35 protein-coding genes and 2 tRNA genes are annotated in these 44,480 nt (G+C 65.4%); 16 read left to right on the top strand and 21 right to left on the bottom strand.

The window, feature by feature from the left end; all coding sequences use genetic code 11:
* On the top strand, window positions 1–450 hold a 450-nt coding region (locus tag ACFI9K_RS24380), incomplete at its 5' end, for a phosphatase PAP2 family protein (protein ID WP_462665902.1).
* Entirely contained in the window at window positions 447–1,127 is a 681-nt protein-coding gene (locus ACFI9K_RS24385) for a DedA family protein (protein ID WP_462665903.1), read from the top strand. The genes ACFI9K_RS24380 and ACFI9K_RS24385, both read left to right, overlap by 4 nt.
* A 634-nt stretch (window positions 1,128–1,761) precedes the next feature.
* Here the strand turns inward: ACFI9K_RS24385 and ACFI9K_RS24390 are convergent.
* Window positions 1,762–1,835 (bottom strand) — tRNA-Lys (locus ACFI9K_RS24390).
* 92 nt (window positions 1,836–1,927) lie between these two features.
* Window positions 1,928–2,149, bottom strand: a complete 222-nt coding sequence (locus ACFI9K_RS24395) for a DUF3618 domain-containing protein (protein WP_032408333.1) — start codon at window positions 2,147–2,149, stop codon at window positions 1,928–1,930.
* 77 nt (window positions 2,150–2,226) lie between these two features.
* Here ACFI9K_RS24395 and bcp point away from each other — a divergent pair, with 77 nt between their 5' ends.
* On the top strand, window positions 2,227–2,700 hold the full coding sequence (gene bcp, locus ACFI9K_RS24400; protein WP_222095917.1) for a thioredoxin-dependent thiol peroxidase: 474 nt from the start codon (window positions 2,227–2,229) through the stop codon (window positions 2,698–2,700).
* Here bcp and ACFI9K_RS24405 read toward each other — a convergent pair.
* Both ACFI9K_RS24405 and ACFI9K_RS24410 read right to left on the bottom strand, forming a co-directional pair.
* Window positions 2,689–4,053 (bottom strand): M20/M25/M40 family metallo-hydrolase, encoded by a 1,365-nt coding sequence (locus tag ACFI9K_RS24405; protein WP_462665904.1) that lies wholly within the window; start codon window positions 4,051–4,053, stop codon window positions 2,689–2,691. The two genes, bcp and ACFI9K_RS24405, sit on opposite strands and share 12 nt — an antisense overlap.
* Window positions 4,054–4,126: 73 nt before the next feature.
* Window positions 4,127–5,497 (bottom strand): hypothetical protein, encoded by a 1,371-nt coding sequence (locus ACFI9K_RS24410; RefSeq protein WP_462665905.1) that lies wholly within the window; start codon window positions 5,495–5,497, stop codon window positions 4,127–4,129.
* Between the two features lie 349 nt (window positions 5,498–5,846).
* On the opposite strand from ACFI9K_RS24410, the gene ACFI9K_RS24415 reads away from it, so the two are divergent.
* Window positions 5,847–6,485, top strand: coding sequence for a TetR/AcrR family transcriptional regulator (locus tag ACFI9K_RS24415; RefSeq protein WP_080729227.1), 639 nt, complete (start codon window positions 5,847–5,849; stop codon window positions 6,483–6,485).
* A 77-nt stretch (window positions 6,486–6,562) separates the two neighbouring features.
* Here ACFI9K_RS24415 and acpS read toward each other — a convergent pair whose 3' ends face one another.
* The gene (gene acpS, locus ACFI9K_RS24420) at window positions 6,563–6,955 is read right to left on the bottom strand and encodes a holo-ACP synthase AcpS (RefSeq protein WP_222095921.1); all 393 of its coding nucleotides are present in this window, start codon (window positions 6,953–6,955) and stop codon (window positions 6,563–6,565) included.
* Entirely contained in the window at window positions 6,955–16,284 is a 9,330-nt protein-coding gene (locus ACFI9K_RS24425) for a fatty acid synthase subunit beta domain-containing protein (protein ID WP_462665906.1), read from the bottom strand. The genes acpS and ACFI9K_RS24425 overlap by 1 nt, the downstream gene beginning before the upstream one ends.
* A 435-nt stretch (window positions 16,285–16,719) precedes the next feature.
* Here ACFI9K_RS24425 and ACFI9K_RS24430 point away from each other — a divergent pair, with 435 nt between their 5' ends.
* The gene (locus ACFI9K_RS24430) at window positions 16,720–17,451 is read left to right on the top strand and encodes a hypothetical protein (protein ID WP_462665907.1); all 732 of its coding nucleotides are present in this window, start codon (window positions 16,720–16,722) and stop codon (window positions 17,449–17,451) included.
* Here ACFI9K_RS24430 and ACFI9K_RS24435 read toward each other — a convergent pair.
* On the bottom strand, window positions 17,418–18,209 hold the full coding sequence (locus tag ACFI9K_RS24435; RefSeq protein WP_462665908.1) for a TetR/AcrR family transcriptional regulator: 792 nt from the start codon (window positions 18,207–18,209) through the stop codon (window positions 17,418–17,420). The two genes, ACFI9K_RS24430 and ACFI9K_RS24435, sit on opposite strands and share 34 nt — an antisense overlap.
* A 118-nt stretch (window positions 18,210–18,327) precedes the next feature.
* On the opposite strand from ACFI9K_RS24435, the gene ACFI9K_RS24440 reads away from it, so the two are divergent.
* The 3 genes from ACFI9K_RS24440 to ACFI9K_RS24450 all read left to right on the top strand — a co-directional run bounded on the left by ACFI9K_RS24440 (window position 18,328) and on the right by ACFI9K_RS24450 (window position 19,265).
* Window positions 18,328–18,412 (top strand) — tRNA-Leu (locus ACFI9K_RS24440).
* A gap of 101 nt (window positions 18,413–18,513) precedes the next feature.
* Entirely contained in the window at window positions 18,514–18,915 is a 402-nt protein-coding gene (locus tag ACFI9K_RS24445; RefSeq protein ID WP_222095925.1) for a transcriptional regulator, read from the top strand.
* A complete protein-coding gene (locus tag ACFI9K_RS24450; protein ID WP_462665909.1) occupies window positions 18,912–19,265 on the top strand; it encodes a DUF3817 domain-containing protein in 354 nt (117 codons plus the stop codon). Before ACFI9K_RS24445 ends, ACFI9K_RS24450 begins: the two co-directional genes overlap by 4 nt.
* Window positions 19,266–19,267: 2 nt before the next feature.
* Here ACFI9K_RS24450 and ACFI9K_RS24455 read toward each other — a convergent pair whose 3' ends face one another.
* The 8 genes from ACFI9K_RS24455 to clpS form a co-directional block, all read right to left on the bottom strand.
* Window positions 19,268–20,077 (bottom strand): esterase/lipase family protein, encoded by an 810-nt coding sequence (locus ACFI9K_RS24455; RefSeq protein WP_462665910.1) that lies wholly within the window; start codon window positions 20,075–20,077, stop codon window positions 19,268–19,270.
* Window positions 20,078–20,079: 2 nt separating this feature from the next.
* The gene (rdgB, locus tag ACFI9K_RS24460; protein ID WP_222095928.1) at window positions 20,080–20,694 is read right to left on the bottom strand and encodes an RdgB/HAM1 family non-canonical purine NTP pyrophosphatase; all 615 of its coding nucleotides are present in this window, start codon (window positions 20,692–20,694) and stop codon (window positions 20,080–20,082) included.
* Window positions 20,687–21,472 (bottom strand): ribonuclease PH, encoded by a 786-nt coding sequence (gene rph / locus ACFI9K_RS24465; protein ID WP_462665911.1) that lies wholly within the window; start codon window positions 21,470–21,472, stop codon window positions 20,687–20,689. Before rph ends, rdgB begins: the two co-directional genes overlap by 8 nt.
* 21 nt (window positions 21,473–21,493) lie before the next feature.
* Window positions 21,494–22,252: a cyclic nucleotide-degrading phosphodiesterase gene (locus ACFI9K_RS24470; RefSeq protein WP_462665912.1), complete on the bottom strand. Its 759-nt coding sequence runs from the start codon at window positions 22,250–22,252 to the stop codon at window positions 21,494–21,496.
* 98 nt (window positions 22,253–22,350) lie between these two features.
* The gene (locus tag ACFI9K_RS24475; RefSeq protein ID WP_462665913.1) at window positions 22,351–22,980 is read right to left on the bottom strand and encodes a rhomboid family intramembrane serine protease; all 630 of its coding nucleotides are present in this window, start codon (window positions 22,978–22,980) and stop codon (window positions 22,351–22,353) included.
* Window positions 22,981–23,031: 51 nt separating this feature from the next.
* Window positions 23,032–24,117: a P1 family peptidase gene (locus tag ACFI9K_RS24480; RefSeq protein ID WP_462665914.1), complete on the bottom strand. Its 1,086-nt coding sequence runs from the start codon at window positions 24,115–24,117 to the stop codon at window positions 23,032–23,034.
* Window positions 24,118–24,126: 9 nt separating this feature from the next.
* Window positions 24,127–24,696 (bottom strand): oxidative stress transcriptional regulator AosR, encoded by a 570-nt coding sequence (gene aosR / locus ACFI9K_RS24485; protein ID WP_222095933.1) that lies wholly within the window; start codon window positions 24,694–24,696, stop codon window positions 24,127–24,129.
* Window positions 24,697–24,736: 40 nt separating this feature from the next.
* On the bottom strand, window positions 24,737–25,096 hold the full coding sequence (gene clpS / locus ACFI9K_RS24490) for an ATP-dependent Clp protease adapter ClpS (protein ID WP_462665915.1): 360 nt from the start codon (window positions 25,094–25,096) through the stop codon (window positions 24,737–24,739).
* Window positions 25,097–25,154: 58 nt separating this feature from the next.
* On the opposite strand from clpS, the gene ACFI9K_RS24495 reads away from it, so the two are divergent.
* A complete protein-coding gene (locus ACFI9K_RS24495; protein ID WP_462665916.1) occupies window positions 25,155–26,507 on the top strand; it encodes a nicotinate phosphoribosyltransferase in 1,353 nt (450 codons plus the stop codon).
* A 50-nt stretch (window positions 26,508–26,557) separates the two neighbouring features.
* Window positions 26,558–28,606, top strand: a complete 2,049-nt coding sequence (locus ACFI9K_RS24500) for an ATP-dependent DNA helicase (RefSeq protein ID WP_462665917.1) — start codon at window positions 26,558–26,560, stop codon at window positions 28,604–28,606.
* Between the two features lie 11 nt (window positions 28,607–28,617).
* Here ACFI9K_RS24500 and glgP read toward each other — a convergent pair whose 3' ends face one another.
* Window positions 28,618–31,140 (bottom strand): alpha-glucan family phosphorylase, encoded by a 2,523-nt coding sequence (gene glgP, locus ACFI9K_RS24505; protein WP_462665918.1) that lies wholly within the window; start codon window positions 31,138–31,140, stop codon window positions 28,618–28,620.
* 204 nt (window positions 31,141–31,344) lie between these two features.
* Here glgP and ACFI9K_RS24510 point away from each other — a divergent pair, with 204 nt between their 5' ends.
* The 3 genes from ACFI9K_RS24510 to ACFI9K_RS24520 are packed head-to-tail and all read left to right on the top strand — an operon-like array spanning window position 31,345 to window position 37,013.
* A complete protein-coding gene (locus tag ACFI9K_RS24510) occupies window positions 31,345–33,351 on the top strand; it encodes a maltotransferase domain-containing protein (RefSeq protein ID WP_462665919.1) in 2,007 nt (668 codons plus the stop codon).
* Window positions 33,352–33,362: 11 nt separating this feature from the next.
* Window positions 33,363–35,564, top strand: a complete 2,202-nt coding sequence (gene glgB, locus ACFI9K_RS24515) for a 1,4-alpha-glucan branching protein GlgB (protein ID WP_462665920.1) — start codon at window positions 33,363–33,365, stop codon at window positions 35,562–35,564.
* Window positions 35,565–37,013: a neutral zinc metallopeptidase gene (locus ACFI9K_RS24520; RefSeq protein WP_462665921.1), complete on the top strand. Its 1,449-nt coding sequence runs from the start codon at window positions 35,565–35,567 to the stop codon at window positions 37,011–37,013.
* Between the two features lie 6 nt (window positions 37,014–37,019).
* Here the strand turns inward: ACFI9K_RS24520 and ACFI9K_RS24525 are convergent, their stop codons facing one another.
* The 3 genes from ACFI9K_RS24525 to ACFI9K_RS24535 all read right to left on the bottom strand — a co-directional run bounded on the left by ACFI9K_RS24525 (window position 37,020) and on the right by ACFI9K_RS24535 (window position 39,639).
* A complete protein-coding gene (locus ACFI9K_RS24525) occupies window positions 37,020–37,961 on the bottom strand; it encodes a co-chaperone YbbN (protein WP_462665922.1) in 942 nt (313 codons plus the stop codon).
* 47 nt (window positions 37,962–38,008) lie between these two features.
* Window positions 38,009–38,380 carry a DUF3817 domain-containing protein gene (locus ACFI9K_RS24530; protein ID WP_222095940.1) on the bottom strand — a complete coding sequence of 124 codons (372 nt, stop codon included), beginning with the start codon at window positions 38,378–38,380 and terminating at the stop codon, window positions 38,009–38,011.
* 68 nt (window positions 38,381–38,448) lie between these two features.
* Window positions 38,449–39,639, bottom strand: coding sequence for an acetyl-CoA C-acetyltransferase (locus tag ACFI9K_RS24535; RefSeq protein ID WP_462665923.1), 1,191 nt, complete (start codon window positions 39,637–39,639; stop codon window positions 38,449–38,451).
* 104 nt (window positions 39,640–39,743) lie between these two features.
* Here ACFI9K_RS24535 and mce point away from each other — a divergent pair, with 104 nt between their 5' ends.
* Window positions 39,744–40,226: a methylmalonyl-CoA epimerase gene (mce, locus tag ACFI9K_RS24540; protein ID WP_462665924.1), complete on the top strand. Its 483-nt coding sequence runs from the start codon at window positions 39,744–39,746 to the stop codon at window positions 40,224–40,226.
* Between the two features lie 59 nt (window positions 40,227–40,285).
* A complete protein-coding gene (locus tag ACFI9K_RS24545) occupies window positions 40,286–41,248 on the top strand; it encodes a hypothetical protein (RefSeq protein WP_462665925.1) in 963 nt (320 codons plus the stop codon).
* A 27-nt stretch (window positions 41,249–41,275) separates the two neighbouring features.
* On the opposite strand, the gene ACFI9K_RS24550 is transcribed toward ACFI9K_RS24545, so the two are convergent.
* The gene (locus ACFI9K_RS24550) at window positions 41,276–41,593 is read right to left on the bottom strand and encodes an ATP/GTP-binding protein (protein ID WP_462665926.1); all 318 of its coding nucleotides are present in this window, start codon (window positions 41,591–41,593) and stop codon (window positions 41,276–41,278) included.
* A 41-nt stretch (window positions 41,594–41,634) separates the two neighbouring features.
* Window positions 41,635–42,306: an endonuclease NucS gene (gene nucS / locus ACFI9K_RS24555; RefSeq protein ID WP_032375951.1), complete on the bottom strand. Its 672-nt coding sequence runs from the start codon at window positions 42,304–42,306 to the stop codon at window positions 41,635–41,637.
* Between the two features lie 42 nt (window positions 42,307–42,348).
* Between nucS and ACFI9K_RS24560 the strand changes: the two genes are divergently transcribed.
* Window positions 42,349–43,938, top strand: a complete 1,590-nt coding sequence (locus ACFI9K_RS24560; RefSeq protein WP_462665927.1) for an adenylate/guanylate cyclase domain-containing protein — start codon at window positions 42,349–42,351, stop codon at window positions 43,936–43,938.
* The last annotated feature ends 542 nt before the right edge of the window (window positions 43,939–44,480 follow it).

The following is a 44,480-nucleotide window of genomic DNA, read 5'->3' on the forward strand; positions in this document are numbered from 1 at the left end:
ATCGTGTGGAGAACCACACACTACGGCCCGGCACTGGTGATGCTGGCGACCGTCGCCTCGGCATCGATGCTGTGCACGATCGTGAAACTGATCGTCGGACGCGAGCGGCCGCCGCAGTCGACCCAATTGATGCTCGAAACCGATTTCTCCTTCCCGTCAGGGCACGTCACCGGGACCGCCGCCCTGTCACTGATGCTCGCCCTCCTCGCAGGCACGCGGCGATCGAGGGCGGTACGGACACTGTTCCTCGGAATCGCCGTCGCGATCGTCGTTGCCGTTGCGTGCACACGGATGTATCTCGGCGTCCACTGGCTCACCGACGTTGTCGCCGGCGCGCTCCTCGCAGCCTGCGCAGTCACCCTCGGCGGTTACGCACTGCATCGTGTCGACTCCGGCGGCACCACCGATGCGGCGCCACCTCGCCTGCTGATGAACAGGATCTCGCTGTGACATCGGGATTGACCGGCGGCGTCCTCGACCCGAGCACGCTCGTCGCGACATTCGGGTTGATCGGGCTGCTCGTCGCCTTGTTCGTCGAGACGGGTCTTCTGATCGGGTTCTTTCTCCCCGGCGACTCTCTGCTCTTCACCGCAGGAGTGCTCGTTGCGCAGGCCGATCCGTTCGTTCCATTGTGGGTGATCCTGGTGTCCGCACCGATCGCCGCCGCACTCGGCGATCAATGCGGCTACCTGATCGGCCGCGCCGCCGGCCCTGCTGTCTTCGACCGACCCGGTGCCAAACGGCTCGGCCCTGCGCAGCTCGCCCGCGCGCAGTCGTTCTTCGACACCTACGGTGCCCGCACTGTCGTACTCGCCAGGTTCGTTCCCGTCGTCCGGACACTCGCACCCGTCATGGCGGGGGCGTCGGGTATGAGATACCGAACGTTCCTCGTCTACAACGTCATCGGGGCCCTCGTATGGGGTGCCGGCGTACCGATGCTCGGCTACCTACTCGGCGGAATCCCGTTCGTGCGCAACCACATCGAGGTCATCCTCATCGGGGTTGTCGTCCTGTCGATACTCCCGATCGCCGCCAACTACCTGCGCTCCCGTTCCAGAGCACACAGAACACCACCCCGACCCGGGCACCGCCCCGACCCCCATACCAGTTCCGCCGCCCGGCACTGAACGAAGCTGCCAGCGAACACGCTTCGAGGCGACGCACGCCGAAAACTCCCCCCGCGGTCGCTGAGCCGGTCCCCTCCAGCCGCTGACCGCGCCGGCGAACCGAAGCCCGACAGGTGGGGCGTGATGCCCCGCCGCGTCATCACTTACGGACACGGGCTTGTCCAGGAACTTGACGGACGCCGCCGCACCGAGGTCTCGATATCTCATGAGGCTCACTGAGCACTGCGAACCGCGGCCATATCTAAAATCACGCTACAAAGCGCGGCTCTGCCGTCTCTCCGAACGGACTTGTGAATCGACAAGACCCGCTCGAACTTCCCCACCGGTCAGCGGCCTTAGACCGGTCGCCGGTGGCTCAAAGTGATGAGTAAGTGATGACCATAGCGTCCACAGGCGTCCATGGTTACCCGAGGGGGCGAATCTAGCACTCGAATCGCAGGTCAGCAGCATAGCAGCCAGAACCTGACTCCCTGTATTCGCGATTAAGAGTCAAGTCTCCGAAACGCCCTACGCCGCTTGAGAACCCGCAGGTCAGGGAGTTGTCGATTTTCGCGAAGCTTGCGGTCGCCTACGCGTACCCAGACAACGAAAACTGCCCCTGAACAGCGAATATGCTGTTCAGGGGCACTTGGTGTGCGCCATCAGGGATTCGAACCCCGGACCCGCTGATTAAGAGTCAGCTGCTCTAACCAACTGAGCTAATGGCGCCGATCCGCACCGCGTGTTCTCTGCGGTGCGGGAGAAACATTAACAGCAGATGCGGCCAGATGTGAAATCGGCTGGTCGGAGCACCTGTTGCGTCAGTTGAAGATCCTGCGCACCACGAGAACTGCCACCACTGCGCCGATTCCGAGCAGCGTGAACTTCACCGGCGGTTCGTTCAGCTTGGCCACCACGGACTGCTTGGTGTTGGCGACGATGTTCTTGGGGCTGGCACGGACGCTCAGCTCGTCCAGGGTGCTGGCGAGCTGATTGCGAGCGGCCTCGATCTCGCGCTCGATTCGGTCGGTGTCCTTGGCCACGTGTCCTCCAACTTGTTGCAAATAGTCTCGGTCGCAGTCGAGCCTAGAGCACGACGATCTTTCGATACTCTCGTGCGGTGACCGAATACAGCAAGCTCGAACCGGGCGACACCGCTCCGGCGTTCACCCTCCCCGATGCGGACGGCAACGACGTCTCCCTCGCCGACTACGCCGGCAAGAAGGTGATCGTGTACTTCTACCCCGCCGCGAGCACCCCGGGCTGCACCAAGCAGGCCTGCGACTTCCGTGACAGCCTCGCCGAGTTGAACGGCGAAGGCCTCGAGGTCATCGGCATATCCCCCGACAAGCCCGCCAAACTCGCCAAGTTCCGCGACAAGGAAGAACTGACGTTCCCGCTCCTCTCCGACGAGGAGAAGACGACCCTGCAGGCGTGGGGCGCATTCGGGGAGAAGAAGAACTACGGCAAGGTATACGAGGGCGTCATCCGCTCGACGTTCCTCGTCGACGAATCCGGCAAGATCGAGGTGGCGCAGTACAACGTCCGCGCCACCGGCCACGTCGCCAAGCTTCGCCGCGATCTAGCTGTCTGACCCCGCGAGCCGCTGCAGGAACAACGCCTCGGCGACGGCCATCTTCGCGATCTCCGTCGGATCCACGCTCTCGTTGGGGGCGTGGATCCGGCACCGAGGTTCCTCGACCCCCATGAGCACGATCTCGGCGTCCGGTAATATCTGGGCCAACGCGTTGCACAGCGGGATGGAACCGCCTTGCCCAGCCGTCCCCATCGGGTGCCCGAAGGCTTCCTCCAGCGCGTCGGACAGCGCCGAGTAACCCGGTCCGTCCGTTCGTGCCCGGAACGGCGATCCAAGAGCCTCACGCTCGACGGTGAGGCGGGCACTCCACGGCGTCCGCGCCTCGAGGTGAGCCACCAGAGCATCCTGGGCCGTCCGCGGGTCCATCCCCGGCGGCACACGCAGATTGAGCCGCGCGCTCGCACGCGGTGAGATCGCTGCAGCAGACCCAACCACGGGCGGGCAATCGATACCCACGATCGTCAGAGCGGGCCGCGCCCACACCGCGTCCGCCACAGTGCCCGAGCCCGCCAGTTCGACGCCATCGAGCACCCCGGCATCGGAGCGAAATTGTTCGGTGTCGTACGCGACGCCGCCCCATGTCTGCGCGGCATCGAGGCCGTCGACCACGGTGTCGCCCTGCTCGTTGCGCAGCGTCGACAGCACCTGCACCAATGCGGCGAGCGCATCGGGCGCGGGACCACCGTACATTCCCGAATGAACCTCGCCCGCAAGCGTTTCCACGTGTACAACCACATTGGCTATACCGCGTAGCGTGGTCGTCACCGTCGGCAGACCCACTCGCGCATTGCCGGTGTCGCCGATGACGACGACGTCGGCTGCGAACAATTCCGGTCGCTGCTCCACCAGTGCTTCGAGCCCGCCCGTACCGGTCTCTTCCGAACCCTCACAGACGATCCGGACGCCGATTCCGATAAACTCCCCCAGCGCCCGCAGCGCCAGCAGATGCATCATCACGTTGCCCTTGCAGTCGGCCGATCCTCGCCCGTACCACCGACCGTCGCGCTCGGTCAGCTCGAAAGGTGCACTGTCCCAGAGCTTCAGCTCTCCTGGAGGCTGAACATCGTAATGCGAGTAGAGCAGCACGGTGGGCGCTCCCGCGGGTGCCGGACGTGAGCCGACCACCGCCAGTGAACCGTCGACCGTCTCGATCAATTGGACGTCGGGAATGCCGGCGTCGACAAAAGCACGCTGCACCCAGCGCGCCGCACCGATACATTCCTCGACCGGAAACTGCCGAGAATCGTGCACCGACGTGAACCGAACCAGCTCTGACAACTCCGCTTTCGCTCGGGGCATCGCCGCTTCGATGTCGGATCGAATGTCCACGGGCGACAACTTGGCAGGCATGAATCCTCCACACGAGTAATGACAGACAGGCTCGTGCCAGTCTCTCATTACTCGTCACACAGAGCGCCCGCTGTCAGCCCCCGGACAACTGCTGATGGATCCACTCATCGGTCTGCTGCCAATGCCGATCCCATGCTTCCTGCTCGAGCTGTTCCGTCGATTTCCCCGGCTCCGGCACAACGGCGGGAACGGTGAACTGCGGAGGCGCGACCTTCGTCGGCGCAGGCTGGGGAGCGACCACGGTCGGGCGCGGCGCGGCCTGCGTGACCCACGGCTCCGTCGTCGGTTCGGGCGCAGCGGCCGTCGCCGGATCCACAGTCGGAAGAACTGCCTCCGGAGGCGGTGCGATCGCAGGTGCCTGAGCACCCACGACCGACGGGTCCGTCGCCGTCATGGGTTCCACGAGACGGGTTGCCCCGACCAGATCGGTACCGGCATCACGCTGTTCGACGCCTTGCTCGGCGGTCGACTCGGAGTCGCCGGGCGACGTCGCGGCAACTGCCACACCTGCCGACAGCACACCGGCCAGCAGCACAGCAGCGAAGACGAGCTTGCGGCCGGAACGTCGCGGCCCTGACGGCTTCGCGTCTGCCGACTGTGGCGCGGCGGGTGGAGAAGCAACGGTCATCGGACTAAGCGCGACGCTACCGTCCGGATGGGCAGTCTCCTCGGGTTCGATGGTCGCGTCGGACGCCGCTTCGATTACCTCGGACGTGGAGGCTTCGCGTGGTTCGGACTTCCCCGATGGCTTCTCTGCAGGCACGACGGCCGGTGTCACGGCCGCGTCCCCCGCCGAGGCGGACGCGGACTCGAGCGCCTGAAGCGCAGCTCCGCGTGCGGCGATCTGGTCTGCATCTCCCACACGCACCACGGGGACGCCGAGTCCGAGAGCCAGAATGTCGATGACATCCCGATTGCTCGAGGAATCGCCGAACAGGGCAACGAACTCGGGCTTCTTGCCCGAATGATCCACTACGTCCCATGCCAGCGGAATGGTGCTGCCGATGCGTTCGGGTGACATCGAATCCAACTCGGCAGACTTCGTCGGGGTGAACGATGCCTCCGTCGCGTCCGCGAGAGAGATGGAGACGCCTGTCTCGCCCATGTAGTACAGAAGAACTGTCTTCGCGTCGGCGAGCTCCTCCGATTGCGCCAGCCAGGTCAGGAAGGACGCGGACGCCGAACACAGCGTCACGGATTCGTCTCCGAGAGCACCGAGAAAGTCGGTGCGTTCGGCCTCGGATCGATACACCACGCCCACTGCGTCGACGTCGGTGTGGAGACTGGCGGCCTCGGCGCGCATGATGTCGATCGCTTCGGTCAGTACGGTGGCTGCGTCGGGGTCGAGCGGCGTCGTCCGATCGGCGATCACCTCGCCCGAGGTCGGCTCGACGAGAACCGTCTGCATCGAGCCAGACTCGATAGCTATGCCAATGGTTGCCATGGCAGTCTCCCTGTGCTCAGGGTGGAGGCACCCGACCATGAACGACGTACGGCGAATCCGAACGACGATCACCCTGCACGGAAATTGATTCTGTTCCTTGAACCATACCTGTTGACTGTTTAATTGGTCCAGAGAAGTCTTAGAGTTCGTCACAGCACGCGGAACTGTTCCTTGTCGTCGGCCCCACGCTTAGTCGAGACTCTGAGCTGTAGACACCGACGGAACCGACCAGGTGTGGCTACCGGGCACGTCCGCCGGATAGCCTGACCGGGTGGAATCCTCTGCTCGTGCTCAGTCCTCGCGCCGACTCGACGCCGCGCTCGAGTCGACGGCACAGACGCAGGAACTGATGCCGCGCCGTCGACCCACCCAGGAACGCAGCCAACGCAAATTCGACGCGCTGCTCCAAGCGTCGCGTGAGCTGCTCAGCGACGTGGGTTTCGAGTCGTTCACCTGCGAGGAAGTCGCGTCGCGCGCCGAACTGCCGATCGGCACGCTCTATCAGTTCTTCGCCAACAAGTACGTCATCGTCTGCGAGCTCAATCGCCAGGATCTCGTCGGAGTTCAACAGGAGCTCGCCGAATTCGACGGCGAAGTGCCGTCACTGGACTGGGTACGCTTCCTCAACAATTTCGTCGACCACATGGCGGGCATGTGGATGACCGACCCGTCGCGCCGCGAGGTGTGGCTCGCGATGCAGTCGACGCCCTCGACGCGGGCAACCGGGGTCATCCACGAGCGAGAGTTCGCCGATCAGGTCTCGCGCATGCTGGGCCCGCTGACTCCGCGGACACCGCGGCACCGCCGGAACCTCATGGCTCAGGTGCTGGTGCACATCGTGTACTCGATGTTGAACTTCTCGGTGCAGGACGGTCAAAGCCACGAGGACGCCGTCGCCGAACTCAAGCGAATCATGATGGCCTACCTGCTCGTCGCCGAGAAGGAGAGCCGGCGTTCCGGCGGGTCGGTCAACACCGACGACGCCTGACCCACTCCGCTGAACGAACACGAAAGGGCCCGCCCGATCTCGTGGATCGGACGGGCCTTGCTTCGTTCAGCCTGAAGTCACTCCTCCAGGATCGCCACCGCGGCGGCTATATCGCCGTCGTGCGTCAGCGACAGATGAATCTTCACCGTCGGCAGGAACTCCTGCGCCATCCCGTGCAGCTTGATGGACGGACGGCCCCACGCATCGTTGACGACCTCGATCAACGGATACGGATTGTCGCCGATCTGCGGAGGACGCGCGAATCGCGATGTGGCCCAGGCCTTCAGCACTGCTTCCTTGGCAGCCCACCGTGCCGCGTAGTGGCGAGTCGGATCGGAACTCTTGGTCGCGGCATGCCGACGCTCACCCGCGGTGAAGCTGTCGCGAATCATCGTCGTGCCGACCTTCTCCATCTGCTCGGCGAACTCGGACACCGTCACCAGGTCGAAACCCACTCCCAGAATCGCCATCAGATGGCACCCGGCAGACCGGAGGAGTAGACGTCGTCCTCGCCGAGGCGAGCGGATTCGTTGAGCAGCACGTTGGCCTCCAGTTCGCGCGACGCCTTGGCCGGCGTCCCGTCATGTCCCAGCCGTCGATCGTCGGGGCGCTCGTACAGGGAGTCGCCTCCCACCATCGCCGAGATCAGCCTGCGCTGACCGGCGATGCGCCGCTCGTTCGCCTTGGCAACGTACGCAGCGCGTCGCTCGGCCGGAACGGCCTCGATGAACGCCTGCGGGTGCACCAGTGCGATGAGGCCGGACACGTGCCCGAACCCGAGCGAGGTGAGCAGGCCCGCCTTGAGCGGAACCGAGTCACCGAAGCGCAGCGGCTCGCGAGCCCACACCAGGTGCTCGTAACCGGTCATCTTGTCGTCGACGCAGTCCAGGCTGCGGTTCGGCGGGATGACACCGTTGGCCAGCACCTGGCACAGGCCGATGAGCTGCCATGCAGCCGCTCCACCCTTGGAGTGTCCGGTGAGGGACTTCTGCGAGACGACGAACAGCGGTGCGCCGTCCGAGCGGCCGATGGCCTTGGCGAGGCGCGTGTGCAGTTCCGCCTCGTTGGGGTCGTTTGCTGCGGTGGACGTGTCGTGCTTGGAGATCACGGCCACATCGTCTGCACTGACACCGAGTGCGTTGAGCGAGAGCGCCAGAGCCGAATCCCTGCCGCCGCGACCGGCACTGAGCGCGCCGAGTCCGGGAGCCGGGATGGAGGTGTGCACTCCGTCGCCGTAGGACTGTGCGTACGCCACCACTCCGAGAACCGGCAGACCCATTTCGAGCGCCAGATCGCCGCGAGCGAGCAGAATCGTTCCGCCGCCGTGAGATTCGACGAATCCGCCGCGCCTGCGATCGTTGGCCCGGGAGAACCGTCGATCACTGATTCCCTTGGCGGACATCGCTGCCGAATCCGCGGTGGCCGACATGTCGCCGAAGCCGATGATGCCTTCGGTGCTCAGGTCGTCGAATCCACCGGCGACAACGAGCTGAGCCTTGCCCAGCTTGATCTTGTCGACGCCTTCCTCGACCGAGACGGCCGCGGTGGCGCAGGCGGCAACGGGGTGAACCATCGCGCCGTAGCTACCGATGTACGACTGGACTACATGCGCCGCAACGACGTTCGGCAGAGCCTCCTGCAGGATGTCGTTCGCACGCGCATCACCGAGCAGGGTGTCGATGTACAGCGAGCGCATGGACTCCATACCGCCCATGCCGGTGCCCTGCGTGTTGGCGACCAACGTGGGGTGCACCCAGCGCATCAGTTCCGACGGGTTGAAGCCCGAGGAGATGAACGCGTCGACCGTGGTGACGATGTTCCACAGCGCAACACGGTCCACCGAGCTCGCCATGTCGGGCGAGATGCCCCACTTGGTGGGATCGAATCCGGTCGGAATCTGACCACCCACGGTACGGGTGAGCTTCATCTTGCGCGGAACGCGAATCTCGGTGCCCGCCTTGCGAGTGACCTGCCAGTCGCTCGAATCGGGAACCGGTGTGATCAGCGTGTGCTCTGGATCTGCTGCTGCGAACGACCGGGCGTCGATCTCGGTTCCGACCACGAACGTGAGGTCGTTGTCGAGGAAGATCGAGGTCATCAGCGGCGCAGTGTTGTTGACCATCGCGCCGTCGTCGCCGTATGTGCGGATACCGCACTTCTCGACCACGATGTCGTGGTACTTGTCGGCGATGTCCTCTTCCGGCACCAGGTCACCGGACTCGATGTCGTACCAACCCGGCTTGGGATCGTTCTCCCACGCAATCAGGCCGGTGTTCCATGCAAGTTCGAGAACGCCTGCGGCAGAGAGCTGCTCGTCGACCTCCATCTCGAAGCGGGTACGTGCCGAACCGTACGGTCCGAGCTCGCCCGCGCCGACGATGACGACCAGGTCCTTCGGATCGACGTCCAAGCTCGGCCAGGCCGGAGCCGTGGTCGACGTCGACAGCCGCGGCGGTGCGGGCAGTGCCGCGATGACCGAGTTGTCCACTGCCTCTTCGGTCTTCTCGGCGACGGCCGCAGCCGCATCACGAGCCAGCTCGACGAGGTTGAGCTTGGTGTTGGCCAAGCCGCCCGTGAGATCGGCGACGATCGGCTCCTGCGCAGCCTGACGGCGAGCAGCGGGTGTGCACAGTTCGAGCAGCTCTGTCGCCATCTCCTCGGTCGACCAGGTGCGCACACCCTCGGCCTCGACGGCCTCGACGATGGGATCGTTGCCGCCCATCAGGCCGGTGCCGCGCACCCACCCGATGTGAGCGTGAGCAATGGACACCCGCTCGGCCCAGTTCTTCTCCGAGCCCCACTTGGCGACAACCGCGTCGAGTGCAGCCTTCGACTCGCCGTAAGCGCCGTCGCCACCGAACATTCCGCGGTTCGGCGAGCCCGGCAGCACCACGTGCAGGTGGGTGTCGATGTCGGTGTCGTAGCCGACCTTCGACAGTCCGGTGATCAGACGCTCGACCGACCAGAGCAGCACACGCATTTCCATCTCGGCGCGCGCTCCGGCGTCGGACATCTCACCCATGACCCGAGGTGCAGCGAACGGGAACAGCATCGTCGGCGTTGTTGCGGCCTTGACCAGAGTCTTTGCGCCACCGGCATTGTCGATGAAGTCGCTGCCGATCCACTCGATGAGCGCATCGACGTCGGTGTACGACGCGATGTTGGCCGGAACCACCCACAGCGACGCTCCGCTACGTGCGTTGTCGCGGTAGAGCGAGCGGTAGAAGCCGAGCCGCTCGTCGTCGAGCCTGGACGTGGTCACGAAAACCGTCGCTCCGCCGGCCAGCAGATTGGCGGTCACCGCCGCTGCGATGGACCCCTTGCTGCCACCGGTGACAACTGCGACCTCGTCGGCCCACAGACCCTTGTCATCCGATGCAACCGCGATGTCCGCGATGCGTCCGAAGGTCTCGGCCAGAACGGTCCTGTTCTCGTAGTCGGCCTTGGCCTTCCACCACTGTGCCTGCCCTGCAACGGCATTGCCTGCGCCGGCGAAGGACTCGACGGCGACATCGCCTGCGGTACCGAGCCACAACCGGGCCAGGTCCTCACGGGCGGTTGCCCACCGGTCGTCGATCAGCACGGCGCGCTTGGCGTCGAACGCGGGGGCGACCAAGCGAGGCCAGTCCGATCCCAGTTCTGCCGAGACCAGCTCGACCAGAGCGGCATCGGGATCCTCGGCCAACAGGGCGTTGGGAGCATCGGCCAGTCCGAGCTGCTCGAGCACCAACCGGGCAGCGGAGGCGAGAACGCCGTCTCGACCGGTGATGTGCTCGGTGAACTCGCCCAGAGCAGCAGCGTCGACGGTTCCGCCGGCCCCACCGCCTGCCTGTGGCATGGAGACTGCGACGCCGCGACGCGCAGCCACCGCTGCTACTGCCGCATCGATGACGTTGTCGACAGCAGTGCCGTCGGCGAGAGCGCCGTCGGCCAGGCCGCCGAGTGCACCGCCGCGCACCGAGGCACCGTCACGGGTACCGAGAGCGACCTCGGCGGTGACGTGATGCGCCCAGCCGTCGCCCAGTTCCCAGGTCTTCTTGACGCGATCGGCGATCGATGCCGGACGTCGACCCGAGGGGCCGAAGACCTTGCGAAGGTGATCGTTGATGGAATCGCTCAGCACCGGGCCGAAGGGCTTGTAGGTACGGGCCAGCTTGTTGACCGTGCCCGAGAGCGCGCCCATGTCTGCGTCCGCGGCACCGTCGATGGCACCGAGCGAGAGCTCGGAGCCGAGGTCGACGAGCAGCTGGTTACGACGCGAGGACACGCCGTCGCACAGTGCCTCGATGGTGTCGGCGGGCCCGATCTGATCGAGCTGCAGTTTGGTCCACAGGCCGATGAGGATCTTCGTGGCATCCGCGGCGACGAACGCGATGTCGTCCGGGCGGGGTCCGCCCGACGGTGCAGCCGCCGGAGCGGGTGCAGCTGCCGGTGCTGCTGCTGCCGGAGCCGCAGCGGCCTCGGGAGCGGGAGTCACCTCGTCCTCGTCGGCCGGAGCCGGGTCGGTGTCGGTGCCGTAGACGATTGCGGCTTCACGTTCGAGGTTGAGCACCTCGACCGGGTGACCGAAGCGGCCGGGCAGCTTGAGGGTCTGCGACGCGAGGTTGGCGACGGTCGGTGTTGCACCGAGGCCGATCTCGACGAAGCGCTCGACGCCCATGCCGCCGTCCGACTCGTCCGCGAACAGCAGATCCTGGGTCTCGATCCACCGGACCGGGCTGGCGAACTGCCAGGCCAGCAGCTCGGTCAGGATGACGCGGCACAGATCGCTCGGCCGCGCTGCCCACGAGTCGAAGTCCGCCAGAACAGCATTCAGCGGCTCGGACGGCACCAGATCGGCGATCTCCTGCGCGAACTCACGCTTCAGCGAGAACGGCTTGGGCACCAGGTTCGGGATGTAGCGCCCCACCAGGATCGCCGGATCCAACTGCTCGGGCAGCAGGGTCTGCAGGCGGTTGCGGAAGTCGTCGACTCCCCCGCGCAGCACGGTCGAGTGGAACGGCACGTCGATGCCCGGAACCATGATGTACGCGGCCTTGCCGCCGAACTCTGCCCGGCGAACTGCGATCTTCTTCTCGAGCTCGCCGAGGCCGGCGACGGTGCCGGCAATGGCGTACTGCGAACCGCGCAGGTTGAGGTTGACGATTTCGAGGAACTCACCGGATTCTTCGGCGACACCGGCGACGAAGCCCTGCACGTCCTCGTCGGCCAGGCCGATCTGAGACGGGCGGATGGCCGCCATGCGGTAGTCACTGCGGCCGTTCTCGTCCCGAGGAACGAGTGCGTGCATGGCCGAGCCGCGCTGGAACACGACCTCGAGGACGGCTTCGAGCGGAAGCACACCGGCGACTGCTGCGAGTGCGTTGTACTCGCCCACCGAGTGTCCGGCGAGGATCGAGTCCTCCACGAACGCACCGGATTCACGCAGTTCGGCAACCTGTGCGACACCGAGAACGGCCATCGCGACCTGGGTGAACTGGGTCAGGTGCAGCACACCGTCGGGATGCTTGTGCGTGACGCCGCGCGCCTTGAGCGTCGTCGGGTTGTCGCGCACCACAGCAAGAATCGAGAATCCGAGTGCGCTGCGGGTGTGCTTGTCGGCACGCTCCCAGATCTCGCGAGCGGCCTTGGACCGTGCTCGGGCGTCCAGTCCCATACCCGGACGCTGGATGCCCTGTCCGGGGAAGGCGTAGACGGTCTTCGGAGCAGCGGTGCGAGCAGTGGCGACCATGACGAGTTCGCCGGCGACACGGCAGGACACCTCGATGAGCTCTGCGCCCTGGTCGAATCCGGTGCGGTCGACGCGAACGTCGATCTCGGCTCCGGGGCGAACCATGCCGAGGAAGCGTGCGGTCCACGCGGTGAGGCGACGCGGCGGAGTCTTGGTGTCCGCGTGATCGACTGCGGTGACCGTCTGCTGCGCAGCTGCGGAGAGCCACATGCCGTGCACGATCGGGCTACCGAGACCGGCGAGCAGTGCTGCGGCGTCCGAGGTGTGAATCGGGTTGTGGTCCCCCGAGACCTGAGCGAAGGCGGCCATGTTGCGCGGGGCCACGATGGTGGCCTGACGGCGACGACGACGCGGGGTGTCCTTGGCCTCGGCGCTGAGGGACCCACCGGCGCGAGCCGGATCGGACAGCTCGCCCTTGCCGGTACGTCCACGAATCGCGAAGCGCTCAACCAAGGTTGCGACGGCAGGAGCATCGAGGCCCTCACCGAGCATGGCACCGATCTCGACGGTGACCTCGACGACCCGACCGAGATCGGTGTCGAGCACCTCTCCGGCAGCCGCCTTGACGACGAGAATGGATGTGTCGGTGGGTAGTTCGCCGACCAGGTTGACGCTGTGGTCGAGGTGCACCAGGTCGAGCATGCCCTCGATGACGTCGATGCCCTCACCTGGAGTGGAGCCTGCGGAATGACCCGTCTGGCCAGTACGAGTCGCACCGAGCACAGCGAAGACGGCAGGCCAGCAGGCACCGACCAGAACGTCGGGCACGGCCTTGCCGCTGACGGTCAGCGTGTCCGGCAGTCCGGAACCGGTGACGCCGGCGTGATCAGCGATCAAATCGGGGATCCACGCGATGTTGAGCCGCGCGACACCACCCTTGACGGCCGGAAGTTCCTGGCCGGCGGCAACTCCGAGCAGAGCCGACATGGCCTGCTGGGCGTCCTGTGCGGTGACGACGGGAGCGCCGCCGTCGATCGTCGAAGCGGGCACCGTCAGACGGATGCGTACTTCCTTGCCCGGAGCGAGCGGAACCAACAGTTCGACGTGCTCTGCATCGAGCACCGTCAGCGAGGACCCGGTCTGCGGGTGGGAGGCAACGGAATCGGAATCGACAGTCCAGTCGGCCGGATCGCCCAGGCGAGCAACGGGATTCTGAGTCATACGCGAAGCCCAGGTGACGTCCGGAGCCGACAGTACGATGCCGAGCAGTCCGGGCGCGATCTCGGCATGGCGACGGCTGGCGATGGCCGCCGGCTCGACACCCTCGGCGAGAAGCTGGTCCGCAGTGGCCTTCTCGAACCGGTTCAGCAGGTCACCGACCGGCTCGTCCACGCGAGTGATCCCGGCGACGGCAACGGTTCCGGGGATGATGCAGACCTGATCGGCGGAGTAACGCGGGTCGTGTGCCTGCCACAGCGAGTCGCTGCGCCACCAGCGGCGCACGTCACCGTCGACGACGGGAACGAAGTTGACGGGCTTGCCCGGCATGCGGCACAGCGAGGTGAAGAAGGTGATGTCGGCCGGGTGCAGCACAACGTCACCCGCGTCGGGGAACTGTGCGAGCAGCGACTTCAGTGCTGCGCGTGGACGTTCGAGAACCTCGGCGTCGGCGAACAGGGTGGGGATGGGTCCGCGATCGACCGGGTGCAGACGAGCCTCGGCACGCTGCAGCATCTCCAGGAAGCGAGTGCGCCAGGTGATGTCGAGCCAGACCGATTCACGTGCCTCGGTAACGGCATCGGTGAACTCACCGCCGCAATCGAAGTCGCTGCGCGAGTCGGTGCCGATGGCCAGATCCAGGTAGCGAGCGAGCCACTGCTGGTAGGTCATCTCGGCAACGTCACCGAAGAACGGCTTTGCGGTGCCGTCGAGTGCGGCGATGATCTCGTCGCGGCGCTCGGCCACGGCGTCGGCGTTGCCGGCGACCTCGTCGAGCAGTCGGCCGCAACGCGATGCCGCGTTGTCGATTTCGTGGATGTCGGCACCGAGCTGGCTACGGCCCGAAGCCATTCCGCCGTTGGCGGTTCCGGCCCCGACCCAGTCGGGAGTTCCCGGTGTGTCGACAAGAAGCTGCTTGACCTCGGGTGCCGTGGTGGCTTCGAGGGTGGCCATGGCAGCGGTGCCGACGAGGATTCCGTCGAGCGGCATCTTGGGGTAGCCGTACACGGCCGACCAGGTGCCCGTGAGGTATTCCGCTGCGCGCTCGGGGGTTCCGATGCCGCCGCCGACACAGATGACGAGGTTGGGCCGCGACCGCAGTTCTGCGTAGGTGGTCAGCAGCAGGTCGTCGAGGTCCTCCCACGAGTGGTGCCCGCCTGCGCGGCCGCCCTCGATGTGGACGTTGACCTGGTAGGACGGAACCTCGTTGGCGATGCGGATGACCGCGCGAATCTGCGCGACGGTACCCGGCTTGAAGGAGACGTAGCTGATGCCGGCCTCGGAGAGCTCCTCGATGAGGGCCACTGCCTCGTCCAGTTCGGGGATGCCGGCAGTGACGACAACGCCGTCGATGGCCGCACCCGCCGCGCGGGCACGCTGCACGATGCGGCGACCACCGAGCTGCAGCTTCCACAGGTACGGGTCGAGGAAGAGCGAGTTGAACTGGATCGCGCGGCCGGGCTCGAGCAGTGTGGAGAGCTCGGCGACGCGATCGGTGAAGATGTCCTCGGTGACCTGGCCGCCACCGGCGAGCTCGGCCCAGTGGCCTGCATTGGCTGCGGCCGCAACGATCTTCGCGTCGACCGTCGTCGGCGTCATGCCGGCGAGCAGGATCGGCGAACGTCCGGTCATCTTCGTGAAGGAGGTTTCGACCACAACGCGGCCGTCAGGCAGCGTCACGGGCTTGGGCGCGAAGGCAGACCATGCGGGCTGCACCTCGGGTGCAGCTCCCGGAGTGAGCAGATTGCGGTGGCCGCCGCGGGAGGACGCGGCGATGATTCCGACGCCCTGTCCCCGCAGTGCCGGGGTGGTCATCCGGGTGAGCAGATCACCCGGACCGAGATCGAGGATCCAGTCGGCACCGGCGTCGACAACGCCGTCGATGGCGTCGACCCAGTCGACGGAATCGACCAAGATCTTCTGCGCGAGGTCGCGAGCGAGCTCGACGTCGAGTCCACAGCGCTGCGCCCAGGCGCTGACGAGTTCGACAGCGTCCGCGAGGGCGGGATGGTGGAAACCGATCTCGACCGGGAGCTGCTCGAAGACCGGGGCGAACACGGCACCGCCACGCTTCTTGGCGTCGCGCTCACGCTCTTCCTCGGCGGCGATCTGTTCGCACTTCTCCTGAACGCGGGCCAGCTGGGCCGGCGGTCCCGAGAGTACGACGCGACGGCGGCCGTTGCGGATGGCGAGTGCGGCGGATCGCTCCGGCGCTCCGTCGATCGCGAGATCGGCGATGATGGCCTGCAGACGCTGGGGTTCGACGTTGGCAACCGAGACCATCGGCGCGCGGTCGCCGGCACCGATGATTCCGCGGCGACGGCCGACGAGGCCTGCTGCGGCACCCACGAGCTGCGCGATCGCGAGGAAGTTCGCATCCTGCGCGCCGTCGGCAGCGACCGACTCGGCGGCGATGAGGCCCTGCGAGTGTCCGACGACCTTGACCGGCGGGGTCTGGGCGGGATCGAGGCCCTGCAGCTTCAGTGCACGCAATGCTGCGACCTGAGTGAGGAAGACGCCGGGCAGAGATACTGCAGCCGATGTCAACGCCGCTTCGGAGGGACCGTAGGAGCCGGCGGTGTCGTCGTCGGCGAGGTCCTGCTCGAGCATCCAGCCGATGGGGTCGAATCCGACGGAGCGGACGACCAGCAACTCGTCGGAAACGGGCGCGAGTACGGATGCAGCCTCGTTGACGAGATCGGTGAGTTCGGGCTCGAGCGCGGAATCGCGGGCCAGTTCCTCGAGGGAGCTGAGCCACGGTGCGCCTTGACCACCGAATGCCAGAGCGTAGGGCTCGCCCGCGGCGAAACGATCTGCCAGAGTCCGAGAGCCGCCACTGCTTCCAGGGGATTTGCCTGCGTTGCTACGCGTGCCGCGTCCGTGTGATGGTGTGCTCTCGTTGATCGTCAAGGCTGAAGATTCCTCTCGTGGACGCCTCGGGGGGTCGAGGCGTTCGCTGTGATGGCTGCCGTGGTGCGTCGTGGGCAACAGGGCAAAAGCGTGAGCCTGTCTTCGTCGACAGGTCTCCTTCGCGCTGCTCCAGGTTGACACAAAATCATGAGGAAATCCTCAGGTTTGCTCGGACGTCCGAGTGCTACCAGCGAGTACGTCTCGCGGAGCGGCTTTACTTTTTGTTTACCCGACTCGCCGGTAACCAACATTCGCGCTGGCGAGAGGATCGCTCGTCGCTGTAAAACATGAGGGAAACCTCGCATTATTCGTTATCTTTTCGTGATGTGATCTCGAGCACAGACGCCGGTCGGATGCACCTGTCGGTGGGGTGCTCTACCTTCTCCACTCGAACCACTCCTCGCGAGGGTGGTCGGCAGAATTCGGGGGGAATTCATGTATTCATCGGTTACAGACATCTGCACGTCAGCCGAGCTCGACGCCGTCCTGTCACACATCGAATCCGTTGCGTCACAATCACGTTCGCCGCACTGGACGCCCGGATGGCGAGGCGAGAGCGAGGCGGCACTGCTCGATGCCATCTTTTCCGCCCGCGCCCCGTACGGCGGTCCCACGAGCGGGGTACGCGCGGTGATCGGGCGGTGGCGAACTCATCGCGGCGATAACCGACTCGATGACTTGACAACACTCGCAGAACTGAACTCGGATCCGGATGAGCTCGTCGAGATTCTGTCCAACCGCCAATTCGTTCCCGGCAACAGTCGAACCAAGGGAGCCGCCGCAGCGGTGGCGGCGCAGACGTTGGTCTCGGTGGGGTTGACCTGTTCTGCAGACTTCGCACACCACACCGAGCAACAATTCGACGCGTTCCGTGCGATCCCCGGCCTCGGCGAGATCACCTGGGAATGCATTTTGATGCACCTCGGAGTTCGAACCGAGAAGGCAACCGCTCATCTGCAGACGTTCGTCGTCGACGCGCTCGAACCACTGCATCGAGATCTCGCCGCCGACATTGCCGAGAACCGCTCCCCCGTCATCCTCGCAGCGGCGGCGGACACACTCGGCACCGACCTCGCCTCGCTCGAACACGCAGTATGGCGATACCAACACACCTCACGCCGGCCGAAGCAGTCTCACTCCGAGGCGGGACTGCGATCGGCGGGCTGATCGCGAGACATCAGCACCTCCACACCGTCGAGAATGCACTCCAAGCCGAAGCGGTAGGCGTGCACCGGATCGCTGGCGGCGTCGTACGACGCCGCCGCGGCCGTCCCGACCCGGGACGACACCGGAAACCGCTCACGATCCATCACCTGTTCGATGATCGGAGCGGTAGCCGCCCACCACTGAGCGTCGGACATACCCGACTGCTCTTTCACCCGCGCGACGCCGGCGAGGGCACGCGCGGTGCCGGAGACGTGTGTGAGCACAAGAGTGAGCACGGAGTCGATCTCGATGTCGGTCAGGCCGGTGTCGACCAGAGGGCGTAGTTCGGCCTCGTACTTGTCGTTGGTGTGCGGACCCAATACCGGCCGCACCCCCTCTGCCTCGAGCAACCACGAATGCCGTTGATACAGAGACCAATTGCGCTCGGCGACGAAACGCAGAGCAGGACGCCACCCACCGGGAACAGAGAACGGCTCGTCGACATGTGAGTAGAGGCCGGCAAGGGACCTGTCGATCATCAGATCCGCCAGCTCCTCCCGACCCGGGACGTGGGTGTAGAGGGACATCGCGCCGACCCCGAGATGCTCCGCCACGTTACGCATCGAGACGAAATCGAGGCCGTGCGCGTCGGCCAGCTCGATGGCGGCGTCGACGATCGTGTCCACGCTCAGCCCGGTTCGGCTCGGCTTCGCCCCCACTCGCCACAGCAGCCCCAGTGTTCGGGCCGGATCGAACGAGCTTTCCTTCTTCTGTGCCACTCCTCGAGCCTAATCGGGCTCGACCCGGCCACCCGTCGGGGACGAGCTCGGATCACCGCACTCGGCCACAGAACCGCGTCGCGGCTACCGGTGGACCGGTAGTAGACTTCACCGGCACGCGCGAGTGGCGGAATTGGCAGACGCGCTGGATTTAGGTTCCAGTGTCTCAGGACGTGGGGGTTCAAGTCCCCCCTCGCGCACCAGAATAGATCGTAGGAAGACCGAGGCCGACCATGGTGAGAATCACCGCGGTCACTCGTCACGCGACTACCTCAGGTAGTAGCACCTCCGGTACCGTCGAAGCGTGACCTCCTCCCGCCCGAACCGTCGACCCGCGTTGATCGCGCTGGTCGTAGTGGCAGCGGCGGTCTGTCTCGGCCTCGGCTGGTGGCAGTGGGAACGCTTCGAGGCAGTCGGCGGCAACGGCCAGAACCTCGGGTACGCATTTCAATGGCCGTTGTTCGCGGCGTTCGTGGTCTACGCCTATCGCAAGTTCGTCCGCCTCGAGGACGAGGATCCCGACGACACCGCAGCCGCGCGGCCCGACGGACCCACCGAGGTGCCCCTCGACCTGCTCCCCCAACGTCATGCCCCTGCGGCAGACGCGAGCGACCTGGACGATCCCGAGGCCAGGCAACTACTCGAATACAACAGCTACCTCGCGGAGCTGAACGAATCCCGCGGGACCGACAGGAGCACCACGTGAGTTCGGCACCGCACAAGACGCAGGCGTCCACGAACAAGACCCAGAAAATCGCATCCGCGTTGTTGCGCTACCGCGTGCTCGCCTATGTCACCGGCATCTGGTTGCTCGTCCTCGTGACCGAAATGGTTGCGAAATACATCTTCAAGGTCGAGAACGTGCCCAATTGGATTGCCGTAGTGCACGGTTGGGTCTACCTGGTGTATCTGATCCTGACGATCGACCTCGCAATCAAGGTGCGCTGGCCTGCCGGGCGCACCATCGGCACCCTGCTTGCCGGCACCGTTCCGTTCCTGTCCTTCTACATCGAGCACAAGCGCACCAAGCAGGTCAAAGCCGACTTCGCCATCTGACCTCAGCAGTCGATCGGCTGCGCATTCTCTGTGTCCAGTGCGTTCTCGACCAGCTGCTGCGCCGTCGGATCGTACGAAATTCCCGTGTGCTCGACGACATCGGCCGGGCACACATCCTGAATCACCACGTTCGTGTTCCCTGCACCGGTCAACAGCGACGCGGTGTACGGAACGACGATCTGGTCGTAGCGGGTGACGATCGTCGTGTACTCGATTCCCGAGACGGTGTCGCTCCCCTCGTTCAGTCGCTGCAGCACGTCGTCCTGCACGGGCGGGCCCGCAGTCGGATAGTTCGGCGGAGACAGCGCCACGATCCGGGATACCGTCCGATCCCCGCCGAGGAAGCGCGCGTAATAGCGGGGCACCGTGCCCCCTTTCGAGTGACCGACGATGGACACCTTCTCGGCCCCTGTCGCCGCGAGCACGGAATCGACGAAGGTCGACAGTTCACCAGCGCTGTCGGGAATCGATCCCAGACCTCCCAGTGCGGGCACCGGCCCGGTGTTCCCGTAGTCGACAGCGAACACGCAGTACCCGGCGGCGGCCAACTTCGGTGACAAGGACCCCCAGTTGTCGTAGGAGTTCTCTAGGAAACCGTGTACCAGCACTACCGGTTCCGGATGCTCGGCACTGGGGACGCACGAGTAATCGTTCGCGCCGGCAGGCGTCACGCCCGGATGCGTGATGGAAAAGGCGAAAGCCTCGGCAAACGAGCCTGCAACCGGAGCGGCCGAGGCCGGGACACCCGTCAGACACACCGCACCGGCGGCGAGCGCAACCGACGCACACCGCACTACTGGGCGCACCCGCACGATTACCGCCCTGTCAGTTCTTCGAGCGCAGGAACGAGCTTGCTCAGCGCTCGGCCACGATGCGAGGCCGCATCCTTCTCGTCCGGGCTCAGCTGCGCCGCACTGCGGCCGTCACCTTCGGGGACGAAGATGGGATCGTATCCGAAACCGTTCTCGCCCTTGGGCTCTCGCGCCACGGTTCCACGCCACTCACCGCGGACGACAGTCTCGTTTCCGCCCGGAACCACCAGAGCGCAGGCCGACACGAATGCCGCCCCGCGTCGCTCGTCGGGCGTGTCCGTCAACTGCGCGAGTACCAACGCGGTGTTGGCCTCGTCCTGGCCGTGAGTACCGGACCAGCGTGCCGACAGCACACCGGGCATCGCGTTGAGTGCATCGATCTCGATCCCGGAATCATCTGCGACACAAGCCAATCCAGTAGCTGCAGCCCCGTCGCGAGCCTTGGCGAGCGCATTCTCCTCGAAGGTGGCTCCGGTCTCGGGTGCCTCGGGAAAGGGAGGAACCTCGTCGAGACCGATCAGCTCGATACCGACGAGACCGGCAGCGTCGAGGACCCGCCGCAGTTCGCGTAGCTTCTTCGCATTGCGACTGGCGACCAGGAGCTTGGAATCAGGCACCGAACTTCTTCTTCGATCCCGCAGCGGCCGGCTCGGGTAGGTTCCCCGGGTACGGCAGGGCCAGAGCTTCCTTCTGAACCTCGAACAATTTCTCGATGCCGACGAACGCGGAGTCGAGCAACTTGTCGAGTGTCGTGCGCGGGAAGGTCGCGCCTTCTCCGGTGCCTTGAATTTCCACCAGAGTGCCGGTGTCGGTCGCGACCACATTCATGTCGACCTCGGCGCGGGAGTCCTCTTCGTAGGGCAGATCGAGACGCACCCGTCCGTCGACGACGCCGACGCTGACCGCGGCGATCATGCAGGAAATCGGCTGCGGGTCGGCGAGTCGTCCGGCTGCCCGCAGGTACGTGACGGCGTCGTTGAGCGCGACGAATGCTCCGGTGACGGCAGCAGTTCGGGTGCCGCCGTCCGCCTGGAGTACGTCGCAGTCGAGCGCGATCGTGTTCTCACCGATGGCGGCCAGATCGATGCAGGCACGCAGTGAACGACCGACCAGGCGAGAGATCTCCTGGGTGCGTCCGCCGACCTTGCCCTTGACCGACTCGCGGCCGTTGCGGGTGTGTGTCGCCGCCGGAAGCATCGCGTACTCGGCGGTGAGCCAACCGAGGCCGGATCCCTTTCGCCAACGCGGCACACCCTCCTCGACGCTGGCCGTGCACATCACCCTGGTGTTGCCGAACTCGACCAGCACCGACCCTGCCGGATGACTGGTGAATCCACGGGTGATCTTGATGTTGCGGAGCTCGTCGTCCGCCCTGCCGTCTTCTCGTCTGGACACGACTCGAAGCCTAGCGCGTCCTCAGACGGTGAATACGTCCCCCGGAAGAACGGCATGCACCGGTCCACTGAACTCCGCTTTGGCCTCGGCGATGACGTCCTCGCGAGACGTCCACGGCGGAATGTGAGTGAGCAGCAGTTCGCCCACCCCGGCTTCGCGGGCGATTCGACCGGCCTCGGTTCCGGACAGATGTACGCCCTCGGGTCGCTCGGGACTGTCGGTCCACGATGCCTCGCACAGGAACACATCGGCACCGTGCGCCAGATCCTGCACCGCCTGACACATTCCCGTATCGCCGCTGTAGGTGAAGATGCGGCCTTCCCCGGTAGTGATCCGCATGCCGTAGGACTCCGGCGGATGGAACACCTGCCGCGTCAGAATCGACAGCTTGCCGAACTCCACGGTGCGGCCGTCCACCCACCGACGCAGATCGATGGTGTCGGACATGTCGTCGATCTGCCCGCCGCACTCGGCCGAGGCAACTCCGAGCCGAAACGCGGTGTCCTTGGGCCCGTAGACGATTGCGCGGCCCTCCGGCGGGTTGGGGTGGTACCTACGCCACACCAGCAGTCCCGGAACGTCGAGGCAGTGATCGGCGTGTAGATGTGAGAGCAGAACACTCACATCTCCCGGATCGGCGTGACGCTGCAACGCCCCGAGGACGCCGGGTCCGAAGTCGAGAACGACCGGCGCAGTCTCCTCTTCTTCCAGGAGATAGCCCGACGCGGGTGAATCGGGTCCGGACACACTGCCCGAACATCCCAGGACGGTAATTCGCATGTAGGCCATGCTGCCACGCCGAGCGCGTCACTCGAAACGTTCGGGCACTATTCGCATCGCGAGTCGGCGAAATCGACCACCGAACGGCGACCCGACGGTCACGAAGCGGATCGACCGAGTGCTTTCGTCCGGGCGCGCTCGGCGCGTGCATCGGCCGACAACATCCGGGCGGCGACCACTCCGCCGATGGCCCCGAACAGATGGCCCTGCCAGGAGATGTTCGGATCGCTCGGCAGTACGCCCCACAACGCGCTGCCGTACAGCACGAACACCACCACGCCGATCGCCAGCTGGCCGAGTTGCCGGGTGAAGAAGCCTCGAACGAGCAGGTAGGCGATGAACCCGAAGATCAGAATCGATGCACCGATCGTGTTGCTGTAGGCCCCGGCCGTGAGCCAGGTACCGAAGCCGCCGACGACCCAGATGATCCCGGTGGCCGCCAGACCACGAGCCATTCCCGAGAGCAACACCAAGAATCCGAGCACGATCATGGGGACCGTGTTGGCGATCAGATGCTGCCAATCGTCGTGCAGGACAGGCGCGAACAGAATGCCCCACAGTCCGTCGACGGACCTGGGCTCGATTCCGTTGCGTTCGAGCCGCGATCCGCTCGCGACATCGATGATCTCGATGATCCACAGCAGCGCGACGAATGCTCCGACGAATACCGCCGCCTGCATCCACGCGGGCCGCTCTCGGGTGCCGGGAAGCTTGCCGGTCTCACTCATGATCGCCTCCAACCTCGGTATCACCACGGTACCGGTAGGGCTACCTGCCGGTCAGGAACGCGTTGCGGGGAAGGCCGAGGGGAACATCTGGCGGTAGGTGGGGATGCCGGCCACCGAGGTGGCGTCGAGCAGGGCGCGGACGATCGCCCGTTCCACGACGAGTGCAGCCGCTTCGGTGACCGCAGCAAGTACCGGTATCTCGGCGGAGAACGCAGCGGGTACCGAAGACTCGGCGGCGGCGGGCTCGGTACCCGTGGACACGGCGAAGACGGTGTCGCCGTCGAGTGGCGAGTGCGCAGGTCGGATTGCACGCGCGAGCCCGTCGTGGCCCGCGACGGCAATCCGAGCGCAGGACGCCGACGACAGCGTCGCGTCCGTGGCGACCACACCGATCGTGGTGTTGAGGGCACTGTTCTTGGGATCGAGCGCCAGCGCGGCCTGCACCTCGTCGGCGTGGGGCTCACGCATGCCGAATACCGCAGGGCCCAGAGTGCTGGTGCCCCACAACAAGCCTGTCCGTGGATCGAACACCTCGCCGACGGGATTGGCGACCATCAGAGCCGCCACCGTCACCCCGTCGGCCGGGCCGCCTTGGATCACCGTGCTCGCGGTGCCCACGCCTCCTTTGAGCACGCCGGCGCGGGCACCGACTCCTGCCCCCACCGATCCCGTCGCGAACTCGGTCGCCGCCGCGGCCGCGGCGCGGTAGCCGAACTCCGCGGTCGGGCGCGCTGCCCAGTCGCCGACGGGCAGATCGAAGATCACCGCGGCCGGCACGATCGGCACGACGTGCCCTGGACTGCCCATCGGGATGCCCTGTTCGTGCTCCTCGAGCCACCGCATGACGCCGTCTGCGGCCGCCAGCCCGTATGCACTGCCCGCGGTCAACAGGATCGCGTTGACGTGTCGAACGGAATGACTCGGATCGAGTAGATCGGTCTCGCGCGTTCCCGGTCCGCCGCCGCGTACGTCGACTGCCGCTGTTGCGCCACCATCGACGCGAACCACGGTGCAGCCGGTGGCCGAACCGGATCCCATCGAGGCGTCGTCGTCGAGTTCGTGATGATGGCCGACCGACAGACCTGCCACATCGGTCAGGCAGTCCCGTGGTCCGGTTTTCGCGAAGGCTGCGGTCACGTCGGCGTCCTAAGGAACGAGGACCTGTACCAGGGAATCCTGCATCCAGGTCAACCAGTGATACACGTCGAGGTGCGGGGCGCGAGGATCGCCCTCGTCGAGGACATCGGGTGTGTCTGCACTGATGCCCAGTGTGGTGCCGAGAGCCAGCCGGACGTCGTTCAGTCCGGTGAGCCACGCGTCGGCCTGCTCCTGGGTCAGCACGATCTTGCCCCCGGACTCGGGCAGTGTGGACAGGATCATCGATCCGGCCGCCACCTTCTCGTCGATGATCTCGGGCTCGTGAAGGCCACGGAGAGCGCCGTTGAGATCGGTCGGATCCTCGTCGTCGCGGCTGGGATCGGCGCGGTGGAAGTCCGGGAGCAGCCGTGCCAGCGCAGCATCCTCGGGCGGAGTGTTGTGGCCGGTACGCAGACCGGTCAGCGCGGCCAGCTCGTCGGTGGGCGCGTCGGCGGAACGGTCACGCAACAATCCGAGGACCGAGCCGACCAGAGACCTGAGCACTGCAGCCTCACGCGCATCGATCTCGGATTTGATCTTGACTCCGGACAGCGAATTCCGTCTCGTCCACGTGCGCACTGTTGCTGATGTCCTTCTCTGACGGGGAGGTGGTGAGCTGTTATTTGTCCTGCTGCATGGTGGCCCACAGACCAGCCGCGTGCAGGCGTCGAACATCGTTTTCCATCGCGTCACGCTCACCGCTCGACACGACGGCTTTGCCCTCGGAATGAACCTGCATCATCAGCTCGGTCGCCTTGGCCTTGCTGTAGCCGAAAAGCTTCTGGAAGACGTAGGTGACGTAGTGCATGAGGTTGACCGGGTCGTCCCACACGATCGTGACCCACGGAGTGTCGTGTGCCTCGTCGGCGGCAACGGCCTCGGTCTGGGCCGGTACCGCTTGCGGTGACGCTGCGCGGACCTCACCTGCCGAGACGCCGTCCACGGGCAGAAGCGACACATCCACCGTCAACCAAGGCATGCCCATCAGGGTACGGCGTGTCGGGCCAGCGCCCCACCGTCGCCCCTTCGCTCGTAGGGTGGGCGAGGTGAGCAACGACGCGACCACCGATCACACGATTTCCAACGCCGGCGTCAGCACCGCGCTGTTGACCGATCAATACGAATACACGATGCTGTCGGCCGCTCTGGCCAGCGGTAATGCAGATCGTGTGTGCAGCTTCGAGGTATTCGCGCGGAGGCTGCCCGCAGGCCGCCGGTATGGGGTTGTGGCAGGCACCGGGCGAATACTCGACGCCCTCGAGCGTTTTCGGTTCGGCCCGGACGAGCTACGGATCGTGGCCGAATTCCTGGACGCGGACACCGTCGAGTGGCTGCGCAACTACCGTTTCACCGGCGACATCGACGGTTACCGCGAAGGCGAGCTCTATTTCCCCGGCTCGCCCGTACTGACCGTCCGCGGCACGTTCGCGGAGTGCGTCGTTCTCGAAACTCTGGTGTTGTCCATCCTCAATCACGACAGTGCCATCGCGTCGGCGGCAGCGCGGATGAAGGCGTCTGCGGAATCGCGACCGATCATCGAGATGGGATCGCGGCGCACCCACGAAGAGGCCGCCGTCGCGGCGTCACGGGCGGCCTATCTGGCCGGCTTCACCGCAACGTCCAATCTGGAAGCCGTCCGCAGGCACGGCGTTCCGGGCGCAGGCACGTCGGCTCACGCCTTCACCCTGCTGCACACCACCGACGACGGCCCGGACGAAAAGTCTGCCTTCGCGGCGCAGGTACGCGCCCTCGGCGTGAGCACCACCCTGCTCGTCGACACCTACGACATCACCCAGGGAGTCGCCAACGCCATCGAGGTGGCCGGGCCCGAACTCGGCGGGGTGCGCATCGACTCCGGAGACCTCGGGGTGCTCGCGCGCCAGGTGCGCGACCAGCTGGACGCTCTGGGCGCACCGAAGACCAAGATCGTCGTCTCCGGAGACCTCGACGAATACGCGATCGCCGCACTACGGGCCGAGCCGGTCGACTCCTACGGCGTCGGCACATCGCTGGTCACCGGTTCGGGTGCACCGACGGCGGGCATGGTCTACAAACTGGTCACGGTCGACGGTATCCCTGTCGCCAAGCGCAGCAGCCACAAGGAATCCCGCGGAGGCACCAAGGCCGCGATGCGGACGGCACGCAGCACCGGTACAGCCGTCGAGGAGATCGTGCACCCGTTCGACGCTCACCCGACCGTCGACGACGACGATGTGACGGTAGAGACGTTGACCACGCCGTTGGTCCGCGGCGGCGAGCGCGTCCCCGACCTGCCGACGCTGGCCGACGGCCGGAAACTCCTTGCCGCGCGGCTGGTCAGCCTGCCGTGGGAGGGCCTGAAGCTGTCCCAGGGCGAACCGGCGATACCGACCCGCTTCGTCGAGAGCTAGGGGCGGTGTCGGTGCCGAACCCCACGGGCGATCGGCAGTAGTCTTCTTCGGTGCCGTCGAAGACCGAGTTGCCCACCGTCCCCGCTCTCCTGCAGGTCGCGGTGCATTCGCTGGGCGGCAAGGAACGTAGCAATCAGTTGACGATGGCCTCGGCGGTGGCGCACTCGATCGACACCGGTGAGCATCTCGCGGTACAGGCAGGCACCGGTACCGGTAAGTCCCTCGCGTACCTCGTGCCCAGCATCAGGCACGCGGTCGAATCGGGAAAGACCGTCATCGTCTCCACCGCCACCATCGCGCTGCAGCGGCAGTTGGTCGATCGCGACCTGCCGCGCCTGTCCGATGCGCTGACCGACGCTCTGGGCCGGCGGCCGAAGTTCGCAATTTTGAAGGGCCGCAACAACTACCTGTGCATGAACAAGATCCACACCGGTGCCGCGCAGGAAGCTCCGGATGCGGAACTGTTCGACCCGTTCGCGGTCTCGCGCATGGGTCGCGAGGTGGTCCGGCTGACCAAGTGGTCATCGGAGACCGAAACGGGTGACCGGGACGACGTCGTACCCGGAGTCAGCGATCAGGCCTGGCGTCAGGTCAGCGTCACGGCGCGCGAATGCCTGGGCAAGTCCCGCTGCCCCGTCGGAGAGGACTGCTTTGCCGAGCGCGCCCGCACCGAGGCCGCCCAGGTCGACGTCGTGGTGACCAATCACGCCCTGCTCGCGATCGACGCGATCACCGGAATTCAGATCCTGCCCGAGCACGACGTCGTGGTCGTCGACGAGGCTCACGAATTGGTGGACCGCGTGACCGGCGTTGCCACCGAGGAGTTGTCGGCCGCCACCGTCACCGCTGCCGCTCGCCGGAGCGCGAAGTTGATCGAAGAAGAGACCGTGGACCGACTCGAAGGAGCGGCCGAGAACTGGGCTGCAATTCTCGATGAGCTACCCCCCAGCCGCTGGCAGTCACTGCCCGACGGCGTCGGTCCTGCGCTCGCCTCCATCCGCGACGCCGCCTGGGCCGTCCGCACCGCGATCGGCCCCACCAAGCAGGGCATGGCGGCCAGCGACCCCGAGGCCGCCGCGGCTCGCAGTGCCGCACTCGTCGCGGTCGACGAGGTCCACGACAGCGCGGTTCGCGTCCTCACCGCGTTCGACGAACCCGATCCGGCCAAGCGTCGAGACGTCGTCTGGCACGCCGTCGACGACTTCCGCGGCAACGTCAAACGCACCGTCCGCATCGCTCCGCTCTCGGTGGGCGGGCTACTGCGGGCCAGGCTGTTCGCGGAGTCCACCGTGGTATTGACGTCGGCGACTCTGACGGTCGGCGGCTCGTTCGACGGATTGGCCGTCAACTGGGGATTACCCGCGGAGACGCCGTCACGCAGCGACACGGCGATGGCATCGGGGGTGGAGCCGCCGTCCGACGACGGGTCGATTCGCTGGAATTCGCTGGACGTCGGTTCGCCGTTCGACCACGCTCGCGCCGGCATCATGTACATCGCCAAGCACTTGTCTCCACCCGGACGCGATGGACTCTCCAAGTCCTACCTCGACGAAATCGAGTCGCTCGTCAGTGCCGCTGGAGGGCGAACGCTCGGGCTCTTCTCCTCGATGCGTGCGGCCAAGGCCGCTGCGGAGGAGATGCGGGAGCGTCTCGACACACCGGTCCTGTGTCAGGGCGACGACTCCACCGGCGCGCTCGTGCAGAAGTTCGCCGATGACGAGGCCACGTCTCTGTTCGGAACCTTGTCGCTGTGGCAGGGCGTCGACGTGCCCGGTCCGTCGCTGAGCCTGGTGATCCTGGATCGGATTCCGTTTCCCCGACCCGACGACCCGTTACTCGTGGCCCGGCAGCAGGCCGTCGAGTCCCGGGGTGGGAACGGGTTCCTGGCAGTCGCAGCCAACCACGCAGCGCTGCTGTTGGCCCAGGGCGTCGGCCGCCTGCTCCGCAGCGTCGACGACAAAGGCGTTGTCGCCGTTCTCGATTCGCGCTTGGCCACGGCCCGCTACGGCGGCTACCTCCGAGCCTCCTTGCCTCCGTTCTGGGAGACGTCGGACCCGGAGGTGGTGCGCAAGGCGCTCACCCGTCTGGCAGGTAAGTAGCGCCTGCGCCCCTACGGAGCCGAGACCAGACCCAGCTCTGCATCCGAGGCCAGGCCGGCGTGGTGCGGCAGTACACGCACGGTGTATCCCACTGCGCCACTGTGCGGCAGCGTGCTCTCGCCTGCATAGACGTGCTCGCTGCCCTCGGTACCCACGTGCGTCATGACCGACGTCCGGATGTCGGTGAGGTTCTCCTCGTCGTCGGCGCGACCCACCACCGCCTGCACCACGACGTCCGACGCGTCCAAACCGCCGAGGTCGACGTTCGCGCGCAACGACAGTTCCGCACCGATCACCGGAGTGTCCGGTAGTCCTTCACTGTCGACGTGGGTGACTTTCACTGCGCTCCAGGACTGTTCGATGCGGCGCCGGTACGACGCCACATCGGCGGCACCGCGGTGACCGTCGGCCGAGACCGCTCGAACCGACTCGGCAGCCGGCGCGTAGTAGCCGAGTGTGTACTCCTGCACCATTCTCGACGCCAGCACCTTCGGGCCCAGCTGTTCGATGGTGTGGCGCACCATCTCGACCCATCGGCTGGGCATGCCGTCCTCGCCGCGGTCGTAGAACTTGGGCAGCACAGCTTGTTCGAGCAGCTCGTACAGCGCAGCTGCTTCCAGATCGTCTCGTCGCTCGTCGTCGGTGACGCCATCGGCGGTCGGGATGGCCCAGCCGTTCTCGCCGTCGTACATCTCGTCCCACCACCCGTCGCGGATCGAGAGATTGAGGCCGCCGTTGAGTGCCGATTTCATGCCCGAGGTACCGCACGCTTCGAGCGGACGCAGCGGATTGTTCAGCCACACATCGCAACCCCAGTACAGGAAGCGTGCCATGGACATGTCGTAGTCGGGCAGAAATACGATGCGGTGCCGCACTCCGGCGTCATCGGCGAATCTGACGATCTGCTGGATGAGCGCCTTTCCGCCGTCGTCTGCGGGATGCGACTTGCCGGCCACCACCAGTTGAACCGGTCGCTGGGGGTCCAGCAACATCGCTCGCAGTCGCTCGGGTTCGCGCAGCATCAGAGTCAAGCGCTTGTACGTCGGTACGCGTCGAGCGAACCCGACCGTCAGCACGTTCGGGTCGAAAACGTTTGCAGTCCAACTGATCTCGGCCTGGGTGGAGCCTCGTTCGAGTGCCGATCGTCGCACTCGGCGGCGTACCTCGTCCACCAATTGCGCACGCAGTGCGTTACGCGTGGACCACAGGTGCTCCGAGGACAATTCGCCGCCCTGCGCCCACTCCCGCGCAGACCACGTCGGGGCGTGCACTCCGTTGGTGACCGAGCCGATGGGCACCTCGGATGCATCGAATCCCGGCCACAGTCCGTTGAACATCTCGCGGCTGACGATGCCGTGCAGCTTCGACACTCCGTTGGCTCGTTGACCGAGCCGCAATCCCATGTGCGCCATGTTGAACACCGAGGGATCGCTCTCGCCGCCGAGTGCGAGAATGCGGTCCATCGGCAGGCCCGGCAACAACGCGGAATCCGGTCCCCCGTCGGCACTGCCGAAGTAGTGCCGCACCAGATCGGCCGGAAACCGGTCGATTCCTGCGGGGACCGGGGTGTGCGTGGTGAACACGGTGCCGGCGCGCACCGCAGCGAGAGCCGAGTCGAAGTCCAGCGCGCCGGTGGTGACGAGTTCCCGGATGCGCTCTACGCCGAGGAAGCCTGCGTGGCCCTCGTTCATGTGGAACACCTCGGGGTCGGGCAGACCGTGTGCACGGGTGTAGGCCCGAATTGCCCGAACTCCGCCGATACCGGCGAGGATCTCCTGCTTGATGCGGTGGTCTTGATCGCCGCCGTACAACCGGTCGGTCACCCCGCGTAGCTCGGGATCGTTGTCGGCGATATCGGAATCGAGCAACAGAAGCGGGACACGTCCTACCTGGGCGATCCACACGCGCGCACGGAGTACGCGCGATCCCGGCATGGACACGTGGATCAGAACGGGAGCGTCCCCATCGTCGGTGAGCAGCCGCAGCGGAAGACCGTGTGGGTCCAGGGACGGATAGCGCTCGGCCTGCCAGCCATCGGCGGTCAGCGACTGGCGAAAGTACCCCGAGCGGTAGAGCAACCCGACGCCTATCAGCGGAAGACCCAGGTCAGAGGCTTCTTTGAGGTGGTCACCGGCCAGGATGCCGAGGCCGCCGGAGTAGTTGGGCAGCACCTCGGTGACGCCGAACTCCATCGAGAAATACCCGATGCCCGACGGCAGAGCCCGTCCCTCGGACAGCTGATCCTGATACCAGAGCGGGCGAGCGAGGTAGTCGTGCAAGTCCTTCTCGGCGGCGTCGAGCTCGGTCAGGAACGTCTCGTCGGCGGCCAGTTCTTCGAGACGGTCCGGTGCGACGGCTCCGAGCACCGCCAACGGATCACGTTCGAGTTCGGTCCATAGCAGCGGGTCCACGTGCTCGAACAGATCCTGCGTCGCCGTGTGCCACGACCACCGGAGGTTTGTCGAGAGCTCGGCGAGGGCATTCAGACGGGCGGGAAGGTGGGCTCGGACGGTGAATCGACGCAAGGCTTTCACAGAGCCGAACCCTACCCACGGATACCTGTGCCGATGGGGTGCTCGGCGAAAATTGCCTCGTCGGTCCGTCGCGGTCAGTATGCGTCGGCGCACGCGCCATCTGCGCTGCTGCACTACGGTTGACGAGTAGAAGCACACCAAATATCGGTTCGATCAGAGGTTGCGCCCGCGCAGCCATACCTCTAACGAAGAATGGAGTGTGAAGTGACAGGTCGACTTGGTATCGACAATGTCCTTCCAGATACGACGACCGGGAAATACCCCGCGAAAGCGGTGGTGGGCGAGACCTTTCCGGTCTCCGCCGATGTCTGGCGCGAGGGTCACGACGCGGTGGCCGCGACGCTGTCGGTGCGCGGACCGGGAGGCAAGCTCGAACGCATTCCCATGACGCCCGGCCACGAGCCGGACACGTTCGACGCGGTGTTCGTCCCGTCCCGGCCCGGTTACTGGATCTGCCGTATCGAAGCGTGGAGCGATCCGGTGAGCACCTGGCGGCATGCCGTCGAGGCGAAGCTCGGCGTCGGTCAGAGTGCGCACGAACTCGCGAACGACCTCGAGATAGGGGCGCGCCTGTTCCTTCGCGCCTCCACCGGAGTTCCCGCAGAGAGCAGGCAACTACTCGCCGATGTCGCCGCTGCCCTGCGCGACACCGATCGCCCGCTGCCGGCGCGGGTGTCCTCGGCATTCTCGGCCTCGGTCGCCGAACTGCTGTTCGCGCATCCGTTGCGTGAGCTGGTGACGAGGTCGCGGGCGGTCAACATCTGGGTCGATCGCAATCTCGCTCTCAACGGTGCGTGGTACGAGTTCTTCCCACGATCGACCGGCGGCTGGAACGAGGACGGCTCACCTCGGCACGGCACCTTCGCCACATCGATCGAGCAACTGCCTCGCATCGCGCGAATGGGCTTCGACATCGTCTACCTGCCACCGATCCACCCGATCGGCACGATCAACCGGAAGGGTCCGAACAACACGCTGACTCCCGGCCCCGAGGACGTCGGGTCGCCGTGGGCAATCGGGTCGAAGGACGGCGGGCACGATGCCATCCATCCCGAGCTGGGAACCGAGGACGATTTCCGAACCTTCGTCGCCGCCTCGCACGAGCACGGCCTCGAGGTGGCACTCGACCTCGCCCTTCAGGCCGCTCCCGATCACCCTTGGGCCGCAACACATTCCGAGTGGTTCACCGTCCTTCCGGACGGCACGATCGCGTACGCCGAGAACCCTCCGAAGAAGTACCAGGACATCTATCCGGTCAACTTCGACAACGATCGACGCGGCATCTACGAAGAAGTACTGCGCGTTGTCCGCTACTGGATTTCACTGGGCGTCAAGGTCTTCCGAGTCGACAACCCGCACACCAAGCCACCGGACTTCTGGGAATGGCTCATCGCCGAGGTCAAGAAGACCGATCCGGACGTGCTGTTCCTCGCCGAGGCGTTCACCAGGCCGGTTCGTATGTACGGCCTGGCACAGCGCGGCTTCACCCAGTCCTACACGTACTTCACCTGGCGCACAGCCAAGTGGGAGCTGACCGAGTTCGCCGAAGAGCACGCTCGACGAGCCGACGACGCTCGTCCGAATCTCTTCGTCAACACTCCGGACATCCTGCACGAGAGCCTGCAACACGGCGGGCCTGGAATGTTCGCTCTGCGAGCAGCCCTGGCGGCCACGTTGGCACCGACGTGGGGCGTGTACTCCGGGTACGAACTGTACGAACATCAGGCCGTACGAGAGGGCAGCGAAGAGTACCTGGACTCGGAGAAGTACCAACTGCGTCCGCGCGATTTCGAGGGTGCGCTGGCCCGCGGTGAATCGCTCGAGCCGTGGATCACCACGCTGAACGCAATTCGGCGTGCGCATCCCGCGCTGCAGCAATTGCGCAACATCCATTTCCACACGATCGACAACGAAGCGCTGATCGGGTATTCGAAATTCGATCCGCAGACCGGCGACTCGGTTCTGGTGGTCGTCAACCTCAATCCGTTCGGAGCCGAGGAGGGCACCGTCCATCTGGACATGCCCGCGCTCGGCCACGACTGGCAGGACACCCTGACGATCAAGGACGAGGTGAGCGGCATCCACTACAACTGGGGCCACACCAACTTCGTCCGACTCGAGCCGTGGACCTCGGTGGCGCACATCTTCACGCTCCCCCACATTCCCTATCCGGCACGAATCGAACTGGCCTACCGCGGCAACCGAAAGTGAGTGGATTCAACGTGACCAAGAATCCGACGACGCCCGAAGACACCGTCGCAGCCCCGTCCGACAACGATCTCGATCTGATCGCCGCTGGTCGGCACTACAACCCGCACTCCGTGCTCGGTGCGCACCCGGTGCCCGGCGGAACGGCAATCCGTGCGCTCAAGCCCGACGCCGAGAAGGTCGTCGCCCGGGTCGGCGGCGTCGACCACGAGTTGACCCACGTCGCCCACGGCCTCTTCTCTGCGCTGGTCCCAATCGAGGACCTGATCGATTACCGGCTCGTGGTCACCTGGCCGGGTGGGCACGTGTCCGAATCCGCCGACGGGTACAGGTTCCTGCCCACCCTGGGCGAGCTCGACCTGCACCTGTTCGGCGAGGGCCGACACGAGCGCCTGTGGGACATTCTCGGTGCGCACCAGCAGTTCTACGCCACCCCCGACGGCCCCGTCACCGGTACCTCGTTCGCGGTGTGGGCCCCTGCCGCGCAGGGCGTCACACTGGTGGGCGACTTCGACGGGTGGACCGGCCGTAGTTGGCCGATGCGCGTCCTCGGCTCCACCGGGGTTTGGGAGCTGTTCGTCCCCGACATCGCACCCGGTGCCCTGTACAAGTTCCGTGTACACGGCTCCGACGGTTCGGTGAAGGACAAGGCCGATCCGATGGCGTTCGCCACCGAGGTTCCACCGTCCACCGCATCGGTCGTCACCGCGTCGTCGTACACCTGGAGCGACGAGAAGTGGCTCGACACCAGAGCCGGGATCGAACCCACGCAGGCACCGATGAGCGTGTACGAAGTTCACCTGGCGTCCTGGCGACCGGGTCTGGGGTACCGCGAGCTGGCCGAGCAGCTCGCCGAATACATCACCGAGACCGGGTTCACTCACGTGGAATTGCTCCCGGTTGCCGAGCATCCGTTCGGCGGGTCCTGGGGTTACCAGGTGACGTCCTACTACGCACCCACATCCCGGTTCGGCAGCCCCGACGATTTCCGCTACTTCGTCGACCACCTGCACAGCGCCGGAATCGGCGTCATCGTGGACTGGGTGCCTGCCCACTTCCCCAAGGACGAATGGGCGCTCGCTCGATTCGACGGCGGCCCGCTCTACGAACACGGCGACCCGCAGCGAGGTGAACAACTCGACTGGGGCACTTTGGTTTTCGACTTCGGCCGGCGCGAGGTTCGCAACTTCCTGGTCGCGAACGCCTTGTACTGGATCGACGAGTTCCACATCGACGGCCTTCGGGTCGACGCCGTGGCATCGATGTTGTACCTGGATTACTCCCGGCCAGAGGGCGGTTGGACTCCCAACGTCTACGGCGGCCGTGAGAACCTCGAGGCCGTCACCTTCCTGCAGGAGATGAACGCGACGGTGCACAAGAAGCACCGCGGCGTGGTCACCGTGGCCGAGGAGTCGACGGCGTGGCCCGGCGTCACCCGTCCCACGAATGTCGGCGGACTCGGCTTCAACATGAAGTGGAACATGGGGTGGATGCACGACACTCTCGGCTTCCTCGGGCGCGATCCGATCCACCGGAGCTACCACCACCACGAGATCACCTTCTCGCTCGTCTACGCATGGAGCGAGAATTACCTGCTGCCCATCAGCCACGACGAGGTGGTACACGGCAAGGGCACGCTGTGGACCCGTATGCCCGGTGACGATTACACCAAGGCGGCAGGGCTACGCGGGATGCTCGCGTACATGTGGGCACACCCGGGCAAGCAACTGCTCTTCATGGGCCAGGAATTCGGGCAGACCCGGGAATGGTCCGAGGAACGCGGCCTCGACTGGTACCAGATCGACGAGGAACCTCTACACAACGGCATCAAATCCCTTGTGTCGGATCTGAACGCGACGTACAAGTCGCATCCGGCATTGTGGACTCTCGACACCTCGCCGAGCGGGTACTCGTGGATCGACGCCAACGACACCGAGAACAACGTACTGAGCTTTCTGCGGTACGGGTCCGACGGTTCGGTCATCGCGTGTATTTTCAACTTCTCCGGTTCCGAGCACGGCAGCTATCGTGTGGGACTACCGGAACCCGGCCGTTGGATCGAAATCCTGAACACCGATGCGACGGAATACGGCGGCTCCGGAGTGGGCAACCTGGGTGAAGTGACGGCAACATCGCACTCGTGGCACGGTCGACCGGCGTCAGGCCAGGTTGCACTTCCAGCCAACGGGGCGATCTGGATCAAACTGGAGCAATAGATGAGTGGCGGCCGCACGTCTCGACCATTGGCTGCGGCCGCCACTGCAGGGCTCCTCCTCCTCGCCTCGTGCGCGCAGACGGTCGGCGGTAATGCCGTGTCCATTTACGAGAACCCGTTCACCGTCGCCGGCTTACCGGTCACGAATGGTCCGAGCGGACCACGTCCGGGTGTCCCCGACTCGACGATCGAGGTCGAGAACGCGGAGGGCACCGACTCCGACATCCTCGCCACCAACGCTGTCGACGACATCCAACAGTTCTGGGCACAGCAGTATCCAGCCCTGTTCAAAGGCTCGTTCACCCCGATCACGAACGTGGTCTCGTGGGACGCATCCGAGGACGAAGGATCCGGCGTCAGATTTTGCGGCGACCGAACCGGCGGTGTCCCCAACGCCGCGTACTGCACGCGCGACGACTCGATCGGGTGGGACCGGACCATTCTGCTTCCCGCTCTGGTCGATGCATTCGGACCGATGTCGGTGGTGATGGTGATCGCCCACGAGTACGGCCACGCCATTCAGAACCAATCGGGTCTCGTCGGTGACGACACTCCCACCATCGTGGCCGAACAACAGGCCGACTGTTTCGCCGGCGCGTTCATTCGACATGTGGCAGAAGGCGATTCGCCGCACTTCACCATCAACACGTCCGACGGACTCAACGGAGTTCTCGCCGCAACGGTCGCTGTCCGCGATGTCGATCCCAACGATCCGGAGTCGGTGCACGGCTCCGCCTTCGAACGCGTCACCGCCGTGCAGATCGGCTTCACCGACGGCGCAGCCGCCTGCACACGCATCGACGAGGCCGAAATCGATTCACGCAGAGCATCACTGCCGCAGAAGTTCAGCGACGCCGACGATTCCGGTGAGCTACCGGTCACCGAGGACACCCTGGGTGCCTTCACGAAGTCTTTCGAGATCGCGCTTCCGGTCGCCGATCCGCCGACGGTGGACTACGCAGGATCGGACACCGGGTGCGCCGACGCCGAAGCCACCACTCCGGTGTCGTACTGCCCATCGACCAACACCATCGGTGTCGATGTGGAAGAACTCGCAGAACGCGGCATGCCCGAGACCCCACAGCGCGGAGACATATTGCCGCTCAACGTATCCGGCGACTACAGCGCCTACGTTCTGTTTGCCTCGCGCTATACGCTCGCTGTGCAGAAGGAAGCGGGTCAGACGCTCGACGACCCGCAGACCGCACTCCGCTCCGCATGCCTGTCCGGGGTCATCACCGCTGCGTTGAGCGCTGAGTCCAGTGACACCGGTCTCGAAATTCAGCTCTCCCCCGGCGATCTCGACGAGGCCGTGTCCGGACTGCTCAGCGACGGCCTGGTCGCCAGCGACGTCAACGGTACGACACTCCCGTCCGGCTTCTCCCGAGTCGACGCCTTCCGCTCGGGAGTCCTGGGCGGTAAACAGCTGTGCGAATCGCGCTACAACTGAGCGATTTCAGTACAGCGCGGACGCGAGCTTGCGTCGGGCAGACACGACCAGCGGGTCGGCTGCGTCGAACAGCTCGAACAGTTCGAGCAACCGGGTACGTAACGCGGTCCGGTCGTCGCCCGCGCTGACCTTGATGCCCGCGATCAGCCGAGCAAAAGCTTCCTCCGGCTGCTGACCGGCCATCTCGGCGTCCGCAGCGTCGATCCGGGCCTGGACGTTGGAGGGGTCAGCGTCGGCGGTCTCGATGGCGTCGGGTGCCACGTTCTGCACCCGGGCCAAGAACTTGACCTGACGCAGCGCCGCGACGGCGTCGGTGTTGTTCGGTTCGGCGTCGATGATCGCCTGGTAGGCAGCGACTGCCTTGTCGAAGTCTCCCTCGTCGATGGCTTCTTCGGCAGCGACGATTCGTGGATCCTCGACCTCGGGTTCCGGTTCTGCTGCAGCCGGCCCGGGGGGACCGGTCAGCTTTCCTGCGGTCGCCTGCTCGACGGCCTGCAGCCACTGCCGCAGTTGCTCGTCCGACTGCGTGCCTTGGAAATCGGCCAGAGGTTGGCCCGCTGCCACGGCTACGACAGTCGGGATGGCCTGAACGCCGAACGCCTGCGCGATCTGCGGACTGGAATCGACGTCGACTCGGGCCAGCACCCACGCACCTGCGGCCTCGACAGCCAATTGCCCCAGCTGTCGGGTCAACGCCTGCGACTGCGGCGAGCGGGCCGAGCCCAGATCCACGATCACCGGAACCTGGGTGGACCGTTGTAGTACCTCGGCCTCGAACGTCGCTGCCGTCACATCCACGATCGGTGCAAGCCCTCCGGCTTCGCCGGCGGGCTCGGCCGCTGCAGCAGGTGCCGGACGGTCCTTGAGAACGGAAAGGTCGACAGCACCGGCGATCGAAGCGGGGACAGCGGCTGGGCGGACGGGAGGACGGGAACCGGGTCGAGTCACGCCCTACAGTTTGTCACTAACGCGGTGGGTCATCCACTGGTGGGCAGTCAGGACAGAACCTTGGCGTCGGCTACGGGCCGGCCCGTGCTCAGCTCGGCGAGGCGTCCGGTGCGCGCGGCCCAGATCTCGAAGATCACGGTGCCGAAGGGCGGGAACGCCGCGACGAGCGCCAACAGGGTTGCCTTCACGTCCCACTTCAACTTCACTGCCGTCAGCACCGCTACACCCAGGTACACGATGAACACTGCGCCATGGACCGGCCCGAAGATCTTCACGCCGATCTCGTTGCCGTCGGCCGGCAAGTACTTGAAGGCCATTCCGATCAGCAGTCCCAGCCAAGTGAACGCCTCGAGCACAGCGATGAATCGGAAACGGGTGGCCGTGCTGCGCAGGTTGAAGAAGTTGGTCATGCCAGCCATTGTGCCCGGTTTGTTACGACAGAACGTAGTGGCTCTGGTCTCACTATCCGACCGGAGCCACTACGGTCTTACTTCGTCGGTACCCGAACGATCAGGGCGTCGCCCTGACCACCGCCGCCGCACAGTGCGGCTGCGCCGACTCCGCCGCCGCGTCGCTGCAATTCGAGGGCCAAGTGCAATGCGATTCGAGCGCCGGACATGCCCAGGGGATGCCCGATGGAGATGGCACCACCGTTGACGTTCACGATCTCCGGATCGATGCCGAGCTCACGTGTCGAGGCGATTCCTACTGCTGCGAACGCCTCGTTGATCTCGACGACGTCGAGGTCTTTCGGGTCGATTCCGTCCTTTTCGCACGCCTTGGCGATGGCACGGGCCGGCTGCGACTGCAGCGTGGAGTCGGGGCCGGCGACCACACCGTGGGCCCCGATCTCGGCGAGCCAGGTCAAACCGAGAGACTCCGCCTTCTCCTTGCTCATCACAATCACGGCGGCAGCACCATCGGAAATCTGCGACGCCGAGCCGGCAGTGACTGTTCCGGCCTTGTCGAACGCGGGTCGAAGCTTGCCGAGGGAATCGACCGTGGTGTCCGCGCGGATGCCCTCATCGGCCGTGAACTGGATCGGGTCGCCCTTGCGCTGCGGAATCGTCACGGGAACGACCTCGTTGTCGAAGATGCCGTTCTTCCAGGCCGCAGCGGCCTTCTGGTGTGACCCAGCGGCGAAGGCGTCCTGCTCCTCACGGCTGATGGCCTCGGCACTCTGGTTGCGCTGTTCGGTGAGCGCACCCATGGCCTGGTCGGTGAAGATGTCGTACAAACCGTCGTATGCGAGGTGATCACGCATCGTGACATCGCCGTACTTGAATCCGGCCCGCGACTTCTCCAGCATGTGCGGGGCTTGCGTCATCGATTCCTGACCGCCGGCGACGACGATCTCGAACTCACCGGCGCGAATGAGCTGATCGGCCAGCGCGATCGCGTCGACGCCGGACAGACACACCTTGTTGATCGTCAGCGCAGGCACCGTCATCGGGATTCCCGCGGCCACGGCTGCCTGGCGGGCCGGGATCTGGCCGGCTCCGGCGGTCAGAACCTGGCCCATGATGACGTAGTCGACCTGATCGGGCGCAACCCCTGCCTTCTCGAGTGCACCCTTGATGGCGATCCCGCCGAGATCCGATCCCGAGAAGTCCTTGAGCGCACCCGAAAAGCGCCCGACGGGCGTACGAGCGCCGGCGACGATGACTGTTGTGGTCACGATTTCCTCCGAAAGTGTGAAGACGGCCTAGTCGAGATCAACGCTCCGACGCCCCGTCCGATTCCGGCCGGGCGGAACACCGAAACGCAGCTGGCGCTAACGTCATGGCCATGACCTCCAGCACTCAGTCTTTCACGGGAGCCCCGCTCCGCTCCGACCTGGTGACGGCTATCGACCACGTCGGTATTGCGGTCCCCGACCTCGATGCGGCCATCGCCTGGTACACCGACCACCTCGGCATGGTCGCGGTGCACGAGGAGATCAACGAGGAGCAGGGCGTCCGCGAGGCGATGCTGTCCTTCCCCGGTGCCGGCGAGCAGGCGGCCGCATTGCAGTTGCTCGCACCGATCGACGAGTCGTCCACCATCGCCAAGTTCATCGCCCGCAACGGCCCCGGACTTCAGCAGTTGGCCTACCGCGTCACCGACATCGAGGAAATCTCGACCGAGTTGCGCGCCCGCGGCGTACGGCTGCTGTACGACGCCCCCCGCCGCGGCACGGCCGATTCTCGGATCAACTTCGTCCATCCCAAGGACGCCGGCGGAGTACTGATCGAATTGGTCGAGCCGAACACCGAGGCGCACTGATCGAACTCTGTGAAGCAGCCGTATGGCTCTCCACTTGACTCAACGGTAAATTGACGGCCATGGCCATCGATCATGAGCGCACTTCTACGGTGCAACTTCCCTTTTCCATCGTTCGGAAAGGGTTCGACCGCGACGAAGTCACCAACTACTTCGAGCGATTCGACGCCGAGCTTCGTCTGACGACGGCCGACCGTGATGCGGCCGCCGCGCAGGCTCGCGATCTGGCCAAACAACTCGACGACGCTCGTGACGAGATCGACGAACTGCGCAAGGACATCGACCGTCTGTCGGTTCCGCCCACCACGGCCGAAGGCATGAGCGACCGGATCTCGCGCATGTTGCGCCTGGCGTCCGACGAGGCGTCCGAGGTGCGTGCGAAGGCGCATTCGGAGTCCGAGGAGATGATCTCGGTCGCGCAGCAGGAGAGCGCTCGACTACGCGGGCGGCACGAGTCGCTCGTTGCAGAACTCGAAGAACGCCGAACGGCTCTGGAAACAGAGCACCAGCAGACCATGGCTCAGGCGCGTACCGAGGCAGCCCGCGTGGTCGAGGCCGCCCAGGCGGAGCGAGACAAGCTCGCCGCCGAGTCCGAGGCCAAGCGCGCCAAGGTCCAGGAGGACTTCGAGATCACGATGGCCGAGCGTCGCACCAAGGTGCTCACTGCGCTCGAGGAGCTGGAGGCGTCGAGCAAGGCGGATGCAGCTCGTCGTATCGAAGAGGCGACCACCGAGTCCGCTCGTCGACTCGAGGCCGCCAGCGAGCAGGCAGAACGACGGATCGCGCACTCCAAGGAATTGGCCGAGGAGCTCCGCGTCCTGCGTAGTCGCGTCCTCGCCCAGCTACTGGGCATTCGCGGCCAGCTCGACTCGGTTCCGGCCATGCTCGCATCGGTCAATCGAGAGAGCGAACTGCTCGACAATCCCGACCCGACGGCAATCCTGAAGAAGGAAGAAGAGAAGGCCGCCGCCAAGGCCGAGAAAGACAGCGACGAGGCGAAGGAATCAGCCGACTCGACATCCTGACCTCGCAGTACCCGCTGGGCCTCCCCGCTACGACCATCTGCGGGTGAGGCCCCGCGTGTTTCGGCCGGTCCAACATCCGGAGTGCCAGTGGCGGCGGTTGTCCGCTCCGCCGAAATCGTCCGAAGGCCACGCGACGATGTGCGCGACGCCCGGCCGCACCTCGTGATCACACCCGGGGCACCGATATGTCTTGACTGCCTTCGCGCCGGGAATCATGCGCGTCGTGTACATGTCGCCGTCCGGACCGACCTCGGTCCGGTTGCCACCCAGCACCGAGTCGGTCGCAGGACCGAGATCAGTCGGGCCGCTCCGACTCGGACGGCGGGGTTGGTTACGACGGGGCACCCGTCCAGTGTAGAGAACCGGCCGATGGGTGCCGAAAGTCGTCAGAAAAGCCTGAACTCGGTACTGTCGGTGCCGCGCAGGACGTCGTAGTCGAGTGTGAGACAACGAATACCACGGTCGGTGGCCAGCGTCTTCGCTTGCGGCTTGATGACCTGGGCGGCGAAGACTCCACTCACCGGGGCCAACAGCGGATCACGATTGAGCAGCTCGAGATACCGAGTCAATTGCTCGACGCCGTCGATCTCACCACGTCGCTTGATCTCGACCGCCACGGTTCCACCATCGGCGTTCCGGCACAGCAGATCCACCGGTCCGATCGCTGTCATGTATTCACGCCGAACGAGGGTGTATCCATCGCCCAACGTGCTCACGTGCTCGGCCAGCAACTCCTGAAGATGGGCCTCCACACCGTCTTTCACCAAACCTGGGTCGATCCCGAGCTCGTGACTCGAATCGAGCTCGACGTCGTCGATGGTGATGCGAAGTTCCTCGCCGGCCTTGTTGGTGACGACCCACTTGATCGTCTCGTCCTCGGTGGTCTCGACCGTCCAGCAGGGTGGAGACATCCAGTTGAGCGGCTTGTACGCCCTGTCGTCTGCGTGCACACTCACCGAACCATCGGACTTGACCAGCAGCAGACGCCGAGCCGATGGGAGATGTGCGGTGAGGCGGCCGACGTAATCGACTTGGCAACGAGCAATAACTAAACGCACTCGACCACCATAGGGCAGACGCCCCGTTAGTCTGTGACGACCATGCCGCAATTGAGACGATCCTCCAATCCGCTGGGTTCCCGACTTCTCGGGGACACCACCGAATCACCGCGCCGACGGCGAATCCGAATCCAGCTGTTGCTGACCGTCTTTCTGATCCTGTCCAACTTGATCGGTGCGGTCATCGTCGGTGTGTTGATCAGCGTCGTGGTGCCGGGCCCGAACGTGCTGGAGATGGATCGCTATTGGTGGGTCAATTTCATCGTTGTGCCGGTATACGTGTTCCTGGCGTTTCTGGTGGGAGTCGGTTGGGGCACCACCCGTGCGCTGCGCAGTCTGCGCTGGGGCATCGAGGATCGCCAGCCCACACGATCCGAACAGGTCGCGACCCTCGCGATGCCGTGGCGACTGACACGCATGCAAATTGCGCTGTGGACCGGTGGATTGGTGCTGCTGACCACGATCGACGGCATCATCGAACCACAGGCGATCCCCAAGGTCGCGTTCACGATCGCCGCAGGCGGCACTGTCGTCTGCGCGTTCAGCTACCTGCTCAGCGAGTTCGCACTGCGCCCGATTGCGGCTCGGGCTCTGGAAGCAGGCGACCCACGGCGCATCCGTATCGCCGGGGTCATGGGTCGCTCGCTTCTGTCGTGGCTGTTGGGAACCGGCGTTCCGGTCTCCGGGCTGATGATCATCGCGGTCTTTCGATTCCTCCGACCCGAGACGACATCCGCCCAGCTGGCTGTGTCCATCCTCGCGCTCGGCGGCATCACGATCGTCTTCGGTTTCGCATTGACCGTGCTCGGCGGCTTCGCGACCACCTCCCCCATCAACAACGTTCGTGCCGGTATGGCCGAGGTCGAGAAGGGCAACATGGATGTCCGGCTCGCGGTATACGACGGCACCGAGCTCGGTGAGCTGCAGAGTGGGTTCAACCGGATGGCCGACGGCGTTCGCGATCGGGAGAAGATCCGCGACCTGTTCGGCCGGCACGTCGGCCACGAGGTCGCCGAGAAGGCGCTGCAGTCCGAGAGCGAACTCGGCGGAACGGAACGCGACATCGCTGTGTTCTTCATCGACCTGGTGGGTTCGACGGAGCTGGCAGCATCCCGGCCCCCTACCGAGGTAGTGCATCTCCTCAACCGTTTCTTCGCGGTGGTGGTCGACGAGGTGGACGAGCATGGCGGCTTCATCAACAAATTCGAGGGCGACGCCGCGCTGGCCATTTTCGGAGCCCCGAACGAAATTTCCGACCACTGCGGATCCGCGCTGGCTTCCGCACGCGCAATTGCCCGACGGTTGTTGGTGGAAGTTCCCGAATGCAGCGCCGCAGTAGGTGTTGCGGCCGGACGCGCAGTGGCCGGCAACGTCGGTGCAAAATCCAGGTTCGAGTACACGGTCATCGGAGACCCGGTGAACGAGGCCGCTCGCCTATCCGAATTGGCAAAAAACGCGCCGGGAGCGATTCTTGCGTCCAAGACAGCCGTCGAGGGCGCAGCAACGGAGGAAGCAGATCGCTGGGAATTCGGAGACGCGGTGACTTTGCGGGGACGGTCGGCGGAGACCGTTCTGGCGAATCCGAAAGACGTGGAGGTCGCCGCAGACGAGAATGAATCCGTGCACGCCTGACGGTCGGATTCACCGTCCGGTTGGCCTGTCCTGTTGCGCGTCACTGTCGTCGTCATCGACATCACGTCGTGCTCGGCCGGCTCCCGTAGCAAACGCACGCGCGTGTGCCAGGCGCACGCTAATTCGTTCACGATTCCGCTCGCTCCTCACGGATACGGGCCGTGTGTCGAGTTAGTTTCGCGAACGCGCTCGTTGGATGCGTGCGACGTGGTGGGTGGACGGGACGCGAGTAGGCGTGCGTCTAGCGAATGCGCGCGCGTGTGCGACGGGGTGGCGCGTGTGCGACGGGGGCGCGGGCTGACGAGGTAGGTGGCCGGCAGTGTCTGGGACGTCGCGAGCCGTGGACAGCCCCGGGGTTTCGCCACTGCGCTCGCGTGTGGGCCAGCGGGGTGTGGTGCCCCTTCGGGGGGCGTTGATCTGCCTGTCCGCTGTGGTGGAGGCTCCGGCCGTGAGGCGGGGGTCCGGGCGGGGCGGTGCGGTTCGGGTTGTGGTGTGTGGGTGGGGGTTTCGAAATGCGTGATGCCCCGAACCTGGAGGGGTTC

Source organism: Rhodococcus sp. PSi06, assembly GCF_054960675.1.

Coding starts and splice junctions, on each gene's coding strand:
- ACFI9K_RS24405 (WP_462665904.1), bottom strand. CDS start 4,053: ATGCCTGCCAAGTTGTCGCCCGTGGACATTCGATCCGACATCGAAGCG.
- ACFI9K_RS24410 (WP_462665905.1), bottom strand. CDS start 5,497: ATGGCAACCATTGGCATAGCTATCGAGTCTGGCTCGATGCAGACGGTT.
- ACFI9K_RS24415 (WP_080729227.1), top strand. CDS start 5,847: ATGCCGCGCCGTCGACCCACCCAGGAACGCAGCCAACGCAAATTCGAC.
- acpS (WP_222095921.1), bottom strand. CDS start 6,955: ATGGCGATTCTGGGAGTGGGTTTCGACCTGGTGACGGTGTCCGAGTTC.
- ACFI9K_RS24430 (WP_462665907.1), top strand. CDS start 16,720: ATGTATTCATCGGTTACAGACATCTGCACGTCAGCCGAGCTCGACGCC.
- ACFI9K_RS24470 (WP_462665912.1), bottom strand. CDS start 22,252: ATGCGAATTACCGTCCTGGGATGTTCGGGCAGTGTGTCCGGACCCGAT.
- ACFI9K_RS24475 (WP_462665913.1), bottom strand. CDS start 22,980: ATGAGTGAGACCGGCAAGCTTCCCGGCACCCGAGAGCGGCCCGCGTGG.
- clpS (WP_462665915.1), bottom strand. CDS start 25,096: ATGCCTTGGTTGACGGTGGATGTGTCGCTTCTGCCCGTGGACGGCGTC.
- ACFI9K_RS24520 (WP_462665921.1), top strand. CDS start 35,565: ATGAGTGGCGGCCGCACGTCTCGACCATTGGCTGCGGCCGCCACTGCA.
- ACFI9K_RS24530 (WP_222095940.1), bottom strand. CDS start 38,380: ATGGCTGGCATGACCAACTTCTTCAACCTGCGCAGCACGGCCACCCGT.
- mce (WP_462665924.1), top strand. CDS start 39,744: ATGGCCATGACCTCCAGCACTCAGTCTTTCACGGGAGCCCCGCTCCGC.
- ACFI9K_RS24545 (WP_462665925.1), top strand. CDS start 40,286: ATGGCCATCGATCATGAGCGCACTTCTACGGTGCAACTTCCCTTTTCC.
- ACFI9K_RS24560 (WP_462665927.1), top strand. CDS start 42,349: ATGCCGCAATTGAGACGATCCTCCAATCCGCTGGGTTCCCGACTTCTC.